The organism is Cyclobacterium qasimii M12-11B, from assembly GCF_000427295.1.
GTDB classification, from domain to species: domain Bacteria; phylum Bacteroidota; class Bacteroidia; order Cytophagales; family Cyclobacteriaceae; genus Cyclobacterium; species Cyclobacterium qasimii.
In genome coordinates this window covers 57672-115342 of record NZ_ATNM01000109.1, presented here as the reverse complement: position 1 = coordinate 115342, position 57671 = coordinate 57672, and the positions used below count along the sequence as shown (strand labels likewise).

Genomic DNA, 57671 nt, shown 5'->3' with positions numbered 1-57671 from the left:
CTGCCACAGGAACAAAAAAGGAGGTGATAGAAGCCGTCAAAGGGATTAAACCACTGGGCAAAACGCCATTGGCCTATTCTGCAGCAATGGTCATTGATCAATTGAGAGCGGCCAAGCAGAAAGCCACCATTATCCTTATTACAGATGGCATAGAGTCCTGTGATGGAAATATTTGTGAGATAGTGGAAGAAGCCAAGGATGAGGGCATTGATTTTAAGTTGCATATTATTGGTTTTGGTTTGAAGGCTGAAGATACACAGCAATTGAGGTGTGCAGCGGAAGCAGGGGATGGGAGCTATTTTAGTGCGGAAAATGCAGAAAACCTGGGTGAAATCCTGAATGTGGCCACGGCTTCTACTGTAGACAAGCCTGCCAATAATTTCTCTGTTTATGCCGTCAAAAATGGCCTCCCAATGGATGTTTATGTCAAAGCTTATGATATAGTAGGTAAAAGAGAACCCATATTGCTAAGGACTTATCAGGATACGGGCTATTTTTATTTACCTCCTAGTACCTATAATTTTGAAGTGGCACCACTGGAAGGGAGTGATGTAGATAGGATCACGGTCAGGGATATTGAAAGCCTTGAAAATGTCAAAGGGCATCAAACGATTACTTTTGATGCCGGTACATTGGATGTCTTGGTTACCAATAACGGGCAGGGCTGGGACAGTATGGTCAAGGTTATTGATCCTAACGGGGAAGTAGTTGCCACTACCAGGACCTATGGGGTCAAAAAGGAAGTGGAAGTCAATCCTGGACTGTATAAAGTAGCCATTCAGGCATTGAAAATGGAAGGGCTACAAACGAATACCGAGATTGATAGCATCGCAATTGAAGCGGCAAAAACCTTACCCTTGGTTTATGATTTTAAAACCGGAGAATTTGAAATCTTTACGCAAATAGGAGGGGAGAATATAGATTGTGTAGTGACAATAGTCGAAGAACAGACGGGAAAGAATGTGGCAGGATCACGAACGTATTTAAGAGGAACGAAATTCCTACTTAACCCTGGGAATTATAGCGTTACTTCGAAACCACTAGGAGTGCACAAAGACAAGGCGATTCAGTCCTTTACAATAGCGATTGAACAGGGGGAAACCATCAGGAAAACGTTGACTTTCTAAGGAAAGCTTAAGATTTTGTCAGTATTGTTGCAGAAAAAAAGCAACAATACCGCCAAAATCGTTTAATGTGCATAAACCGAACCACGGGCTGCACCCGTGGCTGATATATTACGCCCCTTTAGGGCTAGTAAAATAGGATCTTAGTGAGTCGTTTTCACCAATTCTATCACCCAAAACAAGACCTATTGCATACCTCAGGTTTAACTACTGCCCTACAATCACTTGACTTTGGGCACTATTGGCTTCCCCATCGATTATCAACACCTTTAAGGAACCTTCATCAGCTTTTTCCCGGTCAATGGCGATATTGACCCATTGTTTGCCAACACTAAGGTTAGTAGCTCCTGTTCCTTTATTTAAGGAAATTTCATTTCCACTTACCCAGACCTTTGCCTGATCAACTCCAGTTAATTTTAAACTGAACTCCCCAGCTTTTAGGATATTTACTTCAAATTGAACAAGACTGAATTTTTTGTCATTGTTGTCTGTAATAGTAGGGATATCACTTAAAGGTAAATCGCCAGCTACTTTGCTGTACAGCCCTTTTGGCATTTGGCTTAAGTTATTGCCAGGCAGGCTTTCCCAACCATCCACTCCGGCATCTTTGCGCAACACCTTGAATTCAGTTGCAGCTTTCCATCGTCTTACCAATTTTTCATTGGTAACCCTGAAATCTCCATTGCTTCCCAGTTTGGATAGGTAACTGACCAAATTAATGAAATCTTGTTTTTCAAGACTTGCCGTAATCCCTGCCGGCATTAAAGAACCGGGTACTTTCTCCAGGCTCTTTATTTGAGATTTAGGGATACCATTTTCATTTCCTGCCATGTCTCGAAGGACAACCTCTCTGGCACCATCATTGATCAAATAGCCCATTAAGATACCGCCATCATTTTTTGTTATTTTTTGTAACTCAAAACCTTCTTTGATGGATTCTGTGGGCTCAAGAATAGATTTGATAATATTGTCCACAGGGAGACTTGTACCCAAAGAACTTAAATCCGGTCCCAATTGGCCTCCGGCACCACCTATTCCATGGCAGTTTTGACACATCATTGATTGTCTCCTGTAAATGGCTTCACCAATAACCGGATCGCCCAACGTTTTTACTTCCTGTCCAAGGGCATAGATTTGACGGTTGTCCAATTGTTGGGGCATTTTTTCGGGAGGTAAAACCCCTCCTGAGGCTTCTAAGGCATCTTTAAGCTTTATTGCAGCATCCTTGGTTCTTCTATGCAAAGGGAGTAATTCTTGCATGGCCTTTCTGCCGATTTTTGCCGTTTCTGATGGTATTCCCGTGCTGGACAAGGTGTTTGCCAACACTTCAGTGGCATTGTTGGAAGAAAGGAAAGCAGCAAATAAGTTTCGGGTGTCAGTATCCGATGGCTTTTTTGTAAGCAACACAATGGCAGCATCGGCAGCCTTTTCTGGTGCCGTTTTTACCAATTGAGAGATGGCCAATACGCGGATGCTTTCGTTTTTATGTGTTTTAGCCATAGTAAGCAATACTTCCTGACTTCCTTCATCGTCTAGCTTGCCCATGGCCTCCATGGCTGCTTTTCTTACCTCCTCATTACCGGTCACATTTTTTTGTAAAAGGAGATCCAATAGGTCCGCTTTTTTCCACATGCCTACCAATTGCAAAACTTTAACTTCTACAGATTCATTGGCTTCCTTTAGCAAAGTTCTCAATTGAGAAGAGGTATGCTGTGGTTCAAGTTTTCTGGCTGCAGCTGCTTTGTAAAGTATTTCCAGGTCTTCTAACTGGTTTTCGGTATTAGCTAATGCAGGATTGATTACTTGAAGGTAAATTTTGGTTAAATCTTCTGCTGTCCCATATTTAGCCAATTTTTCACGTACCAATTCCAGGTATTTATCCGGAACTTTATTGCTGCTGTACAATTCAGCAAGCAGAGAAGTAGATTTCGGGTCACTTACAGTGTTCAATGCGAATATGGTTTTGTCCATATCACCAAAATAAGTGGGGTTCTTTAAGACTTCAGGTAGCCATACTGGACTTAAATTATTTACCGTATGCCACAAGGCAAAGTCCAGGTTAACATCCATTGTTTGATCCAATGCTGACAATGTCGCAACGGTAGCTTCCATTGTTTTGAAATTCGCGATTCCAACAATAGCCTCTAATCTTACCGTTGCGTGGTTGTCTTTTATCGCGGTGACCAGTAAGGATTGCGTTTCTGGGATGTTTTCTTTCCAATGCACCAATACCCTAATCGCCGCTGCTCTTGCTTCCGGATTTTGAGCAGTTAAAAGCTTTTGCAGTAAAGGTACATTCACATCGCCAATGGCCTGGTGTATCCAAAGTGCCTCTAATAAATGGTGCTCATACTCGGTATTTGAAGTTTCAAGCGCAGCTATCCATTTGCTTAATGCATCCTTTACTTCCTTTTCGTCTTTGTTCTTGAGGATTAATTTTGCCTGCAATCTTTCCCAGTTTTCTTCAGATTTTAAGGCTTCTAATAATTCGGGAATGGTTTTGTTCTGCAAATCAGGGTATTTAACCAAAGGGCTATCCTTTTTAGTTATACGCCATATTCTACCATGCTGTTGGTCCCTTCTGGCATCGAAAAAGTCAACTTCTCCATGTTGAATGATAGGGTTGTACCAATCTGCTATATATATCGCGCCATCAGGCCCCATTAAGATGTCTACAGGTCTGAACCCTATATGATCAGTCCACAATAAATCATCGGCTTGCTTGGAAACAAAGCCGCTTCCTTGCTCTTCTAATACGAATCGATTGACCCGGTTGGCCCTAAAATCATTGGTGATAAGACTTCCTGACAAAGCCGCTGGCATGTGCGCGCCTGAAATAATATCCAGTCCGCTGTGTTTTGGTTGACCGGGATTTAAACCACTTAAAATGCGTTCAGCTCCAGGGGCAGTTAAAAATGTGGCGCCAGGAAAGGCATAATTAATGCCTTCTCTACCAGCTCCATCGGTGAGGAAGCTTTTACCCCATTTATCAAATTGCAATCCCCAGGGATTAACGAGCCCTTTTGCAAAAACTTCCAATTGCTGTGTTTTGGTATTGTATTGCCAAACACCACCACCTTCTAGTCTGCGTATACCATAAGGTGTTTCTACATGACTGTAGATGTAGATGGATTGATTGAAGTACATTAAGCCATCAGGGCCCCAGCGAAAGGTATGGATCAGATGGTGGGTGTCACCAGTTCCAAAACCAGAAAGGATCTTTTTAGTTTCGTCTGCTTTGCCATCTCCATTGGTATCTTTTAAATGCAAGATTTCTGTTGAGTTGGCCACATATACACCACCGTCTCCTGGGAGAAGGCCAGTAGGAGTGAAAAGCCCTTCAGCAAAAACAGTCGATTTGTCTGCTATTCCATCCCTGTCTGTGTCTTCTATGACGAGGATTTTATCATTGGCAGTTTCACCCGGTTTCAGGTGCGGGTAAATGGTACTGCTTACCACCCATAACCTGCCCTGAGCATCCCAGTTCATTTGAATGGGTTTCACGACCATTGGGTCTGTTGCAAATAAATTGACTTCAAATCCTTCTGCTACCTGAAACCTGTCCATTTGGTCTTGAGGGTCAGGAGAGGGGATATCCCTGAGCGAATTTTGGCCATGTGCCGAAATGCTTGTTATTAAGAGTAGAAGTGCCAATGAAATTTTATTCCAGAGGAATTGGGTTGATTTCTGTTGCCTAATAACCTTTTTAGGCAAGCATTTTATATAGGATATTGATTCTAAGATCATCGTATTAGTGACAGTTTCAGTAAAATGGTTCAATTGATATAGGTCCAGTATTTATGGCAACCGTTCCAGTAAATATTGAGTACTTTGTTGTTTTTTGGTCTGATTGATTTGATCGTCCAACCAAAGAATTAAAGCATCCAATGCCGCCAGGCCTTCCTTATGTCTGCCTTGTTCGTAAGACCTGAAACCTATGATATAGGTTCTGTTTTGAGGCCGGTATTGGTGGAAGTAGGTTTTATCCTTTTCTCTTATCAATTTCAGCAACTGTCCAGACTGTTGTGAGGAGGCACTAGGATGTAATGTGATTCCTTCTTCCCAGTCATTTCTTGACCCTACGGCCTGAAGTTCGCCTCCGATGGATAATGTATAAGTTCCTTTCTTCAAACCTTCTACTGTAATTGTTTGACCATTCAATTGCGTTTTTGAAACAGGTGTTGAACTTGCTTGAATTGTACTGTTAAATGAAAACCCTTTGGATTTATCTATTATCGTAAGGTTTTCTGTTGTCACATTACTTTCGATAGTGGCTGTGGAAGCATCAATTCTAAAGGAAGGAATTTCAGTTGTAAGCTTCATTTGATCCATTATGGTTTCAGCAAGAAGCAAATACCCCTCTTCGTTTAAGTGAACACCGTTATTTTGATAGTGCTTTAATTGGTCGGGGATATTGAATGCATTAAAAACATCAATAAAAGCTAGCGATCTACTTTTAGCGATTTCGGCAATGGCCTCGTTGTATAAAATTAACCCTTCATTTCTCTTTGCCAAAAGCGCTTCTGATCCTGCGATTGCTTGAGGGATGGTAGAAAGCAAAACAGGTTTAGCAGCCAAGGCTTCCACACTGTCAAGCAATTGGTTTAATCCTGCTTTAAAATGGGCCAAGCCAGAAGCACCATCCTGCGCTTCAACATTACCATAGGCTATAATCATCCAGTCAGGGTTACTGGCTTTTATTTGAGAAATAAGCAATTCATAGGGGCCAGGAGGGCTGGTATAATAGCTTCTTGCCTCACCAAAAACGGTGTCGCCTGACCAGCCCAGGTTTCTAAAGGTGAGGTGTTTTTCAGGCCAATAATTGGTTAAACGGTATTCGAGGAATCCATACTCCTGTTCATTTTCAATCAGTGCGTTTCCCAATAAAACAATCCTGTCCCCATCTTGTGGGCTAAATGTCTGTTGGGAAAATACAGCGGAATGGAAAAACACCGAAAATAAAAGAAAAATGTAATGTCTGTTCATGAAGAATTTTTGGGTAATAGCGGATATTATTAAATACAGGCTACAATATAAAGAGGAAGTAAGATTAGACAGGTATTTTCATTTATTAATTATATCATTGGTTGGTTTATTAGACCAATGGTAGCTAAAAATACTTGCTGAGGTAGCTAAGAAGGTTTTTTTAAAAGCGTCACTAAGGGATTTCCTGTGTTATTATATCTATGAATTAAGGCCCATTGTAGAGGCGGATTATTGGTGATGGGGTGATTTTGTGATGTAGTGATATAGTAGAGGGTGTGGATAGACTTTGGAATCGTGGTATATTGATAGCCTAGTGCTTAAGCCCTTGTAAGAAAATGATATTCCCTTCTTGATTTTGGCGGTATTGTTGCCTATTTCTGCAAGAATGCTGACAAAATCGCTACGCTTTCAGGAGAAGTGTTCCCATTGATGCTATCGTCTGATTTTCTTGTAATTGCAACAAGACCAAAGATCCGACAGGAAATCCATTTTCCGCATACAAGCTTATTTATAAAAATCATACATATATTTGTGTCTGAAAGTCGCTACGACTTATATTGATCTATACAAATCCCTTTAATTAATGAGTGCATTCCTAAGTGCAAGGCCAGCCAGTTTTTCCCGCGTTACCATTACCGAGCTTATGATACCCTCTTTTGCTAATTTTGGTGGCAAAATTCATGGAGGTATTTTACTTTCTATGATGGATAAGGTCGCCTACACTGCTGCAACCAAACACAGTGGCGCTTACTGTGTAACCGTTTCAGTAGATACGGTTGATTTTTTACAACCAGTGGAAGTAGGAGAGTTGGTTTCTCTAAAGGCCTCCGTAAATCATGTAGGCAACAGCTCTATGATTATTGGAATCAAGGTGATCTCGGAAAATGTTAAAACAGCAGTGGTGAAACATACCAATACTTGTTATTTCACCATGGTGGCAAAAGGGGAGGACGATAAACCAACGCCGGTGCCCCCCTTATTATTAGAAACAAGAACGGATGTCAGGCGATTTGTGGAAGCGATTAAAAGGAAAAAGTACAAAAGTGAATACGGAGCGATCCTTAAAGAGTTAAAACGTACCTGGGATCAGGAGGTCATTTCGACCTTGTTAAAAGACCAGCGATGTGAGATCTCAATGGATATTAAATAAATTATTCCTCTTTATCAAAAACCAGAAAGTGCTGGATGTTCAAAAATTGGCCATTGGTAGTCAATTTGAATCCATTCGCTTCCAATTCTTTCTTTACCTGCTTGACGGTCATTTTATGCAACGGCTTTATGGCCACTTTAGGATCCTCTCCACGGTATTCAATAAGCAATAACTTACCCGTTGGTTTTAGGGATTTTTTTATGTTTTGAAGCATCTCTTTTGGGAATGCCAACTCATGGTAAACATCCACCATAATTACCAAATCTAAGGTGTTTTCAGGTAGGTTAGGGCTTTTTTCTGTTCCCAGTACTGTTATTACATTGTCTGCTTTTTGTTCAGCGGCTTTATTGTCAATGTAGTTTAAGGCCTCTTGCTGAATGTCTACTGCATATACTTTACCTGCTGGTACCCTTGCAGCAATGCGAAAAGTATAAAAACCAGAACCTGCCCCCACATCTGCCACTTTGCTGCTCTCATTAATAGGAAGATTGGCAATGGTCAGTTCCGTGTTTTCTTCCTCCGAACGACTTTCTCTTTCCAGCCATGCCACGCCATGAAATCCCATGACATGAGAAATTTCTCTTCCCATGTATACTTTACCAATTCCATCTCTCGATGGCTCCTTTTGGGAATAGTCATTGCCAGTTTGTGCAGTTACTTCTCCGAATAGGTAAAGGGAGAATAAGGACAGAACAATTAGTAGGTGTCTCATGGTTTTAACAACGTTATTGTTGATTGGTTGTTTAATTTAACCATAAATACCTGAATGTGCCTCTGATATTTTGCAAATAGTATCCCAAAAGTCATGATCCTAAAGGAAATAGAAGGAAATGTGGAAGGAGAAAGTGGAGTTTAAAAATGAGAAGATACATAAGGAAAAAAGGGTAGCAGATGGACTTCAGAAGCGATTTGATATATGAAGTTTATTGTCAGCAAAGAAGCGAAAAGTGGGACAATGATGAACAAAGCGAATGAATGGCGTAAAAGCCCTTCTGGGTGTTATTTATTGTTAAATTTATTCATAAGTAGCTCTATTTAATGGGATTATACAAATATATCCAAATTTTATAGTTAATTTGACGTGTAAATAAAAATAGGATAAGACCTTTCATTAAAATATAAAGTCATGATTAAAATGGTATTTGTTTTTGGAATCTTTTTATCTTCATCGGTAGCTTATGGACAGGGATTAATTATCCGCCATATTCCCCATTCAATACAAAGTAACCTGGATGTACTTGAAAACCTAAGCTATAGCACCCTTAAGTTTGAGACATCACTTGGCCATAAAGTTCCAGCACTTGAGTCAAATGTTAGTGATAATAAATTGGAGGAAGATTCAAATGTATCCATTTTAGACTCTTCAAAGGGTTTTTCTTCCAATATACCTGTCAAAGATTTCTCCAAAGATTTCCCCTCCAGAATGCCTATGTTTGGCAAGATACCAGTGAAATTTGGGGTTCAATTGGAGGGTATAAAGAAATAGTTTTATTCTTTCGTTAGGCTCTAAATGGCCCCATGAAATACTTTGTCATCCTAACAGCATCCATTGTGTTTTTCACAGGGTCAATTTTGATGGTTTATTTTCTATGGAACCTTGAACAAGAATGGACATGGAAAGTTTTAATGATTATCTGTCCAACTTTTTGTGGATATTTAATTATCAAGAACCTCCAAAACTATTCAAAAATTCAACAAAACAAAAATCATCTCCAGGTCTCAAAATTGTTCAGCTCTCGAACTTATAACCTGAACGATCTCACATCTTGGACTGAGGAAACCAACCTTTATCGTGTGAGATACAGGAAGATGAAACTTACATTTCCTAACACTCAGTTAACACTGGTCGACCATGTAGATCGAAGCAATATTGAACAACTTTATCATTTTTTGCGAACTCACGACAAGAGCCGTATGAAGAAAATTTAACGGGAGAACAACGAAACTTAAAAACGAAAAGTCAAGAGAGCCGAACAGTCTGTAAATGTATGTCACTACTGCCTAACCTCCAGTTTTAGCGTAATTGGACTGTGATTTCTGGATTTGAGAATTTGTTTGTTGAAGGAAATCTTTTGGCGACAAAGAAGCCATAAAGGGGACGATGATGAACAAGGCGGATGAGTGCCTTAAGAGTCCTTCCATCCGTTATTTATTGTTAAATTTATTCATAAGTGGCCCTTTTTAATGGGGTTAAAAGAATATATCCAAACTTAATAGTTAATTTGACGTGTAAATAAAAATAGGATAGGACCTTTCATTAAAATATAAAGTCATGATTAGAATTGTATTTATTTTTGGAATTGTTTTTTTATCAACTGCTTCTTTTGGACAAACCCTTCGTTATCCCTACGAACAAAGTGATTATTTTTCAAGGATTGACATCCAATCAATTAAAAAGTTTAACCCGGAATTATTTCTCAATTTTGAAGAACCCAAAGTTGAGTCATCCATTAGGACTACTGAAACGGACAAGGTTGAGTCAAACGATAATGCTGAAATTAGGACTGACGAAACTGAAGAAGAATCAAATATGCCCATAATAGACTTATCAAAGAATTTTTCTTCCAATATGCAAGTGAACGAATTCTCAAAGGATTTCCACTCTAATATGCCTATCGTTACTAACGTGCGTGTGGGGTTTTCGATTGAATTGGATGGTATAAAGAAATGAAATTCAAGAAGAAATTAAGGCAGCTAAACCTCTAAAATAAAAGCGCCTTAAGCTTTTCTAGCAGCGGAAAGGTTTTCTTATGGCTGTTTAACCTTCAAACGCAATAACACTTCACATCTGTTTCGTTGAACCCGTAAATTCATGGGGTTTTGGGGATTCAATAGTCAAACTATTGAATAATCAGTGGTAAAAAGATAGGGAAATATTACAAAAATTCTTACTTTTATTACAAACTCAATCTTTTATGAACATAGCAAAAACCTTAGTATTATCTGTATTGATGTTTTCAGGTATTTCTTTTTCTATCAAAGCCCAAAGCTTTGAGGATGGAAAAGCCATAATTGATCTGATTGCCAGCTATGCACAGGCAAGAGAAAGCATCGATACAGTAATGCTCAAATACATTATTACGGAAGACATGGATCAGTTGGTGTCCAGCGGGGAGTGGCGGCATGGAATGAAAGCTGCTGTTAAAGGCATGGCAGCTAGTTCAACCAGCAATCCTGGTGATAGGGTTTTGAAAGTAGAAAGGGTGCGTTATTTGAAAGAAGATGTAGCATTGGCAGATGCGAGATACACCATCAAAAATGAGGATGGTACTGACCGAAAAATGTGGAGCACTTTTGTTACCATAAAAAGGGGAAACAGTGGAAAATAAGTGCCATTCGAAACATGAAACCTACAGAGTAGTATAGGCTTTCGAAATCTAAGTGTTTTAATAGACTTGATTGATTCAATCCGTCAAAAAATATCCTTTACAAGAAAGCAATAATTGCATTAAAAATATCATAAAAATAGCGGCCAATTTCTTGGCCGCTATTGTTTTTTTATCCTTTTACTTCATTGACTACCTCGATGGCTTTTTTCGCCATTTCTTGAATTTTAGCGTAGTTTTTATCTTGAAGCAATTGTTTACTTACCAATTTACTGCCCATACCTACTGCACTTACTCCAGCTTTAAACCAAGCCTCAACATTGTCCTTGTCTAAAGACACGCCGCCTGTTGGCATAAAGATTAGATTTGGGAACAAAGATTTGATGCCAGCCATAAAGTTGGGTCCTAGCATATCACCTGGGAACAATTTGATCATTTTAGCGCCTAGGTTCTCTGCTCTGATAATCTCAGAAGGAGTCATACATCCAGGAATCCAAAGCATGTCGTGCTTGTCAGCAACTTCTACTACTTCTTCAACAAGTCCTGGGCAAATGATAAAATCAGCTCCTGCCTCAATATAAGTTGTGGCCATCTGCGCATTTTTAATGGTACCAATACCCAACAACAAATCAGGCATTTCGCTGTTCCTTAGCGCAACCATTTTCGTGAAGTTGTTCAAAGCTGCTTCACCTCTGTTGGTGTATTCTACCAGGCGAATACCTGCCGCATATAGGGCTTTCAAAACTTCAAGGCTAACAGTTTCATCCGCATCAAAATAAAGGGGAAGAATGGCCTGATCGGTTATTTTCTTAAGTATGGTTTCGTTTTTAGTCATCTTGATAAGATTAAAGTAAATTACCCCGGAGAATTCCCGGGGTAATTTTTATAAGTTATTGATTTATAGCAACTTTGTGCTTGTCGTTAAATTTTAACTTTAACAACCATTTTCTTAATAATACCCTCGCCAATCATAGGCGAATGTACATCTTCAGGATACAGGATAACAAATTGTCCTGGCTCCATACCGAAATACATTTCTGGTTCGTCCACATAAAAAGACACATCCTTCTCAGGATTGTATGCCCCTTTTACTTCAGTACACTTTTCTCTCGGTTTCCATCCAATGCTTTCTTTTCCTTTGATTAAAACTTGAATGTCAATGTGCTTGTCATGGCACTCAAATTTCTCATTGGATTCGGCTTGGGTTTTAGCGCCTTTTTCAAAAACAGCAGCTATTAAATTATCCCCATCGATGACATATTTGCCTTCTTCCATTTCATCCAAATTACTGGAAGCAATGAATGCAAACGCTTTTTCAAACAATGGATGCACGCTATTGTATCTTGCGGCATTGGATAATGTATCAAGTATCATGGTTTGTCGTTTAGCAGTTACTATCGTTGAACTCTACCACTAGCATCACCACCCATTAGTACTTCTACCTCTGCAAGTGTTGCATGGTTCATGTCACCAGGGAAAGTATGTTTCAATGCTGAAGCTGCAACAGCGAATTCAGTAGCACCTTCAAGACCCATTTCCTGAATCAAGCCATAAATGAATCCACTTGCAAATGAATCACCACCACCTACACGGTCAACGATTCTAATGTCATATTTTTTAGAATGATAAAATTCATTACCATCATATACCAATGCACTCCATCCATTGTCAGAAGCACTGTAGCTTTCTCTAAGGGTAGAAGCAATGTATTTGAATCCGAATTTTTCTTTCATTTGTTTGAATACATCTTTGTATCCATCAAGGTTCAACTCACCTTTGGTCACGTCAGTTTCCTTACTGTGGAAACCCAATGTTGTTTCAGCATCTTCTTCGTTACCGATACAAACATCAACATACTGGCAAAGTCTGCTCATCACCTCTCTGGCTTTTTCCTTGCTCCATAATTTCTTACGGTAGTTAAGGTCAATACTAGTGGTAACACCTTTTGCTTTGGCTGCTTTAAGTGCTGCTTCAGTCAATGCTGCTGCTTTGTCACTCAATGCTGGAGTAATGCCAGTAGTGTGAAACCAAACAGCACCTTCAAATATTTTATCAAAGTCAAAGTCAGAAATTTCAGCCTCTGAAATGGATGCATCAGCTCTGTCATAAACTACTTGAGAAGCTCTCATAGATGCTCCTGTTTCAAGAAAGTATATGCCAAGTCTCTTACCACCTTTAGCAATATATTGTGTGTCCACACCGTACCTGCGCAAGTGATTGATGGCTGATTGCCCAATTGGATTGTCGGGAACCTTAGTCACGAAAGTGCCTTCCAGCCCATAATTGCAAAGGGCTCCAGCCACATTCGCTTCACCGCCACCATAGGTTATGTCAAAAGTATCAGTTTGTACAAAACGCTTAAAATCAGGGGTAGAAAGGCGAAGCATTACCTCACCTAGAGTAACTACTTTTTTGGACATGATTGTTTTATATGTTTAATGATTAATTGAAATTCTTTTATTAAAAATCTTTAAAGGGACTTTTTAATGACATTATTGCTAAAAAAGCCCTTTTCAAGACAAGATTACTGCTTAATTTTCTAAAAACCAAATATATTCATTGCGCTACAAAGGATCTAATTCGCTATCAATTACATAAATTTATAGCATTTAATGCAAGGAATGAGTGTTAATCCAATATCCCAAAATCTTCTTATTAGAAAAATGAATCAGACCTGCAATTACCTACCGAAAGGGAAGGGAAATAAGCCTATTTGTAGGATTAACCAATAAGTGAACCAATATTAAGTCTAGGTCATGTTCAATTTCTCAATGGAAAATTGAGCTTTAGAGGCTAGTTTCTTAATGGTTTGTCAAAGTTTACCTTGAGTAGCTTACGTGCTTTTCTGAAATCGATGTACTCAGCCAATTGCTCAAAGGACAAGACCTGGTATTCATTTTTACTCAAAAAATCCAGGTACCTCAGGAACATCTCTGGAGGCGTGTTAACCCAAGGATGTTCCAAATCAGGCACACCATGAATCGTTAAAACAACAATTTGCCCATCCTTTGCCTGTGCCAAGGCTTCCATCGTTTCCGCTTCATTTTTTGAATCAGTCGCCCAACTTGGGATAAGATAAGGGTGATCTTCTAAGGGCTTGTAGGTTCTTTTACCTCCCGCCCGAGCCAATAAGTAATCTTTTTTGTCCAAAGCCTCTAGGACGATCTCACTCATTGAGTAGCCCGGATAAGCAAAACTTATCATCCGTTTAATTCCTAAGGAATCACATTTAGCTTCTATATAGTTTATCTCCTTTATAACCTCTTCTTCAGATAACTTTCCTACAGCAGCATGATTGTGCGTATGGTTGGCCACTTCAAAACCCATTCTGTCCAACTGCTGCATTTGTCGCCAGTTCATGTACTTGGTACTGTCCGAAAAGTTAGGAGGAAACTCACAGACGAAAAAGGTAGCGCCAAATCCTCTCTCCTTTAATAAGGGGGCAACATTTGAATAATGGCTGGCGACACCATCGTCAAAAGTCAAAACAACTGTTTTATCTGGAATAGGTTTCTTTAGTATTTGCCCGTTTACTGGCAAATGAATCAGCAAAAAGAGCATCAAAGTGCAAACCTTTAAATAAGGAAATACTTTTGCCGATAAAACAGAGCTGAATTGAATCCTACTCATTTTTTGTTTTCCTGAGAAGCTCTATACCTTAGTTGCATGCCTTGCAAAAAGTTTCTCAAAACCTGGTCCCTACATAGCCTGTATTGGGCTTGTTCAGGCTTTCTGAAAAATGCGCTAATTTCATGCTTGCTCATTTCTCTGCCTGCAGAGGCCAAAATCTCCATAACATCTTCATTCTGAAGTTCAAAGGCAATTTTTATCTTGCGAATAATTTGATTATTGGTCAGTCTGCTTTCAGGAATAGGCTGTGCACCTTCTTTCTTACCTCTTTTATAATTGATCAGCCCGTTTAAAAACACGGCCAATTTAAAGTCATTGATGGGTAAAGCATCCGGATCATCATCTCTTTTGAGCCAAGCGCTAACTTCTGTACGGGTCACTTCTAAATCAGCGAGACCAAAAATTTTAATCATTTGGTCATCCCCAAAATCAAAAGTATATCTTAAACTTCTAATAACATCATTGTTTTGCATAGACCATAAAGGTAAACAATGACTTTGAAAAAGATTTAAAGTTTTAGAGACTAAAAACGTTTTTATTTAGAAAAACCGAATAAGAAGGTTTATTTGTCAGGTTTTTTTAACTTAAGCCTATGAATGGAGAAAATTTCACATTGATCACCGGAGCCAGTATGGGAATAGGCAAAGCTTTTTCCAATGCTTGCGCAGCAAGGGGAATGAACCTTGTTTTGGTGGCCTTGCCAGATGGAGAGTTAGCAGCCGTTCAAAAGGAGATTTTAGCGACATGGGAGGTAAAAGTGCTTGTTTTCACCATTGACTTGACAGAAGAGGATGCGGTTAAACGCTTGTATGATTTCTGCATAGAAATGGACCTGACAATCGATGTACTGATCAATAATGCAGGCATTGGAACAGGAGGTAGGTTTGAAAATATAGGCTTGGAAAAACAGCTGAAGGTCATTGATTTGAACAACAAGGTCCTGGTCAGAATGTGCCATTATTTTTTACCGCTGCTCCAAAAACAGGACAAAGCCTATATTTTAAACATGAGCAGTATGGAAGCCAATTTGCCTTTGCCTTACAAAGCGGTCTATACTGGATCTAAAAACTTTGTTTATGCTTTTAGTCTTGCGTTAAGGGAAGAGCTTAAACGAGGCCCGGTTTGTGTCTCGGTGGTCTGTCCTGGTCCGGTTGTGACGAATGCAGAAGGCTTAGAGCGTATGAAGGCCCATGGAAGTCGGGCAAAATTAGTAGTATTGATGCCAGATGAGGTGGCTGAGATAGGTCTAAAATGTTTATTGAAGGGCAAAACCATAATCATTCCTGGCAAAATCAATTGGGTATTAGTCAAACTGTCCCGTCTTTTTCCTACTGCCACTAAGATGCGGTTATTGGAGCGCTTGTTTCGCGTATACAATACGCATTAACTTATATTCTCAAAGTAATCGCTTATTCCACATTGCTTACAACTTAATGCCCAAAGCCTGTCAGCATCAGTTATAGAAGCTGCTTTTTTTGAAACTGCTTTGGGCTTGCATTTGTCCCAATATTGTCCCGATTGGCCTTTTATCATTTCATCGGAAGCCAAGAAAATGGATGTAGCCGCACCTTCGGCAGGCGTTTTTCCTGTTAGTCTTCTTAGTTTCCACATCAAACCATGAAAGGAAAAGGTATGTTTCAAGCCTATATCTGTTTTTACCAAGCCAGGCTGAACGGCATTGATGCTCAGTTTTTTATCAGGGTTTAATTGATCAAATGCTCGAGTGAACAATACATTGGCCAACTTAGATTGGGCATAAGCCCGCAGGCCATGGTAATTATTGGTCAGGTTGACATCTTCAAAATGAATTTTGCCATGAAAATGGGAATCCGAGCTGACCGTTATAATTCGTGGATCTTCTGACCGTAGGAGTAAAGGCAATATTAAATGGGTCAATAAAAAAGGGGCGAGGTGATTGATTGCCCACTGTCGCTCTATTCCATCTTCGGTCAACACCATATCCGAATACCAGCTTCCTGCATTGTTAATCAAAACATCAATCACCTGGTATTTGGCAGCAACTTCTTTGGCCATGCTTCTTATTTCCTTTTGGGAACTTAAATCAGCTATGGCATAGTCTAGGTTGGCTTTCGGATATTCCTGCTTTATTTTAGACATTGCCGAGTTGGCTTTTTCCTTTGTCCTACATACAAGAATTACTTTATAACCTTTTGCACAAAGGGCTTTGGCGGTTTCAAATCCTATTCCTGAATTGGCTCCGGTTATAAGGCAATTTCTATTGGTCATTTTGGTTTAAGTTAGGCTTGAGTTAAATTTTATTGTAGAATAAATTTATGCCAAATGAAATACAAAGCATTTATATTCAGTTATTTATTACCATTTAAATAAAGTTTAACTTCATTGACCCTCTTTTAATTTTTCTTCGCTTCTATAATTACCGGATGAAGGTCATAGGTAGGGTAGAACTCAGTAGAGAAGGCTCCCCAGACACTTTTTTCTACAGCAACATTGAGATTTCTTAACTCGCTAGCAGGTATTTTTAAAGTAACCACCTGACCAATGCCCATCATCACGTACCAATTGATTACGCGAGCAGAAGGAGGAGGGAAATTCTCTAAAAAATCCATTTTTGTTACGGATCTCCGTCAACTCTTCGATATTCTTGTCCTGATGATGTTTCATCATGATGGTAATCATAATGCTGTCTGAAGGGGTAGAAAGGGTTTCGGTTTGTCCCTGACTGAAACCAGGTATCATCAGAAACAAGATAAGCAGGGAAAAGCCCCATATTGATTTGCTACTTAAGATCTCCATTTTTTGGTTTATTCGGAATTTGTTCATGTTAGCCAATTTAGTTAAATACAGTGAAATACGAATAAAATAATGTGGAAATTGGTCTTGCATGATTCTAGAGAAGCCTATCGGGAAGAAACCTGTAAGCCTAATGTTGATTTTATTCATAGTAAACAATAAACAATCGATGGGGTAATTGCCAACTAATTTTTTGATGCAATTCCATTAAGTGTATTAAATAGCATTTGCTAAAAATTCTTTTGGGATAATTCATAATTTAAAAAGAGCCCATCGTACTTGATAGTTCCATAGGATGATGATTCATAAATGGTATCAACGTTAATCGCATCTTCGATGTGAAAAATAATTTTATCGCAAACAAAAGAACCTGCATCAGTAGTGACATTCACATTTTTATCAATGACTTCATACCTTCCAACATCATTGTTGTTATTGCCTTCCCAGATGGTGCCTATGGCAGGGTCATTTTTCCTGAAAATATTATTTAAAGGGTCATCAGTAGCGGAATTCATTTGGGAAATATTATCTCCACAGGAATACCATATATTTTCTATTGGTTCAGAGATGAGGTCTGAATTAATCGATACTTTAAACATTCCCGGCTCCAAAGGTTCAGCTATTGTTACAATCATCTCAGCATCAGCCATGAAAAATGATTCCAGTTGGTAAGTCCATTGATTTCCTTCTTTCATATAAGGGAAATTATCATTTTCCCCACAAACTCCTTCTTCAGGTTCATTATCATCTGAAATACAGGATAGGTTGAGGCTTGAAATAAGTATAATTGCCAAAAATGGCATTCCAATAATTGTATTTTTGAAACGCATAATAAATGTTCTTTATTAAAAATAGTTTAACAAAGCCCAATATTAAAGATTTAATTTTCAATTTTTTTAGCCGGAAATAAAAAATAATTGTTCTAGTTTTAAAACTTTAGTCTTAAGAGGGTGATATTTTAAATCAGTCCCATTAGAAATTTAAGTTTTTTGATTTATACAGAAGGGTTGAAATATCGCTTTTTGACCTCCTATGATTGCTTCCTTTGGAAATTCCTAAACTTTCAGGCAATCTGATCCAATTGAAGAACTAAAAGAATTCAAAGTTTAATATAGTCAAATGAAAAAACTTAGTTAAAATTGAATGGCTTTAAAAAATGAAGTATAGTTGGCTTTTTTTATTTTTATTTGTCAGGAGCAATTGCCACAAATCCCTTGATAAACCATGCTTATACTTAAAGCTTTAAAACCACCTGGAATGTTTGCCTGAGGGATCTTAGATTGGGTGAGACAGAAAGTTTCATTGCATTTTATACAATGAAAATGGATGTGTTGATCTTTAGGTTCACAGGCACAGCCTTCTTCACACAAAGCATACTTTACAGCACCTGTCCCATCTTCAATGCTGTGGATTAATTTCTTCTTTTCAAAGGTTTTAAGAGTACGGTACAAGGTGGCTTTGTCTGCCCGGTCAAACTTGCTTTCAAGGTCATTAAGACTCACCGCTACATTGGACTCTACCAATTTTCTTAAAACCAATAACCTCATGGTAGTCGGTTTTATGCTTTTTTCTTCAAGTTTTACCTCCAATTCATTTCCCATATTTCCTTTTGATTTTTTTGACTCAAATGGACCAATCATCTTCTACTGATTAAAAGTTAAAATTAAGTTAATTGGTTCCAGCTGAGGTGCTGGCAATAATCAACTTTTAATCTGAATTATGCAATGGCAATTCAAATTCCATATCAAAATACTTCCCCCAAAGGGCGCCTGGTTACCAATCCTATATTTCTGTATCTAATTATTAGGGATTATTGATTAATTTAATGATCTCAAAGTCTTTGTAGGAACCACATTAAGGTTTAAATAGGTTAGGGGAATTTAAAGGAGACAGCAATTGAAGCTTCCACGAGAAAAGCCATATATTGTATTAAAAGTAAACAATTAATCCATGAAGGTTGAATTTAAAGATCAGATAAGTACTGTCGAGGAATTGAGGGAAATCCTTGGTTACCCGAAGGAAATGGTACAGAAAAAAGCGATCAATTTTATAGATGCGCATTGCAGAGATTACATTGCCAAATCCCCTATGCTTTTATTAAGCACTTCTAATGAAGAGGGAAAATGTGATGTGTCACCAAGGGGCGATCCGGCAGGTTTCGTAGCCATCCTTGATGAGCGATACCTGATCATTCCTGAAAGGCCTGGGAATAAGAGATGCGATTCATTGGTAAACATTCTCTCAAATCCTCAAATCGGCCTTATTTTCATTATTCCCGGACTCAAGGAAACCTTAAGAATCAATGGAAAGGCCTTGCTTACCCGTGACAAGGAATTACTGGAAAAACATCAGATCAATGGCAAGTTTCCTGAGGTAGGTATCGTCGTGGAAGTTGAGGAATGTTTTATTCATTGTGCAAAAGCCTTTTTAAGATCCAAATTGTGGCAACCTGAAACCTGGCTGGAAAAAGAGGAGCTTCCATCAATTGCCAAAGTATTGGCAGATCATATAAACTCTGAGAATTTTTCATCCGAAGAAATTGAAACAGTACTTAAGGAGAGCTATTTAACGCGGTTGTATTAACCTTTCACTAGTGTTTGTCTTTTGTAGGAATCTGATATTTATTGAATGAAGCGTAGAAAATTTTTAAACCAAATGGGAGCGGGTACTATGCTTGCCTCACTGCCCTTAACTTCTCTGTCCTTTAAAGCCAATGCTGCAAATGGTAAGAATGCTCAAACATTGCGTTTTGGACTAGTGGCTGATGTACACAAAGATTTGATCCCGGATGCTGATCAACGGCTGGAAGAATTTATAGACAAGGCCATCTCAAGAGAGGTGGACATGCTGATACAATTGGGTGATTTCTGTATGGGGGAAAATAAAAACAAGGGGTTTATGGGCATCTGGGAAACCTTCAAAGGTCCAAAATACCATGTCCTCGGCAATCATGACATGGACCGGAATTCAAAGCAGGAAATGCTGGATTTCTGGGGCATGCCAAAGACTTATTATTCCTATGACTTGAAAGGAATCCATTTTATAACGCTGGATGCTAATTTCCTGTATCAGGATGGGAAATTCATTGATTATAACAAAGCCAACTTTTATGTAGAAGATTCCCTGCGCACTTATATTGACAATGAGCAGATCGAATGGTTTAAAGCAGACCTTGCTGCCACAAAACTACCTACAATTGTACTTTCTCACCAAAGCCTTTGGCATCATCAATGGGGCGTGAAAAATAGGTTGCGGATTCAGGAGATAATGGAAGCTGAGGCAGACAAAGTCATTTGCTGTTTTAATGGTCACAATCACATTGATTTTCATCGCCACCTGAATGGAATTGATTATATAGAAATCAACAGCATGTCTTACCAATGGATGGGAGAGAAGTATAGCAGTTTGGATAGGTTCCCAAAGGAGCAATACGAAAAGTACCCAAACTTACCACATATTGCAGCCTATCAGCATCCTCTTTATGCATTTGTCACCATTGATCCAGCAGGAACGCTTATGGTCGAAGGTGTTAGGAGTCAATGGATGAAGCCTTCCCCCTATGACTTAGGAATGCAGGAAGCCCAGTATGGGAGTGTCTCTTCAGCAGAAATATCGGACTATAAAGTCAAGTTTTAATTTTAACATGAGAGAGACAATAGGTTTTCTATTATGTGATGGAAACGCTTCCCCTGTATAATGATCTTTTGAGGCTGATAAAAGTCCGGAAATCCTATTTCATAATTCCGTCTAACTCCTTTATTCAATACAGAAATTCTCCTGAATTAATGGAAGTTTGATTATTTCGAATATCCGAGCCCCAAGCGGGCGAAATAGCATAAACAAGGGTGTCAGCACTTGGTGAAAAAAATGAGCACGACACGATTTTGGGGGTATTGTTGCTTTTTTTCTGCAACAATGCTGACAAAATCCCAAGATTCAAAAAGTTACTTTCTGCTGAGGACGTAGCATCTGTGTTCAACGGCCCCTAAAAAAATGACAATCGTTTTTAATTTAAATAAATGGTGACAAATCAAGGCTCTTTTAGCACTGATTTGTCACCATTGTTTTATTTACCTGGCGTAGATATTTAATTTCCGCATGTTCCAGGGTTTGTCGCCTTCTTCTAAGCTTTCAATTTTTAGAAATTTGGCTTTTGAATTATTGTCCCAATTGATGGTGTTGCTCCCTTGATTTCCTTTAGCCTGAGCCACTTCAATCCATTGTTTACCATCTAAAGACACCATAACTTTGTATTGCCCAGATTTCATCTCTTCTCCAGATTCAAAAGCCAATTCGGTAAGGGCAGCAGCCTTTGGCAATTCTATTTGAAACCAACTGCCATTTTTTAAGTTTCCATCGGTTTTCCAACCTTTAAAACCAAAGACATAAGAGGGATCTCTTGTAGAGCCTACACCTTGTAAGGAAGTACTGCTCGCAGTTACCTTCCAATTGTCTTGAGGGGCAAGTGCTTTTGGAACTTCAGCTACCAACGCATCGTATTGGTAATTTCCATCCTTTTTCTCGGTTTCTTTACGGATTTTTGCTACATATTCTGGACTTACAAAGCTTCCTGAATTCCCGAATTCATTTCTAATATAAGAGGCTACAGAAGCGATATATTGGTCATCATTGCTATTCATGGCAATCATTACCCCTTCGTATTCCTTTCCTTCAATTGCTCCGGTTAGCCCATGGAGAAGTGTCTTGACGATGTACTCAGGATGACCTTGAATTCGTGGCGAACCAGAGAATGCTGGTGCAATTAATTGACCTCCAGCAGCACCAGTAGGTGTTCCAAGCCCTTTTACCCCATGACAGGTTGCACAGTAACTGTCAAAAATGGTTTTCCCTTGATTATATAACACAAGGTCAGCTTGGGAATACTTGGTTTCGGCCAGCTTTTTTGCTTCAGCTATATTTTCCAATAGCTGCTTGGTAACCAATTGAACCCCTTTAGCTTGATTGGACTGATTGGCTTTTTTAAGCATTTCTTCAAAACCAGTAATTTTCAATACATAAGCACTTTGTAGCGCTTGAATGACTACTGAAGGTTCAGCATCCAGCGTCATTTCTAAGTAAGACTTCTCAAGGCTTTTCTCTCCATATTTGTACAAGGTTTCGCTGGCTCGTAGTCCTTGAATCCTGATATTTACACTTTTATCTGCAAAGAAGGACAGTACAAGGTCTTTTTTAAGTAAGCCCAATCCTTCTAAGGTCCATAAGGCATGGATTCTAGCCAGTTCATTGGTAGAACTTTTGGCCATTTTTATTAAATCAGCAGCCACAGATTGGTCTTTTCTAAGAATTAAGAGTTGTTGGGCTTTGTCTCTCCACCATCCGTTGGGATGTTCCAGGTGCTTGACAAGTTCAGCAGCACTTTCTTCAAACATTTTAGGCTTGTTTTTGTCTCTAGACATGCCTTCATAACTTACCCGCCAAATCCTTCCGTTTTCTATGACATCGTCCATTTGGTACTGAAGAATTTTTGTACGCAAATAACTTCCGTCTTGGGTCCAGTTTCCTTCCTGGATAATCCCACGGTACATGTCTACGATATACAAGGTGCCATCAGGAGCGGTAGCCATATCTGTTGGTCTGAAAAATGGATCTGTAGATTGGATAAACTCTGATTCTATGTCTAAATATTGATTTTGAATAGAGGTAATTCCTTCCTTTTTATCAGAATAAACCTGTCGAACGATCCTACCAACTGGCTCTCCATAGAAATACTGGTTGACCAGTTCTTTTGGCAGTCTGTCTCCTCTAAAGACATCACTTCCAGCAGCACCGGTAACATTATTCAGTGAGCCATCGGGTTTCGTTTCCCTCATGCCAGGTTCAAAATCTGCTAACCTAACCAAACTGAAAGGAAGTCTAAAATCTTTTTGGAACTCCTCCTTTACGTCGTAATTTCCATAAACAATGGGGAAGTTAAAGTTTCGCGGAACTCCGCCTGCACCATCCTGAAACCAAACCTGCCCATAATTGTCCTGAGTCACTCCCCATTGGCCATAAGGATTGCCCGTTGGTTCCTGAATAACGCCATCAGGTGTCCATCGAATTCGTTTGGAGTTATAGGTACTGTACATCCAATTGTCCATGGCCCAGGTCAGGAAGCTGGTTTGGTGTTCTACATTACCGGATCTACCCAATCCAGTAGCAAACAATTCTTTTTTATCCGCTTTCCCATCATTGTCGGTATCGGTGTATTTGTAAACTTCGTCTTCGTTAGATTCCATTGACAGAATAGTGCCTGGTCCAAATGGAACAACAAATCTTGGAAAGACCAAGCTGTCTAAAAAGACAACTCCCTCTTCATAAATACCATCATTGTCTTTGTCTTCCCATCTGGAAATACGGCTTGTAGGCAATAATTCACCAACCGCATCAATGTCTTGCATGTAGCTTCTTAATTCAAGTACATACATTCTGCCATTCCCATCAAATTGGATGGCCGCTGGCTCTTTGATTTGTGGCTCTGTCAGAATTGGCGTCATAGAATACCCGGGTTGAAGAACGAAAGTCTTTTGTTCTTCATTGGCAGACAATGGAACCAATGGGGCCAATGGGCTTAGGTCAATGCCTTTCCATCTTGGCGAAGTTAGGTCTGCTGATTCAGGAATCGGAACTTCAGGAAAGGGAGCTTCCGTTCTTTTTGGGTCGAGTCGCTCTACAGGTGAAATATCTGTATAAGACTTTTCTTGGGTGCAACTGAATAGAAGAAGGAAGGAAACACCTAGACTAAGGAGTGGTTTTACTGACGAATGCATCAAATTTTGATTTACTACACCTGTAAAGACAAGGTGTATAGGTTACGGTGATTTGGTATTATAAATTAATACCTTTGGACGGTATTAAATTTAAAGCGACAAAGTATACTATATTTTTTAAAATATCGGAAGATTAAAAAATAATTTTTTATGGTTTTATTCTTACTAGTAATAATTTCCTTTAAATTATGACGAAATCTGTTTTTCGCCTAAAAATAGAGTATTGCATTAGTAAAATCAGCCCTTCTTAAATCATTTGTTTTATAATAGGGACACTTTAATACTCCAATCAAATGCTATTAGAATATCAAATAGCGGGTTATGTATTTAATGCTTCTTGTTTCACCACCAAACAATCAACCTTTCTTGTCTCAATTTTATTTTCCATGAAAAAACACCTCAATATTATTCTTGCCTTATTCTTTTTAACCTCCTGTTCCGAAGAAAATGCCTATTACAACCTTGATGATTATGCTAAGGTCAAAAAGACAGATGTTCACATTCATATAATGTCCGACAGGCCATATTTCGTGGAAAAGGCCAAGGCTGACAATTTTCATTTGGTGAATGTTGCCTTGGAAATAAATAAGGGATGGGACGATGTTTATATCAAGTACAATTATGGAAAGAAACAACAAGCACAAAACCCTGAAACTGTTGATTTGGTAACCTCGTTCGCTGTATCAGATTTTGATGATCCTGCTTGGGAAGAAAAAGTAATTTCCTGGTTAGACAGCTGTTTTGATGAAGGAGCAGTGGGAGTGAAGGTTTGGAAAAATATAGGCATGGTATCAAGAGATACTGCAGGTAATTTAATTGCCATTGATGATGTCAAGTTTGACCCTATTATCGATCATATTCAGAAGAGGGGCAAAACCTTAATGGGACATCTTGGAGAACCTAAAAATTGTTGGTTGCCATTGGACGAAATGACTACCAATAATGATAGAAGTTATTTTAAAAAGCATCCAGAATACCATATGTATCAGCATCCTGAGATGCCTTCTCATGAGGATATTGTCGCTAGCCGTGATAGAATGTTAGAAAAACATCCTGACCTTAGATTTCTAGGTGCCCATATGGGGAGTTTGGAATACAGCGTAGACGAATTGGCCAAAAGGTTTGAGAAGTATCCAAATATGGCAATAGGGCTTGCCGCCAGAATGGGGCAGGTTTATTACCAAACGGTTGAGAATAGAGAAAAGGTCAGGGACTTCTTTATTAAATATCAAGACAGGATTTTATATGCCACAGATTTGGCAGACAATGACAACATGACCAAGGAAGAACTGGAGGCCAATATGGAGGCTGCATGGAAAAGAGATTGGGAATACTTTGTTACAGACAATGAGATGGAGAGTGATTTGATCAATTCCTCCTTTCAGGGGATTAAATTGCCAAAGGAAGTTGTGGATAAGATTTTCTATAAAAATGCCAATACCTGGTTTGCCTTGAACCCTTAAAAATTTATGGGCGCCAGTAAAAGCTGTTTTGAATCAAATCAATTTCTTGAATTTTATTAAATCAACTAAGTTTAACAGAAATTATAACCCAAATAGGAAAATGGCCTGACCTATTAAGTATAATTCTAAGGCCAGTCATAAACCAATAAACCCAAATTTCTTATTATTACAAATGGAGTTTTTAAACAATTTATTCAGTGAAATAACCGGATTTTTAGGCATTGACCGATTGATGGAGATCTTAAGTGCTGGTGATTATGCAGCATTCAAGACCTATGATGGTATTACATCTTTAATTTTTCCAATCATTCCGCTGCTGGTTTTATTAGAACTTGGTTTAAGTTTGATTTATAAAAAGCCCCAAACAAAAGTTTATAAGGTCAATTTCTTGATCTATGTATTCAACCGTATTGTTGGCAGATTTATCGCAATCGCCATGGTTGTTTTACTTATAGGATTGTTAGAGCCTTATGCACTTTTCCATGCGGAACTTACCTGGTACTGGTTTATTTATGGCTATATAGTATGGGAGTTTGCGCATTTCCTGTACCATTATTGGGGGCATAAAGTTCGTTTGTTTTGGTGTCTGCATGCTACGCACCATGCACCTGAGGACATGAATCTTTCTGTTACTTATGCGCATTTCTTTCTAGAAGCCCCTTATGCTGATACCATACGTACCGCGGTGTGTATACTAATGGGAGTTCCTCCTGAAATGTTGTTTGCCATTATGTTAATAGATGGTACTTATGGTGCTTTTATTCATGTAGGTGAAAATTTGATGAAGGACGGGAGAATGGGTTTTCTCAATAAGATTATACTTACGCCTTCTCACCATAGGGTCCACCATGCCAAAAATCCCTTATACATGGATACGAATTTCTGTAATCTATTGCTTATCTGGGACAAAATATTTGGCACTTTTCAGGATGAGGACGATAAAATTGAAATAGAATATGGGATTACCCGAAAAATGGATTCCGGAAATTTTATGGACGTTTACTTTGGAGAGTTTGTAGCCCTTTACAAGGATGTAGTCAATGCACCAGGTTTAAAGAATAAGTTAATGTACATCTACAAACCACCAGGTTGGCACCATTCTGGCGAGTACCAAACAGCAAGACAACTAAGGAAAGAATTTATCGAAAATAATGAATTGAAAAAGTAATTTTATGATGAAATGTAGGGTAGTGTTAGCCTCATGAAATCCTTTTTAATTTTGTCCTTGTGTTTTACTGCATTTCATCTACGAATAGAAACTATTGAGGAAAATTTAATCTCAGATTTAAAAACCTAATCATAACTTAAACCAACACAATTTTGAAAGCAACAGTATATAATGGAAACAGCTCTTTTTCTGTCATTGATAAAAACATAGAAACACCCAAGGATGATGAAGTCCGTATTAAAGTTGCCTATACGGGTGTTTGTGGGACAGATGTACACATATACCATGGCATGATGGACAAACGGGTAGCTATACCCCAAACCATTGGTCATGAAATGTCAGGAACCATTGATGCGATTGGAGAAAATGTAAGTGGTTATTCAATTGGTGAAAAAGTAGTAGTTAGGCCTTTGGATGACAGGTTAGTAAAACCATCTGACAAAGGATACAATCATATCTGTGCAGGACTAAAATTTATAGGCATTGACAGTCCGGGATCCATGCAGCAATATTGGAATGTTCCGGCTTTTGTTCTACACAAATTAAAGCCTGAAACAGACTTGAAATTGGCGGCTTTGATAGAACCATTGTCAGTAGCAGTACATGATGTGAAATTAAGTGGTTTGGTACCCGGAGAAACAGCCGTAGTACTAGGTGGTGGGCCAATAGGTTTATTGGTGGCTTTGGTCGCTAAGAATGCCGGCGCCAATGTGATTATCTCTGAGGTCAATGAGACCAGAATTAAAAAAGCAGCTGAGTTTGGCCTACAGGCAGTTAATCCAACAAAAACGGATATCGTTGAATTGGTGCGGGAGCAAACAGAAGGTAGACTGGCGGATGTGGTCTTTGAAGTAGCAGGAGTACAGCCTGCCCTGGATATAATGACCGAACTGGCAGGAATTCGAGGTAGAATAGTAATGGTTGCCATCCATGGGGAAAAGAAACCGGTAGACCTTTTCAAGTTCTTTTGGAAGGAATTGAAGCTTATAGGGGCAAGGGTGTATGAAAAGGAGGATTATGAGAAAGCCATTGCACTGATCACAGCTAATGAGCTACCTTTTGAAAAAATGATTACCGATGTGCAGCCTTTGAGTAATGTTCAGCAGGTTTTTGAGTCCATAGATAAAAATCCTTCAGGCTTGAAAGTATTAATGGATTGCCAGCTATAAAAGGAAATAATTCCAACACGTTCTGCCATCTATCTTGCTCAAATAGCATGGATTTAATTGGTAGCCCTGGTTATTAATCCATGGACAAAATCACAACGTTATTTATTATTGTGGTCGTGGATTATTTCATTTGACCTCACCAAGCCCCAGCGGGGCGCCATATCACAGCCAAGGGTGTAAGCCCTTGGAATAAAAGATTAAGCACACCTTGATTTTGGCGGTATTGTTGCTTTTTATCTGCAACAATGCTGACAAAATCACAACGTTATTTATTACTGGGGTCGAGGATTATTTCATTTGACCTCACCAAGCCCCAGCGGGGCGCCATATCATAGCCAAGGGTGAAAGCCCTTGGAATAAAAGATTAAGCACACCTTGATTTTGGCGGTATTGTTGCTTTTTTTCTGCAACAATGCTGACAAAATCATTACGAAATTACCTGTATCGAGGTATTAAAATTTTTAACATTTAAACAATTTGAAATGTCAGTATTGAACGCTTTCAGTTTGGAAGGTAAAACAGCTTTGGTAACCGGTTGCAAGAGAGGGATAGGCAAGGCCATGGCCATAGGCTTGGCCGAAGCAGGTGCGAATATCATAGGCGTGAGTGCTACCCTCGAAACATCAGGCAGTGCAGTGGAACAGGAAGTAAAAGCCTTGGGAAAGACCTTTAAAGGTTATGCCTGTGACTTTAGTGATAGAAAAGCTTTGTATCGCTTTATCGATGCCGTCAAACATGATTTTCCGGTAATAGACATCCTTATCAATAATGCAGGTACCATTCTCAGAAAACCGGCTGCTGAGCATCCTGATGAAATGTGGGACAAAGTCATCGAAGTAAACCAAAATGCCCAATTTATCCTTACCAGAGAAATCGGTAAAGAAATGGTGAGTCGGGGAGCAGGTAAAATTGTTTTTACAGCCTCCTTATTAACTTTTCAGGGAGGAATTACCGTACCCGGCTATGCCGCAAGCAAGGGCGCTATAGGCCAGATGACCATGGCATTTGCCAATGAATGGGCAAGCAAAGGAGTAAATGTTAACGCCATTGCTCCAGGGTACATTGAAACGGACAATACAGAAGCACTTCGCAATGATCTGGAAAGATCTGCCAGTATTCTTGGAAGGATACCTGCCGGCCGTTGGGGCAAGCCGGAAGACTTTGCCGGGCCTACCGTATTCCTATGCTCTGAGGCTGCATCTTATATGCATGGCACCACCATGTTGGTAGATGGTGGCTGGATGGGAAGGTAGTGAATTGTTAGTCCTATTAGATTAATATTTGGGTAGGTTTAGGCTTGTTTTTTTCAACAGGTTTAGCCTACTTTTTTTGTTTTGAAAAGGATAAAAGAATTATTGTAACCTTATTCTCAAACCTATTTTATTTTCACATACTTTTCATCCCTATTCAAAGACCATAAGATTATTTTATAGATATAATTCATATGGGAAGTATGGATCCATTTTTATGGGTAAATATTAATAATATATAGTTTTTTCAATATGTAATTTAAACTATTATTTACCTCGAATTTTACAAAGTAAATGTAAGTAATACTTAATTTTGGACAAGTATTTTTTCACTAAATATTGATTAGCTAATCTTCAGATTTGTTAAAATTATAAAAGTTAAAAATCAACAATAATATATTTGTATTTTTTGAATTGAAAAATCATAAATATATTCATTTTATCTTAAAATTTAACTGCATAAATAACTCTTAATCAGTTTGTTAAAATGTAACTTTTAAAGTTATTTAAATTAAAATGTACCATGGTGTAACGATAATTATTTTACTTTATTAAAGCATTTATTTCACTTATAAAATATCATTAAATAACACTTTAAATTTCTCATCCCTTACTTCATTGTCCGCATTATAGCTTGGATTCAATGTGGGCCAGTACCGCTTGTCAATGTTTTCTTTTATCCATCCTTTTAACTTTTTGAATAATTCTTTGGTTTGCTCAGGAGAAGTTTTAGACAAGTCATTTTTTTCAAATGGATCATTTTCAATATCGTACAAGCGTAACCTTCCATACCAATCAAATATAAGTTTGAAATCCCCTTCTCGGATAGCGGAATGTGGCGTCAATGGATAAGGTTCGAAAGGACTATTGTAAATTACATTGAAAGGATAGTGCCAGTAATGACTTGTTTTGGTATAGCTATTCTTTTTGTTTTACTGTCTGTTAACAGCCCCATTAAACTTTCACCATCCAAGTCATTTTCAGCTACTATTTGTTTTGCGTTGTAGCCTCCTGCTTGCAGTAAAGTAGGATAGATATCTGTACAATCTATGGGTAGGTCTACCCATTGTCCCGAAGGGACATTGCCTTTCCATCGAAAAACCAAGGGAACTCTGATGCCGCCTTCGGTAAGGCAGGCTTTTCCTCCCAGGAAGGGACTATTACTGGTACCATCACCCCTTGGAGTGATACTGGCATCAATTCCTCCATTGTCAGACATAAATACTACCAGGGTATTCTCTTCCAGGCCTAAGCTGCTAAGTTTATCCAATATTTTGCCAACCGACCGATCTAATCCTTTGATCATTGAGGCATAGGTAGGGTCTTTATGGCCATTCCATCCTTTGGTATCTTTTCCTTCAAAATAACTGATTTCATCTGCGATACCCTGATAAGGGGAGTGGATAGCGAAATGGGAAAAATACAAGAAGAATGGCTGGTCTTTGGTTTTAGCCCTTTGTTCCAAAAAATCAAAGCCTGTGTGGTCAAATCATCTGTGAGGTATTCCTCGGAGCTTGGATTCCCGGCATCTCCAATATCCAGTTTTTCAGGTGCCAGCTTAGGGAAAGTCTTATTGGTAGCATCATTCCATCGGTCTTTCCAATTAAAATAGGCCGATCCACCGGCATCATACCATGCCAGAGGTTCAAATCCCTGATCTTCGGGTTGGTAGCCTTTTGCTCCAAAACCGCCAATATGCCATTTTCCAATAAAAGCCGAGTGATAATCTTCCAATGCTTCAGCTATTGACAATTCGTCCCAGCCCTTGTCCAAGTCAGAACCTGTGGGGATGGCAGAATTGGAAATACCATTTATCAAGGCTTGTTCTATCAATATATTGTCCTTATGCTCCAATACATCATGAATATATTGCCCTTCAGGAACAGCTATATCCTGGTTATAATAAGTAGCCCTGGGCGGCATGGCAGTGGTAAAACCAAGCCTGCCTGCATATTTACCTGTGAGTAGGCTTGCTCTGGTAGGCGAACACAGTTGGTTGGCATAGGCTTGAGAAAAAGCGGTGCCTTCGCTGATGAGTTTGTCTATATTAGGCGTTTCATAGAACATTTTGGCAGTATCCGCACCTGTGAATTTTTGCGCATAGGCCTGGCTGTCCATGATCCCATAATCATCCGCTAAAATGAAAATAATATTGGGACGGCTTGCTACAGGTTTATCGGCTTGTTTTTCTTGGTTCTGACAAGCGCTGCAAAGAAGGAGGGAGAGCGTTAAAAATTGTAATTTATTCATTGTATAGGTATTTGGGCTTTTATATCCTCGTTTTGGTCAAGGTTAAACAATTCCTTTTCGAGATAAAAACTGAAGTCTTTAATTCGGCTTTAATTTATATGCTATCCTAAAAGTAGGGTTTTGATTTAATCAAACCATCCTGTGCATTACTGGTAATGGAATTGGAAAGAGATTTAAAATGGGTTAAAAAAATGTTGTAGATATTGTTTTGTCTTTTTTTGGGTGCCAAGATGTCAGGGTGTTGTTTTCAACTATACCTCAATAACTTTACGCATCTGGAATAGGTAAAACAACTCGTAATCACACATAACTTTATCACCAGCCACAATCCTAAAACCTTGCATTTGGTTCATAAATGATGTATAATTACACCAGTTTAGTTTGAAGGTTAATTATTATGGCAAGACAGAGTATTTCATTTACAAATCCCAATGACGCTTGGTTAAAGGAACAAGTTGAAAGCCAGGAATATTCAAGTAAAAGTGAATTAATAAACGATTTAATCAGACAAGTAAGAAAATCACAAGCGCAGATTGATTGGATTCAGGCAAAGTTAGAACGTGCCGAAAAAAGTGGATTTACAGGTAATTCACAAGAGCAAATTAGACAACAAGCCAAAGATTTGATTAATGGCCGATTATCAACTAAGTAATGCTGCTAAAAATGACTTGATAAGGATTTATCATTATGGTGTTGAAAAATTTGGAATGACTCAAGCAGACAAATATTTTGACACCTTTTTCAACTATTTCGCTAATATTTCAGAACAGCCATTTGCCTTTGAACGTATTGACCACATTAAAAAAGGATACAGACGATGCGCCTGTGGGTCCGATATTGTTTACTATAAGATTGAGAATAATGCCGTCGAGATTATGGCGATTGTTGGTAGTCAGGATTTAAACAATTTTGTGTAATCTATTTAGAGAGAAAATGATAAGAGGATTTTAAAATCCAAATTCTACCTTTTCTAGGTGTAGTTTGCAACTACACCTCACTATCTTTAACGATAAGTAATCGTAAAAATAGCTCGTAATCATAAGTAATCCACTTCAATAAGGCCTTCTTCTTGTAAAAACAGCTGCTCATTCTACTGATGATTGCATTTCTAATTACTAGTTCATTTAGATTATTCTTATTTTATGTATCTTTGAACTATGGTGGATTTGATTCAAAATAAGATTGATGATATAATAGGAGCATGTAAGCAACATCATGTAGAAACACTTTCTCTTTTTGGATCTGCTGCAAAAAATGTTATGCTTGAAAATAGCGATATCGACCTTCTTGTAGCCTTTTCTGATGATATTGATATTTTAGATTATGCCGACAATTACTTTTCATTATTAGATACGCTTCAAAACATTTTAAATAGAAAAGTAGATCTTGTGTCTAGTAAATCAATTAAAAACCCTGTATTAAAAGAGGAGGTTTATCAGACAAAAGTAGAATTATATGCAGCGTAAACTATTGAAATACATTTTAGATATAGAAAGTGTTATTGAGGAAATCGAATCTATTAAAAAGAAAACCCAGAACGACTTTAACCTTTTTTCTGAAGATATAATCTTCCAACGTGCAGTTGAGCGGGATTTAGAGATTATTGGAGAAGCCATTCGGAAAATGATTGAGATCAACCCTGAGATTCAAATTACAGCGTCAAAAAATATCATTGGATTAAGAAATATTATTTCACATGCTTATGACTCGGTTGAACCTGAGATGTTATGGGGAATAATTCAAAAGAATATACCTGTTTTAGCAGATGAAATTCGAAAATTGAAAGCTGGATAGAGAATAAATAATGATAAAATAGCCGAAGTTTATTTATTGTTAAAGCAGTAAATCTTTTCTAAAACCTAAATTCTACATGTCCTGGTTGTGAGTTTGCAATTACACCCCAATATCTTTAACGATAAGTAATCGTAACAATAGCTCGTAATCAATAAGTAATCCACTTCAATAAGCCCTTTTCCTTTCGGCACCAAGTCAGGTTTTCCAAAATAAAATCGCTATACCTTTTTCTTGTAAAAACAGCTGCCCATCCTATAACCTGAAAAGTGAGGATATAAGTCAATTCCTGATCTCTTATTTGATAGGCTTCTCCCATACCTACAAAAAAATAGATGATCATCGAATTGCAAATTAAAAATTGTTATAAGGCTATTTTATCCTTAGTCTCGGAGGTAATTGTAATTTTTACGGATATCTAGGTGTAGTTGCAAACTACACCTAGCATAGGGGTTAAACAATTCCTTTTTAAGATTAAAACCGAATCAAAGACTTCGTTTTTAATTTATAAACTAGCCTAAAAGTAGAGTTTTGATTTAATCAAACCATCCTGTGCAGTACTGGTAATGGAATTGGAAAGAGATTTAAAATGGGTTTAAAAAAATGTTGTAGATATTGTTTTGTCTTTTTTTGGGTGCCAAGATACCTGGGTGTTGTTTTCAACTATACCCCAATATCTCTAACGATAAGTAATGGTAAAAATAGTTCATAATCATAAATTATCCAGCTCAATAAGTCCTTTTCATTTCGGCAAGAGAACAAGTAGTAATTGATTATACTGTTTGTTCAAAATAGCTCTGAATAAACTTAAATGATTATTTTGATATATTGAATGATCATAAATATAAATTGAAGCATTTACTTAAAATGTATTGATTTTTTTAATACATTCGGTAATATAAGAAACCCATGAGTATGGAGTGAGCGTGGTTAGGCATTCAAGAGTACATGAATATGGTAATTATAGCGCTGCATGGGCATGGATTTACTAATTTCTACGGTTGGTTATATTTCGATTTAGCAAAAGAAAACCATATTAATTAAATGATTTATTATGAAATATTTAAAAATAGCTTCATTAACAATAATAGGTTTTCTTTTTTTATTACTTCGTGTAATAAGGATGAAGAAATAAAAGACCAGCAACCAAAAATAGAATTAGAAACTGTTGATATAAAAGTAATACTTCCTGAAGGATTAAATTTTGATCTATCAAAAACAAAGCTTATTTCACTTAGCGAAGAATTTAGTGTATCCAATAGTGGCGATACAGAAGCAATACTCAATGCTGGCAGCAGAGGCCTGATCGTATTAAAGAGCCAAAATGATACTCCTTTGTTGATGAGTTTTATTTCTGATACTAATAGAGAAATATCAGTAAAAACAACCTTGGAAGCTGCTATGTTTTATGGTTTAGGCACCGTTTTTCTACCCGAAGAGGTAAGAGAACAGTATTTTGAACAAAGCGACGAGTTGATAGGTAGTGAAGAAATTTTAAGTAAAGCAAATGCAATTTTCACTTCAAATATCAGTGCTTTAACTACAAACACTTTTGTCTCATTTTTACAAGAAGAAATTGATAAAATAAGAAATAATGGTACAGATGTAGCTATTAATAAACGCACAATTGAGATATTTCAAAACAATGTTAAAAGTGGATTACAGGTTGAAGAAGTAGATTTTGAAACGATAAGAATATCTAATAATTATAGAAGAAGAGCTCATGCATTTGTATATAAGACAGGCTACAAAGATGAAACAGGTAAAGAGTTTAGTTTAATTAGCAATATACCGGAACAAAACCCATCTCCATATAAGGATGAAAAAGTACCGCCAACAGGATCAGTTCGTGAGTTTTTTGGACTAATACAAGATTGGGCAGCTGGAGAAGGAACCAGTAAGGTTAAAGTGGAGTCCAGCCCTATGAAGCTTGATTTAGAAGAGAATCACCTAGAAAATATTTATAGCACAAGAATTATTGGCGTTTCCGCAACACCCAATAAGTTGACTGAATTAGAAAAAGAAAAGTTACATGAATTAGAATGGCAAACCCTAGGATTAGATTTCGTTTTGCCTCTAATGTTAGATCTCGTCGGACATGCAGAACTCTTAAAAGGATTGGACGAAACCGCATATGAACCTTTTGTAAATGGCTTGATACTTTTCGGATCTTCAATTTCTTCAACATCTTCAGTAACAAACTTAATAAGCGAAGGAAAATATTCAGATGCAGCTATTGAATTAATTTACGGATTAGTAAATAATTCCACTAGCGGAGGTGTAGAAGATGTGTTAAAACTTTTTATTGACGGTACCTTGATTGCTGCTGAAAAGCAAGGGAAAACAACATCCATTGCACAAGATGATCGCATTATGGAATTGGTTAAAAATTTTGGAATTATCATGGAAACAACTGATATTTTCCTGAAAGCAGCTGATTATGCTCGAATTTCATCATCAATTTTTAATGCTAGTATGGTGGAAGAGTGGAAAGTTTCGGCTAAAAGAACCCCTGTAACCCTAGTGCCAGAGGAAGCTATAGCATTTCCATTTATTCTTAAACCTCTTGAGGCAATAATCAAAGACACAGAGTTAAGTGCTGGACAAATATTTGAATACAAATGGTCGACGACAGGAAATTTTGGTACTTTAAAAGATGATGATGGTCGAGAAGGAACTTCTATTTCTACAACGGCTACTTCTAGCCCAGGCAATATAAATTACTTAAGTAATGTGGACGATGATGACCTACCTGATGGTGCAGAAGATAAAGTAATGGTAGAGGTTATTATTAAAGGACCAGGAGATGATATCATTGTAGGTAAAGATACTGCGATTGTTAAAATTAGACCCTTCAAATATGAAATTAAACCACAAGGAGTTAAAATTAGCGGAGGGATGAACCTTGCTCTAAGCATTACTAAACCAGATGGCTCTGAAAATATCACCAACAACGAATTAAACGATTATAGAATTATATGGTCAACATCTGGCTCGTATGGATTACTTGGTGGAACAGAAAGTAACATGACGAGGTATAATGATAATAAAATGGTATATAACTGCCTAGACAAAGATGTTGAAGATGCAGAAGAAAAGGTATTTGCTAAAATATATAGCAAGCGAAAAGATCAGGGTGATGATGCTTATTCTCTCTTAGACGAAATTGAAACAACAATAAAAATTGACAATGACGAAAATACAATAGAGTTTAAGGTTAGTGGTTCTGGGTGGATCTATGATCAGTGGCCTGAAGCTGGTGGCTTACGTACACTATTAAGGGGTGGCTTTCAAATTCCTTATTACAAGGATGCTATTTCTTATGAAATTGAAATACTTGATTATGGGTGGGTTGATGAGGTTTATAGTATTGGCAATACTCATATTGGAGACACCTATACATGGACCAATGACACTCAAAGAACGCCTATAGTACCTGTATTTCCAGACCAACCTATAACCGAAGGTTTTAGCGCACAATTTTCTAGTGCATCTATAAATAGTATTGGCAATAACTTCGATGAAAATGTGAATCGTTATTTGTCTATATATGGTACAGCCATAGTAAGAATTACGCTAGACAATTAAAGCACATCAGAATTTTAATTATGCTGTAAACTTCAATCCTTTTGTATATTTTCAATGGTTCTTTCCTGGGTGTAGTTTGTAATTACACCCCAATATCTTTAACAATAAGTAATGGTAAAAATTGCTTGTAATCATAAGTAATCCACTTCAATAAGCCCTTTTCATCTTTGCATCAAGTCAAGTTTTCCAAAATAGTATCTCGATACCTTTTTTTTGTAAAACATCTGCCCATCCTACCACCTGGAATTGAGGAAATAAGGCAATTCCTGATCTCTTATTTGATAGCCATCTCCCATACTTATAGAATAACTGATTATTAACGAATTAAAAATTTAATAGGGTTGTAAGGCAGTTTTTCAAGTGGCTTGGGAGGTAATTGTTGGTCTGATGGATATCTAGGTGTAGTTGCAAACTCATCTAGCGAAATTTTTAGGGTTCACTTTTTATTGACCAATTAAATAAGTGTAAATTAATGCCGTACATTTTCAGTTTAACTATTACTCCAAATTAACAATTGGTACAGCCCTAAAATAATTAAATATGGATTTTAAGTTACTTATTTATTGCGTTTTAAGTATTGTTTTATTTCAATCATGTCAGTCCACACCAAATTCTGAAAGCCAGAAAACAAACCCTAAAATTACCGTCAGTGCGGAGCAGATGGATAAATTGGGGATTACCAATGCGGAACATTTAAGTGCCGCCTCCAAGCGGGCACTGAATTGGCCGGATATAGGGAATGAATGGTTTATAGAATTCTCAAAATTACAGCCCTTAAAAGGAGACCTGGCCTATGAAGAAGGGGTGGTTCGGAGAGACCCAAGTGCCATGATTTTTGAAAATGGTAAATACTATGTTTGGTACACTAAAAGTACAGGACCAACGGATGGATTTGCCGGGGACATTGAAAAAGACAAAGTCTTTCCCTGGGATAGGTGCGATATCTGGTACGCAACTTCAGAAGATGGCTGGACCTGGAAGGAAGAAGGAATGGCGGTAGGCAGAGGGGAAAAAGGAGCCTATGATGACCGTTCGGTATTCACTGTTGAGATCATGAAGTATGAGGATACGTATTACCTGAGCTACCAAACAGTGAAATCTCCCTACAATGTGCGTGTGAAAAATCAAATTGGACTAGCCTGGTCTGATTCACCTGATGGCCCTTGGACCAAAAGTGAAGAACCTATATTGAGTCCGGCAGACAATGGCGTTTGGAGAGGAGAAGAACAGGATAGGTTTGCTGTAGAGAAAAAAGGGGACTTTGATAGCCATAAAGTCCATGATCCATGTATTCTTCCCTATAAAGGCAAATTTTACCTTTATTACAAAGGGGAACAAATGGGGGAGGAGATCACTTTTGGGGGTCGACAAATTCGACATGGAGTAGCAATAGCAGACAACCCCAAAGGACCCTATATTAAATCTCCTTACAACCCTATCAGTAATAGTGGACATGAGATATGTGTTTGGCCGTACAATGGTGGAATAGCCTCTTTAATCACCACAGATGGCCCGGAGAAAAACACCATTCAATGGGCCCCTGATGGGATCAATTTTGAAATTATGTCTTCCATCAAAGGAGCACCTCATGCCATCGGCTTAAATCGCAGTGCGGATACAGAAAAGGAACCTACTGAAATTCTTCGATGGGGACTGTCACATATTTACAATAACTCTGATTATCAAAGTATAATGCGTTTTTCTTCTGCAAGACGAACCTCACATAAAGCCAAGGGAGAATAAGCACTAATCGAGATATTGGATTTAGCAGTTGTTAAACAGGTTTATATTTTAAGACTGCTATCTTTACCACTAGATTTATCCTTACTATTATCCCAAAACGAACTCACCATGTCAATTACTTCAAAAAGTGCCGTAGCCAAAGGGGACGGGACTTTTATTATTACCCAGGTCATCGTTTCTGATCCTCAAGAAGACGAAGTCTTAATCAAAATGAAGGCTGCAGGACTTTGCCATACGGATTACGATTCACTCAATTGGGGAAAGCGGCTTGTGATGGGCCATGAAGGGGCAGGAATCGTAGAAAAAATCGGATCAGCTGTAAAAGACCTCAAAGTAGGGGATCAGGTGATTCTGAATTGGGCAACTCCTTGCATGCATTGTTTTCAATGTCAGGAGGGGAATCAACACATTTGTGAGAACAATTCACCGGTTGTAGCCGGAGCAAATGGACATACTCCCGGTCATGCCAAGCTTGAGAGTAGCCAATGGAATGGAAAAAGCATTGAGCGCTCATTTAATCTGGGTACCCTAAGTGAGTATGCCCTTGTTAAAGAGGCTGCCGTGGTGAAAGTGGATGAGCCTGGGCTAAATTTTTCGGCAGCAAGCATAGTGAGTTGCGGTGTGATGACAGGTTTTGGCTCTGTTGTCAATGCGGCCAAGTTGGAAGTAGGAAGCTCAGCTGTAGTGTTAGGTTGTGGGGGAGTTGGCCTGAACGTGATCAACGCCTGTAAAATTTCAGGAGCAGCCAAAATTATAGCAATAGATGTCAACCCTACAAAGTTGGATTTGGCAAGAAAATTCGGAGCAACGGACACTATTTTGGCAGACAAGGAGGATATTGGTTTATTGGTGGCAGCCAAAAAGTAAACGAATTATTAGGAGGTCGAGGCTCAGATTATGCTTTTGAGTGTACGGCTATTCCTGCCTTGGGTGCTGCACCTTTGGCCATGATTAGGAATGCTGGCACAGCGGTTCAGGTGAGTGGAATAGAAGAAGAGATAAGCATTGACATGAGGCTATTTGAATGGGATAAAGTCTATATTAATCCTCTTTATGGCAAATGTCGCCCCCAAATTGATTTTCCAAAAATCATGAAACTTTACAAAAAGGGTGATTTGATGTTGGATCAAATGATCACGGAGGAATATGAGTTGGAGAATTTACAACAAGCATTTGATGACATGCTTGCAGGAAAGAATGCAAAAGGAGTCATCGTTTTTAAGTAAATTGAGTAGATATCATGAGTAGTTTCAGAACCAGTGAATTGTCAGACAAGGCTTTTGAGAAAGACGGTTTGCGCTTCCTTACTGTCAAAACACCAAATCTTAAAGGGAGGGGAGACATTTGTTTATTTGTGCCTGATGGGACAGATGCACTTACCGATCTGCCCATTTATATTTTGCTTCACGGGGTTTATGGGAGCTCCTGGGTTTGGGCAATGAAGGGTGGCGCTCACCATACCGCCAAAAGGATGATGGATTCTGGTGAAATTAAACCTGCTATTCTGGCCATGCCTTCAGATGGACTATGGGGAGATGGCTCAGGTTATCTGAGTCATAAGGACAGGGATTTTGAGCAGTGGATCGTGTCAGATGTGCCTAAAGCGGTTTATGAGAATATATCGTGTGCAAGTAAGCATTCTCCGCTTGGAATAGCCGGTCTATCTATGGGAGGCTATGGTGCTTTAAGGTTGGGAGCTGAATATTCGGAAGTTTTCAAGGCCATCTCTGCACACAGTGCCATCACTAAATTTACCGAAATGGAGGGTTTTGTAGAAGAGCCTTTGGCAGCTTATGATTTAATACATGAGGACAATGACGTGATCGATTCAATAAGGAAAAATCCCAAATCTATTCCTGCCTTGCGCTTTGACTGCGGCAAGGGGGATGACCTTATTGATGGCAATCGCTTACTACATGCTCAATTACTGGAATTAGGTGTTCCTCATGCCTATGAGGAATTTGAAGGAGCTCATGAATGGCCCTATTGGCAGAAGCACTTGGAAAGCACATTAAGGTTTTTTGATCGATACTGCGTTAAAAATAACAGCTTTAAATGGCTTTAAGCCTATTGATTGATCTTTTCCTGCTTATCAACTAGCGCATAGGGTTGGATTAGAAGATTCACCGATAAACCTAGGAAGGTTGATAGATTTCTAACCATTTCAACTTTCAAAGGTCTTTTTCTATTGAGCACAAGACTGACGGTGGTTTTGCTTCCAATTGCTGGAATTAAATCTTTGTCTTTTAGGCCTTTTCTTTCCATTGTCTCTTTTATTGCATCAATTGGATCAGGAAGTGAAATAGGATAATGCTCCTTTTCATATTTTTCTATTAGTGTAACTAATAATTCCGCTTCCATTCCTTCCGCACTGTCTGGATCAGAATCGAAAATTGTAGAAAGCCTTGCCAAAGCAATTTCATATTCTTGTTCCGTTGTGATCGTTTTATCCCACTTCATGATTACTATTTGTTAAAATTAATATTGTTCGACCGTATTGACGTCAACTTTGTCGTATTCCGAGTGTGTCCCAATAAACCTGATAAAAATCCATTGCTTTTGATAAGATATTTGAGCAACCAATCTGTAGCGGTTTTTTGATATTTTAAACACAATCCGGTTATTTTTTACCGGTTTTGCATCTGAAAAATCATTTATCACATCTGATGGTTTTTGCCAGTTAGCATCTTTTGCAATAGAAACCCATGTTTCTATACTTGTTTTAGCATTCGGATACTTTTCGTAAAATACAACCAGATTTTTGATTGAAATGATGTTTTTCAAAGCAACGTATTTACAACGATGGAAGGTAGGGAAAAGTTTTCAAATTGAAAACAAAATCAAGAAAATTTACTTATTAGAAATTAATTATCCTTTAAAGTACTGATTATCCGATAAATAACAAAATAGTTCAACCTGGATTTTTCAAAGGGGTTTTACTGTGATAACAAGCAATAATAGAGCTAAACCCTATCTTGAGCTTTTGTGTCAAGCAAGTCTGTACTGGAGAAAACTTGGTGTCAAATCCAAGCAATAAGGATCAAACCAATAAATTCTAATTTGATAATTGTCTTCCTAATCCCTCATTTTACCTTTTTAGTGATTATGAATAGGGCCATCTTTTGATTTAAGGTAACCACCCATACTTCCAGTCATCACAGCTTTTATTTCAGACATTATAGAAAGGGCTATTTCTTCCGGGCCTTCCGCACCAATATCCAGTCCCATAGGGCCGAAGATTAGCTTATCCTCCTCATTTTGTAATTCTACGCCATTTATCCATAGCTGTTCTTTTAACTTCAATAGCTTTTTTTTCGGCCCTAATACTCCGATATAGGGACATTTGTAGGGGTACAAACCTTTTAATATCGCCAAATCGTAATTAAAATTGTGGGTCATTAGCACCACCGCCGTTCGACTGTCAACGTCTAATTTCCTTACTACTTCATCTCCTTTTCCTATGATAAGTTCTTCCGCCTCGGGGAAGCGAATACCTGTTACCAAGTCACTTCTGCCATCAGCAATGCAAATTTCCCAGCCCATTATAGCCGCCAATTTTACCAAGGGTATAACATCATTTCCTGCACCCAGTATGTTTAGTTTGATAGCGGGAGCCATGTACTCAATAAAAGCAGTGAACTCGGATTCAATAACTGGAAGGATTGAAGATCTCTTAGTAGAGATTACTGATTTGGCTTCCTCTAAAATAAAGGATTTTATTGCCGAATGGATTTGGTCAAATTGCTTATTAGCGCTTGTGTTTTCAGCAGCTACTAAAAGTATTGTCCCAGGCTGTGCGCCTCTTTTATGCTTAAAATCAAATAAGGTGACAAGCACCTTTGATTCCCGGTTTTTTACGCAGGATTTAAGCAGTAGGATTGGATTATTTCCATTGTTTTCATCAATCGGTTCGATCAGAATATGTATGATTCCATTACAACCCAATCCCACACCAAATTTGGCATCGTCCTCGTCTGTAGTGTCATAAGTAACTAGCATAGCTCGCTGCTGGAAGATGACCATTTGGGCTTTTTTTAATGCATCTCCTTCCAGGCATCCTCCTGAAATCGCCCCTGTTAGTTCTCCATTTTCCGTAATGAGCATTCTTGCACCGGGTCTCCTATAAGAAGAACCATCCACATTTACGACGGTTGCCAAGGCAGTTTTTTCATTGTTCTCCACTGCAATAGCATAGGCTTTCAGGATCTCTTTGATTTCTTTCATGCCGACTAGAAGCTGTTTTTGTGCAAGTAGGTGATGGGGAATATTTCTCCCTTTTTAAACTCAGATTGCTCCGATGGAAGACTCAGGAATGCATCAGCAAGTGCCAAATGTACCCAATCTCCGGAACCTGAATTGGCAATAGGTTTGGCCAATAGCTTGCCGTCCTCAGTGCTGGTCATCACCAATAAATGATTGGTGACGGGCTTGTTGAATACGATGTCCTTGTCTAAATGTCCAAAAGTAAGGATGTCTTTTATGCCCCAATGCTGTTTTAACCACAATTTAAAGTAAGCGTGAAAACAGACAAGGGTAGAGGTGGGATTTCCTGGGAATCCAAAAACGAATTTTTCCCCCTGTGAACCAAATAAAAAGGGTTTTCCTGGCTTTTGCTTTACGCCATGGATGTGTATTTGAACACCTAATTCCTGAAAAACAACCGGTAGAAAATCATATTTCCCCTTTGATACAGCCCCAGAAAATAGCAACACATCGTAATCCCTTAGCAATTCCTTTATTGCCGTTTTAAGTTTTGGCTTGTCATCTGGTAAGTGAGTGGTTTCAGCTTCAATGTTCAAATCTTTCAGCGCTGCCTGAAGCATATAAACATTGGACCTTCTGATTTGATGGGGTAGCGGTTTGTTTTCAATGGGAACCAACTCATCCCCTGTAGAGCAAATCATGATGGTAGGTGATTTCACCACTTTTACCATGGTCAAACCAGTCGTGGCCAAGACTCCTTTTACACCAGGGTGAACCCAAGTTCCAGCAGGTAGCAACTGGTCTCCTTTTTTCGCATCAACACCTTTTTTGTGGATGTTTTGAAAGGACTTGTGCGCAGTTGAATCCAATGCTGCAATGCCATTATCAATGGTTATTCTTTCATATGGAATCACACAATCTGTATTGTATGGCAAAACTGCTCCAGTCATCACTTCAAGGCAATTTTCGGGGTTTTTGAGCTTTTTTTGCTCTTGTCCGGCAGCTTGAATGTCTTCGATAAAAAATCGTTGCCTTTTAAGTAACTGTTCACTTTGAATGGCAATACCGTCCATGGCCACTCGGTCAAAAGGTGGCGCATCCCTGTCGGCAAAAACACCTTCAGCAAGCATTCTATTGAGGCAATCTTCGAAAGCAATGCTTTCTGAGGCTCCTTTTTTGGAAAATTTTATAATTGTATCCTGGGCTTCTTTTACACTTTTCATTCAGGTTAATTTTCTTTGAATTCATTCATTCAGGAAAATTTATCCTCCTAAAAATGACATGGATTTTTTGGAACCATCAGCAATTTGGTTTTCAGCTTCGAAACCATCCTTTGCCTTTCCTGCAATAGCAGAAAGAATGGCTGATTTTAGCATTTCTTCTCCAGGTCCACTCCTCAAAATGTCTCTAAGGTTACATACAGGAGGCCCATATAGGCAGGTTCTTAACTCACCTGTAGCAGAAAGCCTTATCCTGTTGCAAGTACCACAGAAAGTACGGCTAAAAGCGGGGATTATACCGAAACTACCTAAATATCCAGGAACCTGGTAATTGATAGAGGTGCTGTTTGATTCATCTATTATTTTCCTTATCTCCGGAAAATGACTTTCAATATAGCTATAAAGTGCTTTATAGTTCCACTCTGGAATATCAAATTTATCAGTTCCATTGAAAGGCATTTCTTCTAAAAACCTTACTGATAAAGGATGCTTTTCAGTTAATTTTATGAAAGGAACAATGTCGTCAATGTTCTTCTTCCCATCGATTACACAATTAAGCTTTACATTGAAGTCTTGAGCCAATAATTCCTTAATGCAGGACATGACTTCATCAAATTTATCACGTCTTGTGATTTCGTGAAAGCGCTGGGGATCCAATGAATCTAAAGAAATATTTACTTTCTTTATCCCTAAAACTGCAAGTTTACTGATTTGTTCTTTGCTGATTGACCCATTGCTGGTGAGGGTTATTTCCTTAAGTCCTTTGTTTTTGGATAGCAATTCTAAAAAATCCACAATGCCTTTTCTAACAAAAGGTTCACCTCCGGTAATCCTTATTTTTTTAACGCCAAGATTCACGAAAATCTTTGTGATATAATCCAGTTCCTCATAGGTTAGGAGGTCTTCCCGTTGGACAAAGTTCATTCCTTCCTCCGGCATACAGTAATAGCACCTAAAATTACAGCGATCCGTCACTGATAACCTTAAATAGTCTAGTTTTCTGCCATATTTATCTATTAGCTCTTGCTGCATATGATTGTTATTGGGTATTTCGGGTTCCCCAAATTAAGGATGTGCATTTACCCAAACCGTTTGGTCGGTAAAGTATTCTTTTTTCCAAATTGGAACGGACTTCTTAAGTTCGTCTATAAGAAACCTACAGGACTCAAAAGCATCTTGTCTGTGTGCCGATGAGGTACCAATGACCACTACAGGATCTCCTATTTGTTTGACTCCCAAAGCATGGACAATCACTATTTTTTTAAGCGGCCATTTCTTTGCAGCAATTTCTGCCAGTTTGTTCATTTCAGAAATAGCCATTGGTTCATAAGCCTCAAATTCTAATTTTACAACATCTTTTCCTTGGGCATGGTTTCTTACATTTCCTATAAAAAGATCCATTCCACCTGCTTCAGGATGTTGCAGAAATGAATAAATGTCATTTAACTCTATTTGATCAACCAGTTTTATTTGTATCATTTTATCCTCCACTAACTGGTGGTATTAAGGCTATTTCTTTTGCGTTTCCAATGGCTAGGGTGTCATCAGCATATTCTAGATCAACAGCAATACCAATACTGTTAAGGTTTCCCATTCGTGGATATGTTTTCAATAACCATTTCTTTAAATCCAATACTGTAACAATTGATGGATCTTCGGGGAACTCTAGTTCTCTTTGTCCTACAATGTCTTTGGAAATTCCGAATAATTGAATTTTCATGCCTTATATATTATTCATTGATCTAATTTTAAATTTAAGCATAAGCAATCGATATAGCATAGGGGTTGGCAAAATATTAATTGAAAAGGGGAATTGAAAAAGCTAAAAGTGCAATCAGGATTGTCATTATGCTTGCTTTTTAAGCCTAACTGGGTAAACGCTAAAGTAGCTGGTGATTTTGCAGGATCTACGCCAAATAAAGGATTGAAAAATTTTATTTTTTAAGAGTTTGCAAACAGGGAATTTTAGTAAAGCATTTCGTTTATGATAGCTTTCGTTTCGAAAAAATTACTTTCTTAATTATAATTTGTTGATAAATAATCATGTATGGTATATTTTAGTACATTTAATTCAATTATTTGATGAAAATATACTATATTTTCACCTAACCTTTAACTTATTTGTTAATAATTTTAAATAACCATAGAATGTGTTATTCAAATTTTGAATTATAGGTAATAATTGTGTATTTATAGAAAAATTCATTACTTGTGTTGTGATGTTTCTAAATTTACCTATTCAATGAATAACAATCAATCCGTTCCTGAGCTCGTAGGCTTGTTGCAGACCGGAGATCAAAAGGCCTACAATAATTTATACAAGTTCTTCGCTCCGAAAATTTTAAATACATGCAAGAAAATGTATTTAAATCAGCAAGATGCGGAAGAGGTGGTTCAAGAAGTGTTTTTAAAAGTGTGGGAAAAAAGAGGGCAATTGGACAATACCTTGTCCTTTAATGCCTATTTATTAACCATAATGCGGTCGTTGATATTTAAACGATCCAGAAAACAGGCTATGGATATAGCCTATCAAAAATATAATATCCAATTCCTTACCAAAGAAGACAATTGTACTGAGGAAGCCATTCTTTATGAAGAAATTAAATCTTTCTCCACCAAAGCCATTGCTTCGCTACCAAAAGGGCAACAAGAAGTTTTTTCTTTAAAATTTTCTGAACAACTGACTGCAGATGAAATTGCTGTAAAACTGCATATTTCCAAAAGAACAGTGGAAAATCAGTTGTATAAAGCAACGAAAGAGCTTAAAAAGAAATTAATTTCCAACGAATTGATACCCTACGAATTGTTAATGATGTTGTTGATTTATTAATCAAATCATTAATTGAATGAATATTTTTTAAAAATGAGTTTGATTAATTTAAAAATATGTAAATATATAAAATGACGTAAGTAAATGTAAGTAGGTGAGGATATATACCATATAAACAATAAGGTTCTAATGGATAACTTTACGAAGAAGTGGCAAGATTTTCATGCAGGCAGTCTTTCAAAGAAAGAAGCTGTTGAATTTCTTTATTTTCTTGAAAGTGACTTGGGAAAGGCAAAATTTCAAAAACTTCTTAAAAGGACCTGGATGGATCAGGAAGAAGAAAAATCAACTAAAGACAATCCTACCGCTAACCCTACTTCCTCTACCTCAAACAACAGTGCTGCACATAGAGAAAAGGGAGATTTTTTTAATAAGTTTTCCATAATAAAAATTACAAAGTTTAAAACCTTTATTAAGTATGCAGCCTGCCTGCTTGCTTTAATTCTTGTGCTTAAACACTTAGATTTTTTACCAGATCTCACTGGAAATCAAACCAAAGAGTCAGCAGAGACGGTATGGATAAGTAAATCAAATCCTAAAGGGATAAAGTCCAAAATATTATTACCTGATAGCTCCTGGGTGTATTTGAATGCTGGCAGTAAAATTCAATACCCTGAAAATTTCATTGAAAATAGGGATGTTCACTTGGAAGGAGAAGCATTTTTTGAAGTTTATGAAGACAAGGATCACCCATTTGTTGTAAAAACTTTTCATGTTAAAACGCAAGTTTTAGGAACTTCATTTAACATTAATTCCATGAACCCTGAATCCATAGAAATTGGCCTGGCTACAGGTTCCTTGAAAATAATTAATTCCGCCTCTGGCAAAGAGATACAGCTTGTACCCGGGGAAGGGAGCAACGTTAATCCTACCAATGATGAAATGGAAAAGTACAATGTTGACATTCTAACACTTTCTCAATGGAAAGAGGGCATTCTCCATTTTGACAATGAAGATTTTCTAAGAGCAATAAAGAAATTAGAAAATTGGTATGGGGTGCAAATAACTGTTACAGGAGAAATCCCGAAAGGAACCTGTAATGGGACTTTTCAAAAACAAACCTATTTGAGCAATGTATTGAAAGTCTTAGGCCATGCAATGGATTTTAACTTTGAAATCAACAAAAATCAAGTAACAATAAACACTAAAAAGTAAATGAATAGATAGATAAATAGTAATAAAATTAGTTCTAACAAATACCCAAAATACCATGAAACAAGTTTTATTTAAAAAGTTTAACGTCCTAAAATTCAGATTTCTGATCGTAGGTTTGTTAAGCATAATCACAATTCTGCCAGCATTGGCAGCCAATACCGCCAAGAGTATTGAAGACGTAAAGATTAAAATGGATTTCCTTGAAGGAAATTTAGAAGATCTTTTAAGTAATATTGAAAGCAAAACCGACTATAGGTTTTTCTATACCGATCAAGCCCTCGTGGACAAAGATGTACTCACCCTGGACCGGAGCAAGGGATCGGTAGCAGACATTTTAAAGGAACTTGCTAGATTAAAAAACCTGCACTTTAAACAAGTCAATAACAATATCAGTGTTAAGTTTTTGGAAAACAAGGCCAAAAATTCAGATGTTGAGATTGTATTGGATGAAGCAGATATTGCCATTAGTGGTAAGATTACAGATAATAGTGGTGAGCCTATACCGGGTGTTGCTATTGCTGTTGTTGGCACTTCCATAGGTACCATCACCAATATTGATGGTGAATACGCTTTAAATGTTCCCGAAGATGGCGTATTATCAGTATCCTATATTGGTTTCAGTACGCAAAGGATACAAGTTAACTCCAGGTCTATTATTAATGTCACTATGGAAGAAGCCATAGCAGGACTTGATGAGGTAGTGGTAACAGCACTTGGAATCAAAAGAGAGGCAAAAAGCCTTGGTTATGCTACTTCTACGGTAGAATCTGATGAAATGACAATCAACAGGTCACCAAATTTCATCAACTCCCTTCAAGGAAAAGTGGCCGGAGTCAACATCACCTCCATGGGATCAGGCCCTCAGGGAAGTAGTAAAATCAGGATCAGAGGAGTCTCTTCTTTCGGAGGAAACAACTCGCCTTTAATTGTAGTAAATGGTGTTCCCATTGACAATACCAACTTTGGAGTGAATGGAGATGTTTCTGAAGTAGGTAGCAATAGAAGATCGGATAGTGGCGATGGTCTGAGTAGTATCAACCCAGATGACATTACTTCAATGACTGTTTTGAAAGGCGCTGCAGCTTCTGCTTTGTATGGTGCTAGGGCTAAGGATGGGGTAATCATGGTTACGACCAGAAACAGGGCTTCAGGATCGGGCATTCAAATAGAGCTCAATACCAATTATACCAATGATACTCCTTTGGATTTTACGGACTTCCAGTACGAGTACGGGCAGGGTGAAGGTGGACTTAGGTCAACTTCTCCAAGACCAGTATCAGGTGTTTGGAGTTTTGGAGAGAAAATTGAACCTGGAATGACCCAGATTCTTTTTGATGGCATAGAAGTTCCTTATACTGCTCAGCCTAATAAAATTAGAGATTACTACAGAAATGGATCCACACTTTCCAATACAATCACTCTTTCATCGGGTGGAGAAAATGGTGGTTTTAGTTTATCAGTTGCCAATATGGACAGTAAGGCCATCCTACCGGGATCCAATTACAACCGTAAAACCATTAACTTAGGTTTTACCCAAAACATCAAAAAATTAACGGTTTCAGGAAATATAAATTATTCTAAAGAAGACAGAATAAATCCACCAAACATAGCAGAACAGGATTTTAGCCCTGTAGTGCTTTATACACTGGCAAGTTCTTTGCCTTTGGCATTATTGGAAGAATATGCTTTTGATGAAAATGGTGATGAATTCCCTTATTCCAGATTTACCAACAGAACCAATCCTTACTTTGCACTTTCAAGGTTTGAAAATAACATCAGAGATAGGGTTTATGGTAATATTACAGCTAAATATGACATCACTGATTGGTTATATGTTCAAGGAAGATTTGGACAGGATTTTTATTCCAGAGATTCAGAATACAATCTACCTACAGGATCGCAAAGACAATCCTCCCCACCTCCTGGATTTGTAAATGGTCAGTATGCACAGGATATAAGAAGGTTTAGAGAAGTAAATACAGATTTTCTTATAGGAATGAACAAGACTTTTGGAAACTTTGGGTTGTTGGTTAATCTTGGAGGAAACCAAATGTACAGAAGGTTGGATGTAAATACCCTTTTGGGAGAGAATTTTTACACCCGTGATCTTTATACTATAGGCAATGCAAGTAAAATCACCACCAATTACAGTATTTCTGAAAGACAGGTTAATTCCTTGTATGCGAGTTCTGAATTGTCATGGAAAGGTTACTTATACCTAAATGGAACGGTTAGAAACGACTGGTTTTCTACACTTTCTCCAGCCAATAGAAGTATCGTTTACCCATCAGTAACAGGTAGTTTTGTCTTCTCTCAGGCTTTTGAAAACCTACCCAATTGGTTGTCCTTTGGTAAGGTCAGATTGGCTTATGCTGAAGTGGGTAGCGATACAGATGTTCAGCCTTATGCCAATAACCTTTTCTACAACATCAACCCGCAGCAGTTTCCAAATTCCAATGGCATTGCCCAGCCTGTTGGCTCAGTAAGTGGGTCAGTGGTTCCTAATGCCAATTTGAGACCAATGAGAGTTACTGAAAAGGAAATTGGTCTTGAAATGACTTTGTTTGACAACCTTCGTTTTGAACTGTCTTATTATGACAAGTTATCTTCTGATCAAATTCTTCAAGCGCAGATTTCAAATGGTTCAGGATATGTCAACCAATTAATTAACGTAGGAGAAAGTGAAAACAAAGGCTTAGAAATGTATGCCGCCATTTCGCCTGTTAAAACAGCTGATTTTGAGTGGAATTTTGGAGCCAATGCTTCTTATAATCAATCCAAAGTATTGAGTCTTGGAGATGATGTAGAAGGAACCTTTATCACTGTAGGTGATGCAGAATTTCATGGCGAGTTGAGGCAGGAAGTAGGCAAACCAATGGCACAATTATACGGTTGGGGTTACCTTAGAGATGATCAGGGAAGACAAGTTTTTGATCCAAATAGTGGACGTCCTATAAGGTCAAACGAACAATTGAATTTCGGTTCAGCAATACCTGTATGGGTTGGCGGTTTTACCAATAGCTTCAATTATAAAAAACTTAGTTTTTCCTTTTTAGTAGACTTTAAACTAGGTCACAAAATGATTTCTGGAACACATATCAATGCCTATAGACATGGTTTGGATAAAGCCACGCTTGTTGGAAGAGATCAGGGATATGTGGTAGGAGAAGGGGTTAACCCGAATGGAGAGATCAATACTACACAGTCAGCTATACAGCCCTTTTATGAAACCATTCGTGCTGGTAGGATGTCCGAGCAGTCTGTATTCAATGCAGGATCATGGCAACTACGCCAGTTAACCCTAGGCTATGACTTAAGTAGCTTGGTTCAGAATAGTAACTTTATAAAGGGATTAAAATTCAATGTTGTTTCTAACAATGTAGCGGTAATAAAAAAATGGGTTCCTCATCTTCATCCTGACCAAAATGGTATTATCTCAGATAATATGGCTGGTCTGGAAGCTACTGGATTACCTGTTACAAGAAGTATTGGTTTTAACCTAAACGTGAAGTTTTAATGGCTTTACAACCTCCAATCAAACATGTGTTACAACTAAAATTATCAGAGATGAAAAAGTCTAAAAAATCATATATCTACCCAATCCTATTACTGTTCATTATCTTCTCCTGTGATTCGGGATTTGATGAAATGAATACTAATCCTGTGCGGCTTACTTCTATTGACCCCACGTTTCAATTGAACCAGGCAATTATTTCCAGTTCACCTGGATACAACAACCTTACCTATGAGGTAACGATAGTTAAACAGATGAATACTCCCTTTCAAGGTGTGGGAACTGGTGCAAATTTAAACCAGGACAATAGAGGAGCGACCGAAGGAAACTGGAACACTGGCTACCAGACAGTTTTGAAGAACCTGATAGACGGTTTATCAAGTCTTGAAGACATGCCAGAAAGAACTAACCTTAGACATATTCTTCAAATTTGGAAGGCCCATACTTTCATGACCTTAACAGATACCTATGGTGACATACCCTATACTGAAGCTGGTAGAGGATATATTGATGGTTTGGTCTTTCCTAAATATGATTCTCAGGAAAGCATTTATACATCGATATTGAATGACCTGGAAGCTGCAGTCCAAGGCCTTGATGCCTCAAAAGATGCCATAGGTCAGGAGGTAATGTACAGTGGAAATGTAGAACAATGGAGAAGATTAGCAAATTCATTGTTGCTTCGTGCCGGCATGCGCCTATCAAAAGTTGATCCTACAGCAGCGGCTTCTTATGCAAGCAAAGCCGTTAGCGGTGGCTTGATGATGTCAAATGATGACAATGCAGTAGTGAGACACAATGCGGATTATAGAAATAATGTAGGGACATCCATTAATGGAGGTCAAGGCCCATTTTACTACCTGGATCAAGATTTTGTTGACTTCCTTCAAGCAAACAATGACCCTAGATTAACCTCAATAGGGGTAAGGTATATCGGAGCCCTTAGTGGAAACGATCAGGTGGAAGCAAATGCCAACAGGGATTTTGATGCGCAAGTTGGAATGCCACAAGGCTATGACAATACTACCATCATTCCTATAGTGGCTGAAGCAGGTTTGACGAGCCTTTTTGATTATACTCAGCTAGATAGAAGTAGAATGGGAAGTCCTGAAGCCCCAAATTTTCTGGTAACCTACTCACAAACTTTACTTCTTTGGGCAGAAGCAGCTTTTCGTGGTTGGGCACCTGGAGATGCTGAGCAATTGTATCAGGATGGTATAAGAGCACATATGGAACAAATGGCATTATGGGGTAGTAACACGGCCATTTCTGCTAATGATATTGATGCTTATATAGCTGCCCATCCTTTGGAAGCAGGAAAAGAACTTGAGCTTATCAATACCCAGTATTGGGTGTCTTCATTTCTTAATGGTCACGAAGCATGGTCTAATTTCAGAAGATCCGGATACCCACTTGTAAACCCAAATCCTTTTACAGGAAGCGATCTTAAGAGTGAGGACTTTATCAGAAGACTTACTTATCCTGATGCTGAGTTGACAGTAAATAAAGCAAATATAGACATCGCTACAAGTAGAATGGGTCCCGATATCCTGGATACAAGGGTTTGGTGGGATGTGAAACAATAGATGCATCAAAGTAAGCTTTGGATTTTAAAGGCTTATTTATAATAAAAAGTTAAGCTGGATTAGGTAATAGAATTGCTATTGCATAATCCAGCTTACTTCAAAAGGTTTGGTATTCAATCAAGTTCGGAAAAGGAAGGTTTTAAACCTTTTACATTTCGTGTTATAGAAAGTATAGCTTAAATGAAAAAAATCAAAAAAAGAATAAATGCTGGTGAAACATTGGCTGGTTGTTGGCTAAATCTGGGCAGTTCTGTGACCGCAGAAATTGTAGGATCATCAGGTTATGACTGGGTCCTGATCGATTTGGAACATGGGGCAGGAGAGCAAACCGATCTATTGCACCAGCTTCAGGCATTGGAACATACACCTGCTGCAGCATTGGTCAGAGTAGAAAGCTACCAAAAAGAAAGAATTCACCGGGTACTTGATCTGGGGGCCAATGGAGTAATGGTGCCACGTATAAAATCTGCTGCCGAAGCCAAAGCGGCTATTGCAGGAATACATTATCCACCAATGGGAGTAAGGGGCGTGGCCAAAATGGTTAGAGCAACCGGCTTTGGGAAAAACTTTGATGCCTATAAGGAAGGAACCTTGGATAACTTACTTGGGGTGATACAGATCGAAACGGTTGAAGCTTTGGAGGAGTTGGATGGGATAGCGGCACTTCCAGGAGTGGATGTCCTTTTTATTGGTCCGGCAGACCTTACCATGGCACTGGGAATAGATGGTGATTTATCGCACCCTTTATTTGTGGAAGCAGTAAAGAAAATCATTGCAGCAGCAAAGAATGCAGGAAAGGCTGTGGGTATTTTGATTTTTGATCCCAATGACTTTGAAAAGTACAATGCCATGGGTATCCAACTTATTGCTTGCGGGGCAGATGCTACTTTTGTAGCCAATGGTGCAAGGGCGCTTGCCAGTAAGCTGAATTCATCTAAAATAAAAAAGAGTAGGTAAATGCTACATGACCCTTTAATTATTTTAGTAATTGGTATGGCCATCGTTGTTGGTGGCATTATTGGAGGGAAGTTAAATCCCTTCATTGCACTTATTCTAGCGGCATTGGTTGTGGCATGGTTAACACCCACCGCAGCTATTGTTGAATTTGCCTTAAGCAAAGGGCAGTCCGAATCGGCTGCAAATGCCTTAGCGAATACTTCCATAGGAGAGCGTATAGCTGCTGCTTTTGGGAGTACAGTGGGTAAAATCGGTATTCTGATAGCCATGGCTGCCATTATTGGTAAAGCCATGTTGATGAGTGGAGCAGCAGAAAGAATTGTCCGGTCAATTCTGGGAGTTACAGGAGAGAAAAATGCCCCATTGGCATTTTTAAGCGGAAGTTTCTTTCTGGGTATCCCGGTTTTCTTTGATACGGTCTTTTACCTAATGATCCCATTGGCCAAAGCCATGGCCATGCGGTTAAAGCAGAGTTATTTATTGCTGGTATTGTGTATTACAGCAGGTGCGGCTATGGCGAATTCATTGGTTCCACCCACCCCTGGCCCTTTGTTTCTCATTGCAGAAATGAATATACCTATAGGGATGATGATGGTTGGAGGCTTCCTCGTGGGCTCCGTTACCATTACAGCTGGTTATTTCTTTGCTGTTTGGGTGAACAAAAGAAACCCTATTCCGCTTCGGGAATCATTGGATGCTCCTTTAAGTGAAATTGAAGCTTTGGCCAACAAAGACGAATCACTATTACCTTCATTGGGCATTTCCTTGTCACCTATTTTGGTGCCGCTCTTATTAATTACAGGAAGTGCTACCGTCAACACCTTTATGGATGTGAATGCAGCAGGAAACGACAATGTTTTTCTGGCATTTCTTCAATTCTTTGGCGAGAAAAACATGGCCCTGATAATGGGTGCTATGGCAGCACTGTTGACCTTATTTCTTCAAAGAAGTAAGTCCAAAGATGGCATGAAAGGTGCCGTTCAATCTGCTTTAACCAGCGGAGGCGTAATCATATTGATTACAGCTGCAGGCGGTGCATTTGGAGCCATGCTTCAGCAGACTGGTATCAGTTTGAGGATTGCAGACCTAACTTCAGGTTACCAAATGGCCTTAATTCCTTTGGCTTTCTTCATTACCGCACTGGTTAGGACTGCACAAGGTTCAGCCACTGTAGCCATGATAACTGCTTCGGGGATTTTATCCGGTATGTCTACGACTGGTTTGGACTTCCACCATTTGTACCTTGGATTAGCCATTGCCTGTGGATCTAAACTCGTTCCATGGATGAACGACAGTGGATTTTGGATTGTATGTAAAATGAGTAATCTAACGGAAAAGGAAGCATTGCGAACCTTTTCACCTTTGCTCACAATCATGGGCGTCGTTGGCCTAATTACAATTATGATTGCAGCAAAAATTTTCCCACTAATTTAACAAAAATAGTAAACCCAGAATAATATGAAAAATATACTTAAAACCCTTCAAAGAAGGAAATTCATGAAGTTGTTTGCTTCTGGTACTGCAGGAGCTTTAACTACCGCTTCCGTCGCCATGGGTGCAGATAGGTCTGATTCCAGGCCTTCGGCCAATAAATTAATGCCTGCAAAAAAGCTTTTGATGAAGGTGGGCTGTCAATCGGGAGGTACTTCCGAAGAAAACCTGGCTTTTAAGGCCAGGCATGGTGTTTATAACATGGATGGTGGAATGCCAAAATTTATCCCAGGTGTAGGATGGGATTTGGAAGATTCACTGAGAAAAAGAGATGCTTGTGAAAAGTACGGTATTAGTTTGGATGCTTACCACCTTCCATTGACCTCTGCTGGAATTGATAGAGTACAAGTTCCTAATATCATGCTGGGGAAAAGTCCGGAAAGAGACAAGGAAATAGAAATGATCCAGCAGATGATCGAAGTTTCTGCAAAGTCAGGGGTGAAATTGTTGAATTACAATACCACCATATTGCCTGTACTGAGGACCAGTAGAACCATTGACCCAAAAAGAGGAAATGCTTCCTACAGTACATGGAATTATGAAGAAGCACTCAAAAGAGAGCAACCAATGACCATCGCAGGGAATGTTGATGCCGATGAAATCTTTGAAAGAATCGCTTATTTATTGGATAGGATTGTTCCAGTAGCGGAAGAATACAAGGTCCAATTGGGAAATCATATCGCCGATCCACCTGTTCCTGACCAATACAAAGGAATTATGCGATGGAATAGCCCCGAAGTTTTTGAAGGGATGAAGAGGTTTGCTAAATTGTCCGACAGTCCATACCACGGGTTTAATTTCTGTATTGGATCCATTGCTGAAGGTTTGAGGGATCCGAAAAATGATATCTTTCCAATTATAGAATATTTTGGCAAACAAAAGCAAATATTCAATGTACATCTGCGAAATATCAAAGGAAACTACAATAATTTCCAGGAAGTTTATCCAGACAATGGGGAAATGAATTTCTTTCATGTAATTCGGGCCTTAAGGGACGTTGAATTTGATGGGATGATAATGCCTGATCATGTACCTACACATGAGGCAGAAGGGGCAAGTTCCCAGGCTTTTTCCTTCGCCTATGGACATATTATAGGAATTCTTCAGGCTTTAAAAGATGAAGAGGGCTGATTTCTTGAACCAAAAAGGACTATCAATACCATAGAATAAGTGAAAATTGTAAATTAATAAAGAGCAACTATTATGAAGAAAGTAGGATTTATAGGATTGGGAATTATGGGTAAACCCATGGCGATCAATTTAATCGATGCAGGCTATAATTTAAATATTTTAGACAGCAACAAGGCTGCCGGAGATTTAACCCCAAAAGGAGCAACTGCTTTTTCGACCTGTAAAGAGGTAGCCGCGAATTCAGAGATTATTATTACCATGCTTCCGGATTCTCCAGAAGTAAATGAAGTGGTCTTTGGTGATACTGGCGTTTTGGCAGGCATCAAATCAGGAAGTGTATTTGTGGACATGTCTACTATCGCACCATCCACGGCCAGGGAAGTGGCAGAAGCAATGCTTCTTAAAGGAGTGGATGCTTTGGATGCGCCTGTCTCAGGAGGTCAGGTTGGTGCAGAGACAGGAAACTTATCGATTATGGTAGGAGGTAATCAAGCGGCCTTCGATGCTTTGAAGCCATTGTTTGATGTGATGGGTAAAAGCGCCGTGCTTATTGGAGATGCAGGCGCAGGACAGCTAACGAAAGCCTGTAACCAAATGATCGTAGGAATGACCATTCAAGCGGTGGCTGAATCTTTTACCTTGGCCAAAAAAGCTGGTGTGAATCTAGAAAAAATGAGAGAAGCACTTTTGGGTGGTTTTGCACAAAGCAGGATTCTTGATTTACATGGACAAAGGATTATTGACCGAAACTTTGACCCAGGGTTTAAATTGAAATTGCACCGTAAAGACATGAACATTGCCTTAATGGCCGGAAAAGAATTCAAAGTGCCATTGTATGGATCTGCTTTAGTGGCCAGTCATATGGATGCTGCTTTGGCTGCTGGATGGGATGAAAAAGACCACAGTGCACTGGCTTTACTGATGGAAAAATTATCCAATGTGGAATAAACCTTCATTTCCTTAAACTATGAATAAAAATTTATCAGGTAGAGGACCGATCATTAAAGAGATGATCATAACCCCTATCGCGATTACCGATCCGCCTTTATTGAATGCGGCAGGATTACATGCTCCTTATGCCTTGCGCACAATCGTGGAGTTAGTGACGGAAGATGGAATCATTGGGATCAGTGAAATACCTGGAAATGATGCCATCAATAGTTCATTGGCTGAGGCTGCTAAGATTATTATTGGGAAAGATGTCTACCAATTAGGTAAACTACAACAAGCATTGAATGCCCATTTTGGTACCGACACTAGCAAGGATAGGGGGGATGCACCATGGGATCAGCGAAAGCTTGTTCATGTTTTTTCAGCCTTAGAAGTAGCTTGTCTTGATATTATAGGGAAAGTCGTTAACCGGCCAATTGTAGATCTTTTGGGAGGGAAAATGCGTGATGCAGT

Annotated in this window: 52 protein-coding genes and 2 pseudogenes (2 of these 54 cut by a window edge); 29 read left to right on the top strand and 25 right to left on the bottom strand. The window is 38.5% G+C overall.

All coding sequences use genetic code 11. From position 1 onward, the window contains the following. Window positions 1-1127, top strand: the 3' portion of a protein-coding gene (locus ADICYQ_RS26030; protein WP_020890149.1) for a vWA domain-containing protein. Its footprint begins 268 nt before the window's first position; only the last 1127 of its 1395 coding nucleotides appear in the window; its start codon lies beyond the left edge, outside the window; the stop codon is at window positions 1125-1127. 204 nt (window positions 1128-1331) lie between these two features. Here the strand turns inward: ADICYQ_RS26030 and ADICYQ_RS12395 are convergent, their stop codons facing one another. Both ADICYQ_RS12395 and ADICYQ_RS12390 read right to left on the bottom strand, forming a co-directional pair. Further along, the gene (locus ADICYQ_RS12395; RefSeq protein ID WP_020890148.1) at window positions 1332-4778 is read right to left on the bottom strand and encodes a PVC-type heme-binding CxxCH protein; all 3447 of its coding nucleotides are present in this window, start codon (window positions 4776-4778) and stop codon (window positions 1332-1334) included. A gap of 144 nt (window positions 4779-4922) precedes the next feature. Then, window positions 4923-6110, bottom strand: coding sequence for an SGNH/GDSL hydrolase family protein (locus ADICYQ_RS12390; protein ID WP_020890147.1), 1188 nt, complete (start codon window positions 6108-6110; stop codon window positions 4923-4925). Window positions 6111-6693: 583 nt separating this feature from the next. Between ADICYQ_RS12390 and ADICYQ_RS12385 the strand changes: the two genes are divergently transcribed. Further along, window positions 6694-7260 (top strand): acyl-CoA thioesterase, encoded by a 567-nt coding sequence (locus tag ADICYQ_RS12385; protein WP_040416014.1) that lies wholly within the window; start codon window positions 6694-6696, stop codon window positions 7258-7260. Window position 7261: 1 nt separating this feature from the next. Here ADICYQ_RS12385 and ADICYQ_RS12380 read toward each other — a convergent pair whose 3' ends face one another. Beyond that, entirely contained in the window at window positions 7262-7972 is a 711-nt protein-coding gene (locus ADICYQ_RS12380) for a class I SAM-dependent methyltransferase (RefSeq protein ID WP_020890144.1), read from the bottom strand. 414 nt (window positions 7973-8386) lie between these two features. On the opposite strand from ADICYQ_RS12380, the gene ADICYQ_RS12375 reads away from it, so the two are divergent. From ADICYQ_RS12375 to ADICYQ_RS12360, 3 genes are all read left to right on the top strand, one after another. Further along, the gene (locus tag ADICYQ_RS12375; RefSeq protein WP_020890143.1) at window positions 8387-8746 is read left to right on the top strand and encodes a hypothetical protein; all 360 of its coding nucleotides are present in this window, start codon (window positions 8387-8389) and stop codon (window positions 8744-8746) included. Window positions 8747-9532: 786 nt separating this feature from the next. Next, window positions 9533-9931, top strand: coding sequence for a hypothetical protein (locus ADICYQ_RS12365; protein WP_020890141.1), 399 nt, complete (start codon window positions 9533-9535; stop codon window positions 9929-9931). A gap of 244 nt (window positions 9932-10175) precedes the next feature. Next, window positions 10176-10589 (top strand): nuclear transport factor 2 family protein, encoded by a 414-nt coding sequence (locus ADICYQ_RS12360; protein ID WP_020890140.1) that lies wholly within the window; start codon window positions 10176-10178, stop codon window positions 10587-10589. Window positions 10590-10758: 169 nt separating this feature from the next. Here the strand turns inward: ADICYQ_RS12360 and ADICYQ_RS12355 are convergent, their stop codons facing one another. The 5 genes from ADICYQ_RS12355 to ADICYQ_RS12335 form a co-directional block, all read right to left on the bottom strand. After that, complete coding sequence (locus tag ADICYQ_RS12355; protein ID WP_020890139.1) at window positions 10759-11421, bottom strand: bifunctional 4-hydroxy-2-oxoglutarate aldolase/2-dehydro-3-deoxy-phosphogluconate aldolase; 663 nt, start codon at window positions 11419-11421, stop codon at window positions 10759-10761. A gap of 86 nt (window positions 11422-11507) precedes the next feature. Further along, window positions 11508-11960 carry a NanQ anomerase/TabA/YiaL family protein gene (locus tag ADICYQ_RS12350; RefSeq protein ID WP_020890138.1) on the bottom strand — a complete coding sequence of 151 codons (453 nt, stop codon included), beginning with the start codon at window positions 11958-11960 and terminating at the stop codon, window positions 11508-11510. A 20-nt stretch (window positions 11961-11980) separates the two neighbouring features. Beyond that, entirely contained in the window at window positions 11981-13006 is a 1026-nt protein-coding gene (locus tag ADICYQ_RS12345) for a sugar kinase (RefSeq protein WP_020890137.1), read from the bottom strand. Window positions 13007-13379: 373 nt separating this feature from the next. Beyond that, window positions 13380-14216 (bottom strand): polysaccharide deacetylase family protein, encoded by an 837-nt coding sequence (locus ADICYQ_RS12340; protein WP_081652343.1) that lies wholly within the window; start codon window positions 14214-14216, stop codon window positions 13380-13382. After that, window positions 14213-14689 (bottom strand): YehS family protein, encoded by a 477-nt coding sequence (locus tag ADICYQ_RS12335; protein ID WP_020890135.1) that lies wholly within the window; start codon window positions 14687-14689, stop codon window positions 14213-14215. The genes ADICYQ_RS12340 and ADICYQ_RS12335 overlap by 4 nt, the downstream gene beginning before the upstream one ends. Window positions 14690-14808: 119 nt before the next feature. Here ADICYQ_RS12335 and ADICYQ_RS12330 point away from each other — a divergent pair, with 119 nt between their 5' ends. Next, complete coding sequence (locus tag ADICYQ_RS12330) at window positions 14809-15603, top strand: SDR family NAD(P)-dependent oxidoreductase (protein WP_020890134.1); 795 nt, start codon at window positions 14809-14811, stop codon at window positions 15601-15603. Here the strand turns inward: ADICYQ_RS12330 and ADICYQ_RS12325 are convergent. From ADICYQ_RS12325 to ADICYQ_RS12310, 5 genes are all read right to left on the bottom strand, one after another. Further along, the gene (locus ADICYQ_RS12325) at window positions 15600-16463 is read right to left on the bottom strand and encodes an SDR family NAD(P)-dependent oxidoreductase (protein ID WP_020890133.1); all 864 of its coding nucleotides are present in this window, start codon (window positions 16461-16463) and stop codon (window positions 15600-15602) included. The genes ADICYQ_RS12330 and ADICYQ_RS12325 overlap by 4 nt on opposite strands. Window positions 16464-16588: 125 nt before the next feature. After that, the gene (locus ADICYQ_RS12320; protein WP_235114603.1) at window positions 16589-16804 is read right to left on the bottom strand and encodes a hypothetical protein; all 216 of its coding nucleotides are present in this window, start codon (window positions 16802-16804) and stop codon (window positions 16589-16591) included. Between the two features lie 5 nt (window positions 16805-16809). Beyond that, window positions 16810-16965 carry a hypothetical protein gene (locus ADICYQ_RS28580; protein ID WP_235114600.1) on the bottom strand — a complete coding sequence of 52 codons (156 nt, stop codon included), beginning with the start codon at window positions 16963-16965 and terminating at the stop codon, window positions 16810-16812. A 253-nt stretch (window positions 16966-17218) separates the two neighbouring features. Further along, complete coding sequence (locus ADICYQ_RS12315; protein WP_040416008.1) at window positions 17219-17818, bottom strand: hypothetical protein; 600 nt, start codon at window positions 17816-17818, stop codon at window positions 17219-17221. Window positions 17819-18178: 360 nt separating this feature from the next. Continuing rightward, window positions 18179-18589 carry a Fur family transcriptional regulator gene (locus tag ADICYQ_RS12310; RefSeq protein WP_040416042.1) on the bottom strand — a complete coding sequence of 137 codons (411 nt, stop codon included), beginning with the start codon at window positions 18587-18589 and terminating at the stop codon, window positions 18179-18181. Window positions 18590-18938: 349 nt separating this feature from the next. On the opposite strand from ADICYQ_RS12310, the gene ADICYQ_RS12305 reads away from it, so the two are divergent. Further along, window positions 18939-19571, top strand: coding sequence for a pyridoxamine 5'-phosphate oxidase family protein (locus ADICYQ_RS12305; protein WP_020890127.1), 633 nt, complete (start codon window positions 18939-18941; stop codon window positions 19569-19571). A gap of 45 nt (window positions 19572-19616) precedes the next feature. Further along, entirely contained in the window at window positions 19617-20624 is a 1008-nt protein-coding gene (locus ADICYQ_RS12300; protein ID WP_040416005.1) for a metallophosphoesterase family protein, read from the top strand. A 434-nt stretch (window positions 20625-21058) separates the two neighbouring features. Here the strand turns inward: ADICYQ_RS12300 and ADICYQ_RS12290 are convergent, their stop codons facing one another. Then, the gene (locus ADICYQ_RS12290) at window positions 21059-23758 is read right to left on the bottom strand and encodes a DUF7133 domain-containing protein (RefSeq protein ID WP_020890124.1); all 2700 of its coding nucleotides are present in this window, start codon (window positions 23756-23758) and stop codon (window positions 21059-21061) included. 386 nt (window positions 23759-24144) lie between these two features. On the opposite strand from ADICYQ_RS12290, the gene ADICYQ_RS12285 reads away from it, so the two are divergent. The 4 genes from ADICYQ_RS12285 (at window position 24145) to ADICYQ_RS12270 (ending at window position 28811) form a co-directional block, all read left to right on the top strand. Beyond that, complete coding sequence (locus tag ADICYQ_RS12285) at window positions 24145-25221, top strand: amidohydrolase family protein (protein WP_020890123.1); 1077 nt, start codon at window positions 24145-24147, stop codon at window positions 25219-25221. A 172-nt stretch (window positions 25222-25393) separates the two neighbouring features. Further along, a complete protein-coding gene (locus tag ADICYQ_RS12280) occupies window positions 25394-26389 on the top strand; it encodes a sterol desaturase family protein (RefSeq protein WP_020890122.1) in 996 nt (331 codons plus the stop codon). Between the two features lie 152 nt (window positions 26390-26541). Next, window positions 26542-27558 carry a zinc-dependent alcohol dehydrogenase gene (locus tag ADICYQ_RS12275; RefSeq protein ID WP_020890121.1) on the top strand — a complete coding sequence of 339 codons (1017 nt, stop codon included), beginning with the start codon at window positions 26542-26544 and terminating at the stop codon, window positions 27556-27558. Window positions 27559-28040: 482 nt separating this feature from the next. Next, window positions 28041-28811: an SDR family NAD(P)-dependent oxidoreductase gene (locus tag ADICYQ_RS12270; RefSeq protein WP_020890120.1), complete on the top strand. Its 771-nt coding sequence runs from the start codon at window positions 28041-28043 to the stop codon at window positions 28809-28811. 566 nt (window positions 28812-29377) lie between these two features. On the opposite strand, the gene ADICYQ_RS27720 is transcribed toward ADICYQ_RS12270, so the two are convergent. The 3 genes and pseudogenes from ADICYQ_RS27720 to ADICYQ_RS30290 form a co-directional block, all read right to left on the bottom strand. Next, a complete protein-coding gene (locus ADICYQ_RS27720; protein WP_020890119.1) occupies window positions 29378-29653 on the bottom strand; it encodes a hypothetical protein in 276 nt (91 codons plus the stop codon). A gap of 29 nt (window positions 29654-29682) precedes the next feature. Beyond that, the gene (locus ADICYQ_RS30295; RefSeq protein ID WP_369073254.1) at window positions 29683-30234 is read right to left on the bottom strand and encodes a sulfatase-like hydrolase/transferase; all 552 of its coding nucleotides are present in this window, start codon (window positions 30232-30234) and stop codon (window positions 29683-29685) included. A 116-nt stretch (window positions 30235-30350) separates the two neighbouring features. Continuing rightward, window positions 30351-30926, bottom strand: a pseudogene (locus ADICYQ_RS30290) (sulfatase-like hydrolase/transferase); the annotation flags it as partial. Between the two features lie 529 nt (window positions 30927-31455). Between ADICYQ_RS30290 and ADICYQ_RS12260 the strand changes: the two are divergent. From ADICYQ_RS12260 to ADICYQ_RS12245, 4 genes are all read left to right on the top strand, one after another. After that, window positions 31456-31710, top strand: coding sequence for a ribbon-helix-helix domain-containing protein (locus tag ADICYQ_RS12260; RefSeq protein WP_020890115.1), 255 nt, complete (start codon window positions 31456-31458; stop codon window positions 31708-31710). Further along, the gene (locus ADICYQ_RS12255; protein ID WP_020890114.1) at window positions 31688-31975 is read left to right on the top strand and encodes a type II toxin-antitoxin system RelE/ParE family toxin; all 288 of its coding nucleotides are present in this window, start codon (window positions 31688-31690) and stop codon (window positions 31973-31975) included. The genes ADICYQ_RS12260 and ADICYQ_RS12255 overlap by 23 nt, the downstream gene beginning before the upstream one ends. 240 nt (window positions 31976-32215) lie before the next feature. Beyond that, a complete protein-coding gene (locus ADICYQ_RS12250; protein WP_020890113.1) occupies window positions 32216-32524 on the top strand; it encodes a nucleotidyltransferase family protein in 309 nt (102 codons plus the stop codon). Next, the gene (locus ADICYQ_RS12245) at window positions 32514-32852 is read left to right on the top strand and encodes a HepT-like ribonuclease domain-containing protein (protein WP_020890112.1); all 339 of its coding nucleotides are present in this window, start codon (window positions 32514-32516) and stop codon (window positions 32850-32852) included. The genes ADICYQ_RS12250 and ADICYQ_RS12245 overlap by 11 nt, the downstream gene beginning before the upstream one ends. A gap of 148 nt (window positions 32853-33000) precedes the next feature. On the opposite strand, the gene ADICYQ_RS12240 is transcribed toward ADICYQ_RS12245, so the two are convergent. Then, a complete protein-coding gene (locus tag ADICYQ_RS12240; RefSeq protein WP_020890111.1) occupies window positions 33001-33192 on the bottom strand; it encodes a hypothetical protein in 192 nt (63 codons plus the stop codon). 701 nt (window positions 33193-33893) lie between these two features. Between ADICYQ_RS12240 and ADICYQ_RS12235 the strand changes: the two genes are divergently transcribed. From ADICYQ_RS12235 to ADICYQ_RS12220, 4 genes and pseudogenes are all read left to right on the top strand, one after another. Next, window positions 33894-36437, top strand: coding sequence for a hypothetical protein (locus ADICYQ_RS12235; RefSeq protein ID WP_020890110.1), 2544 nt, complete (start codon window positions 33894-33896; stop codon window positions 36435-36437). A 540-nt stretch (window positions 36438-36977) separates the two neighbouring features. After that, a complete protein-coding gene (locus tag ADICYQ_RS12230; RefSeq protein ID WP_040416003.1) occupies window positions 36978-38180 on the top strand; it encodes a glycoside hydrolase family 117 protein in 1203 nt (400 codons plus the stop codon). A gap of 108 nt (window positions 38181-38288) precedes the next feature. After that, window positions 38289-39406, top strand: a pseudogene (locus ADICYQ_RS12225) (Zn-dependent alcohol dehydrogenase). A 14-nt stretch (window positions 39407-39420) separates the two neighbouring features. Further along, window positions 39421-40245 carry an alpha/beta hydrolase gene (locus ADICYQ_RS12220; protein WP_020890106.1) on the top strand — a complete coding sequence of 275 codons (825 nt, stop codon included), beginning with the start codon at window positions 39421-39423 and terminating at the stop codon, window positions 40243-40245. A 2-nt stretch (window positions 40246-40247) separates the two neighbouring features. Here the strand turns inward: ADICYQ_RS12220 and ADICYQ_RS12215 are convergent, their stop codons facing one another. The 7 genes from ADICYQ_RS12215 to ADICYQ_RS12185 all read right to left on the bottom strand — a co-directional run bounded on the left by ADICYQ_RS12215 (window position 40248) and on the right by ADICYQ_RS12185 (window position 45323). Beyond that, on the bottom strand, window positions 40248-40640 hold the full coding sequence (locus tag ADICYQ_RS12215; protein ID WP_020890105.1) for a helix-turn-helix domain-containing protein: 393 nt from the start codon (window positions 40638-40640) through the stop codon (window positions 40248-40250). An 18-nt stretch (window positions 40641-40658) separates the two neighbouring features. Then, the gene (locus ADICYQ_RS12210) at window positions 40659-40964 is read right to left on the bottom strand and encodes a type II toxin-antitoxin system HigB family toxin (protein ID WP_020890104.1); all 306 of its coding nucleotides are present in this window, start codon (window positions 40962-40964) and stop codon (window positions 40659-40661) included. Between the two features lie 312 nt (window positions 40965-41276). After that, window positions 41277-42404: an XdhC family protein gene (locus tag ADICYQ_RS12205; RefSeq protein ID WP_020890102.1), complete on the bottom strand. Its 1128-nt coding sequence runs from the start codon at window positions 42402-42404 to the stop codon at window positions 41277-41279. A 5-nt stretch (window positions 42405-42409) separates the two neighbouring features. Continuing rightward, window positions 42410-43606, bottom strand: a complete 1197-nt coding sequence (locus ADICYQ_RS12200) for a molybdopterin molybdotransferase MoeA (protein ID WP_020890101.1) — start codon at window positions 43604-43606, stop codon at window positions 42410-42412. A 39-nt stretch (window positions 43607-43645) separates the two neighbouring features. After that, window positions 43646-44635 carry a GTP 3',8-cyclase MoaA gene (moaA, locus tag ADICYQ_RS12195; RefSeq protein ID WP_040416001.1) on the bottom strand — a complete coding sequence of 330 codons (990 nt, stop codon included), beginning with the start codon at window positions 44633-44635 and terminating at the stop codon, window positions 43646-43648. A 33-nt stretch (window positions 44636-44668) separates the two neighbouring features. Then, on the bottom strand, window positions 44669-45082 hold the full coding sequence (locus ADICYQ_RS12190; RefSeq protein WP_020890099.1) for a molybdenum cofactor biosynthesis protein MoaE: 414 nt from the start codon (window positions 45080-45082) through the stop codon (window positions 44669-44671). A 1-nt stretch (window position 45083) separates the two neighbouring features. Continuing rightward, a complete protein-coding gene (locus ADICYQ_RS12185; protein ID WP_020890098.1) occupies window positions 45084-45323 on the bottom strand; it encodes a MoaD/ThiS family protein in 240 nt (79 codons plus the stop codon). A gap of 522 nt (window positions 45324-45845) precedes the next feature. Between ADICYQ_RS12185 and ADICYQ_RS12180 the strand changes: the two genes are divergently transcribed. From ADICYQ_RS12180 to ADICYQ_RS12140, 9 genes are all read left to right on the top strand, one after another. Continuing rightward, window positions 45846-46433 (top strand): RNA polymerase sigma factor, encoded by a 588-nt coding sequence (locus ADICYQ_RS12180; RefSeq protein ID WP_020890097.1) that lies wholly within the window; start codon window positions 45846-45848, stop codon window positions 46431-46433. Between the two features lie 129 nt (window positions 46434-46562). Further along, complete coding sequence (locus tag ADICYQ_RS26010) at window positions 46563-47588, top strand: FecR family protein (protein WP_020890096.1); 1026 nt, start codon at window positions 46563-46565, stop codon at window positions 47586-47588. 55 nt (window positions 47589-47643) lie between these two features. Beyond that, a complete protein-coding gene (locus tag ADICYQ_RS12170) occupies window positions 47644-51105 on the top strand; it encodes a SusC/RagA family TonB-linked outer membrane protein (RefSeq protein WP_020890095.1) in 3462 nt (1153 codons plus the stop codon). Window positions 51106-51155: 50 nt separating this feature from the next. Continuing rightward, entirely contained in the window at window positions 51156-52688 is a 1533-nt protein-coding gene (locus ADICYQ_RS12165; RefSeq protein WP_051160194.1) for a SusD/RagB family nutrient-binding outer membrane lipoprotein, read from the top strand. 180 nt (window positions 52689-52868) lie between these two features. Then, a complete protein-coding gene (locus ADICYQ_RS12160; RefSeq protein WP_020890093.1) occupies window positions 52869-53645 on the top strand; it encodes an HpcH/HpaI aldolase family protein in 777 nt (258 codons plus the stop codon). Then, window positions 53646-55079: a GntP family permease gene (locus tag ADICYQ_RS12155; protein WP_040415999.1), complete on the top strand. Its 1434-nt coding sequence runs from the start codon at window positions 53646-53648 to the stop codon at window positions 55077-55079. A 24-nt stretch (window positions 55080-55103) separates the two neighbouring features. Next, entirely contained in the window at window positions 55104-56267 is a 1164-nt protein-coding gene (locus ADICYQ_RS12150) for a mannonate dehydratase (protein WP_020890091.1), read from the top strand. 72 nt (window positions 56268-56339) lie between these two features. Continuing rightward, a complete protein-coding gene (locus ADICYQ_RS12145) occupies window positions 56340-57215 on the top strand; it encodes a 2-hydroxy-3-oxopropionate reductase (protein ID WP_020890090.1) in 876 nt (291 codons plus the stop codon). Window positions 57216-57234: 19 nt separating this feature from the next. Next, window positions 57235-57671, top strand: partial view of an enolase C-terminal domain-like protein gene (locus tag ADICYQ_RS12140; RefSeq protein WP_040415997.1) — the beginning only. Its footprint extends 877 nt past the window's final position; the window shows 437 of its 1314 coding nt (coding positions 1-437); the start codon lies at window positions 57235-57237; the stop codon falls past the right edge of the window.

Coding starts and splice junctions, on each gene's coding strand:
- ADICYQ_RS12325 (WP_020890133.1), bottom strand. CDS start 16,463: ATGACCAATAGAAATTGCCTTATAACCGGAGCCAATTCAGGAATAGGA.
- ADICYQ_RS12355 (WP_020890139.1), bottom strand. CDS start 11,421: ATGACTAAAAACGAAACCATACTTAAGAAAATAACCGATCAGGCCATT.
- ADICYQ_RS12285 (WP_020890123.1), top strand. CDS start 24,145: ATGAAAAAACACCTCAATATTATTCTTGCCTTATTCTTTTTAACCTCC.
- ADICYQ_RS12250 (WP_020890113.1), top strand. CDS start 32,216: ATGGTGGATTTGATTCAAAATAAGATTGATGATATAATAGGAGCATGT.
- ADICYQ_RS12305 (WP_020890127.1), top strand. CDS start 18,939: ATGAAGGTTGAATTTAAAGATCAGATAAGTACTGTCGAGGAATTGAGG.
- ADICYQ_RS12320 (WP_235114603.1), bottom strand. CDS start 16,804: ATGGATTTTTTAGAGAATTTCCCTCCTCCTTCTGCTCGCGTAATCAAT.
- ADICYQ_RS12185 (WP_020890098.1), bottom strand. CDS start 45,323: ATGAAAATTCAATTATTCGGAATTTCCAAAGACATTGTAGGACAAAGA.
- ADICYQ_RS12150 (WP_020890091.1), top strand. CDS start 55,104: ATGAAAAATATACTTAAAACCCTTCAAAGAAGGAAATTCATGAAGTTG.
- ADICYQ_RS12365 (WP_020890141.1), top strand. CDS start 9,533: ATGATTAGAATTGTATTTATTTTTGGAATTGTTTTTTTATCAACTGCT.
- ADICYQ_RS12230 (WP_040416003.1), top strand. CDS start 36,978: ATGGATTTTAAGTTACTTATTTATTGCGTTTTAAGTATTGTTTTATTT.
- ADICYQ_RS12350 (WP_020890138.1), bottom strand. CDS start 11,960: ATGATACTTGATACATTATCCAATGCCGCAAGATACAATAGCGTGCAT.
- ADICYQ_RS12315 (WP_040416008.1), bottom strand. CDS start 17,818: ATGCGTTTCAAAAATACAATTATTGGAATGCCATTTTTGGCAATTATA.
- ADICYQ_RS12180 (WP_020890097.1), top strand. CDS start 45,846: ATGAATAACAATCAATCCGTTCCTGAGCTCGTAGGCTTGTTGCAGACC.
- ADICYQ_RS12330 (WP_020890134.1), top strand. CDS start 14,809: ATGAATGGAGAAAATTTCACATTGATCACCGGAGCCAGTATGGGAATA.
- ADICYQ_RS12300 (WP_040416005.1), top strand. CDS start 19,617: ATGAAGCGTAGAAAATTTTTAAACCAAATGGGAGCGGGTACTATGCTT.
- ADICYQ_RS12200 (WP_020890101.1), bottom strand. CDS start 43,606: ATGAAAAGTGTAAAAGAAGCCCAGGATACAATTATAAAATTTTCCAAA.
- ADICYQ_RS12240 (WP_020890111.1), bottom strand. CDS start 33,192: ATGATCATCTATTTTTTTGTAGGTATGGGAGAAGCCTATCAAATAAGA.
- ADICYQ_RS12205 (WP_020890102.1), bottom strand. CDS start 42,404: ATGAAAGAAATCAAAGAGATCCTGAAAGCCTATGCTATTGCAGTGGAG.
- ADICYQ_RS12290 (WP_020890124.1), bottom strand. CDS start 23,758: ATGCATTCGTCAGTAAAACCACTCCTTAGTCTAGGTGTTTCCTTCCTT.
- ADICYQ_RS12360 (WP_020890140.1), top strand. CDS start 10,176: ATGAACATAGCAAAAACCTTAGTATTATCTGTATTGATGTTTTCAGGT.
- ADICYQ_RS12270 (WP_020890120.1), top strand. CDS start 28,041: ATGTCAGTATTGAACGCTTTCAGTTTGGAAGGTAAAACAGCTTTGGTA.
- ADICYQ_RS12255 (WP_020890114.1), top strand. CDS start 31,688: ATGGCCGATTATCAACTAAGTAATGCTGCTAAAAATGACTTGATAAGG.
- ADICYQ_RS12215 (WP_020890105.1), bottom strand. CDS start 40,640: ATGAAGTGGGATAAAACGATCACAACGGAACAAGAATATGAAATTGCT.
- ADICYQ_RS28580 (WP_235114600.1), bottom strand. CDS start 16,965: ATGGGGCTTTTCCCTGCTTATCTTGTTTCTGATGATACCTGGTTTCAG.
- ADICYQ_RS12345 (WP_020890137.1), bottom strand. CDS start 13,006: ATGTCCAAAAAAGTAGTTACTCTAGGTGAGGTAATGCTTCGCCTTTCT.
- ADICYQ_RS12310 (WP_040416042.1), bottom strand. CDS start 18,589: ATGGGAAATGAATTGGAGGTAAAACTTGAAGAAAAAAGCATAAAACCG.
- ADICYQ_RS12190 (WP_020890099.1), bottom strand. CDS start 45,082: ATGATACAAATAAAACTGGTTGATCAAATAGAGTTAAATGACATTTAT.
- ADICYQ_RS12375 (WP_020890143.1), top strand. CDS start 8,387: ATGATTAAAATGGTATTTGTTTTTGGAATCTTTTTATCTTCATCGGTA.
- ADICYQ_RS12155 (WP_040415999.1), top strand. CDS start 53,646: ATGCTACATGACCCTTTAATTATTTTAGTAATTGGTATGGCCATCGTT.
- ADICYQ_RS12235 (WP_020890110.1), top strand. CDS start 33,894: ATGATTTATTATGAAATATTTAAAAATAGCTTCATTAACAATAATAGG.
- ADICYQ_RS12245 (WP_020890112.1), top strand. CDS start 32,514: ATGCAGCGTAAACTATTGAAATACATTTTAGATATAGAAAGTGTTATT.
- ADICYQ_RS12280 (WP_020890122.1), top strand. CDS start 25,394: ATGGAGTTTTTAAACAATTTATTCAGTGAAATAACCGGATTTTTAGGC.
- ADICYQ_RS12165 (WP_051160194.1), top strand. CDS start 51,156: ATGAAAAAGTCTAAAAAATCATATATCTACCCAATCCTATTACTGTTC.
- ADICYQ_RS12260 (WP_020890115.1), top strand. CDS start 31,456: ATGGCAAGACAGAGTATTTCATTTACAAATCCCAATGACGCTTGGTTA.
- ADICYQ_RS12385 (WP_040416014.1), top strand. CDS start 6,694: ATGAGTGCATTCCTAAGTGCAAGGCCAGCCAGTTTTTCCCGCGTTACC.
- ADICYQ_RS12340 (WP_081652343.1), bottom strand. CDS start 14,216: ATGAGTAGGATTCAATTCAGCTCTGTTTTATCGGCAAAAGTATTTCCT.
- ADICYQ_RS12220 (WP_020890106.1), top strand. CDS start 39,421: ATGAGTAGTTTCAGAACCAGTGAATTGTCAGACAAGGCTTTTGAGAAA.
- ADICYQ_RS26010 (WP_020890096.1), top strand. CDS start 46,563: ATGGATAACTTTACGAAGAAGTGGCAAGATTTTCATGCAGGCAGTCTT.
- ADICYQ_RS12380 (WP_020890144.1), bottom strand. CDS start 7,972: ATGAGACACCTACTAATTGTTCTGTCCTTATTCTCCCTTTACCTATTC.
- ADICYQ_RS12170 (WP_020890095.1), top strand. CDS start 47,644: ATGAAACAAGTTTTATTTAAAAAGTTTAACGTCCTAAAATTCAGATTT.
- moaA (WP_040416001.1), bottom strand. CDS start 44,635: ATGCAGCAAGAGCTAATAGATAAATATGGCAGAAAACTAGACTATTTA.
- ADICYQ_RS12145 (WP_020890090.1), top strand. CDS start 56,340: ATGAAGAAAGTAGGATTTATAGGATTGGGAATTATGGGTAAACCCATG.
- ADICYQ_RS12335 (WP_020890135.1), bottom strand. CDS start 14,689: ATGCAAAACAATGATGTTATTAGAAGTTTAAGATATACTTTTGATTTT.
- ADICYQ_RS12390 (WP_020890147.1), bottom strand. CDS start 6,110: ATGAACAGACATTACATTTTTCTTTTATTTTCGGTGTTTTTCCATTCC.
- ADICYQ_RS12160 (WP_020890093.1), top strand. CDS start 52,869: ATGAAAAAAATCAAAAAAAGAATAAATGCTGGTGAAACATTGGCTGGT.